Origin of the sequence: Pseudomonas sp. G5(2012), from assembly GCF_000408945.1 — a bacterium.
Taxonomy (GTDB): domain Bacteria; phylum Pseudomonadota; class Gammaproteobacteria; order Pseudomonadales; family Pseudomonadaceae; genus Aquipseudomonas; species Aquipseudomonas umsongensis.
Genome location: NZ_APIO01000032.1, coordinates 1 through 56,770, shown reverse-complemented (window position 1 = coordinate 56,770; position 56,770 = coordinate 1). Strand labels below are relative to the sequence as shown.

Sequence of the window (56,770 nt, the reverse complement as noted above, 5' to 3'; positions counted from 1 at the left end):
TTGGTTGAGGATGGGTTGGCGCAGGACCCAGCCCTGAAGCTGTTGGTCGATGAACACCGGGGTGGATACGATGCACTCGCCTTGGGGCGCAACCTTGGCTTGATCCACTGAAACGAACAGCGGACCAGGCAGATCGAACACGGTCTTGGACCGGCTTACCAAGCCTGTGTCCTTGCTGGCGTAGCATTCATTTCTACGTCCTGTGAGGTCAGTGGTCATGACGCCTGCATCTTCCATGCTCGAATGCCAGACATCCATTACGACGGCAGGGCCCTTGCCCTTCGGGTGAGCGGCCAGACAGTTTTTTATCGCTGGAATGAAGCGTGGATCTGTCAGGAGGTGAGTCCAATCACTCGGCTGCGACACTTGCGCCTCAGATACCTGTCCGAGCGAGAGCATCAGCAGGGAGGTCATGAAGATCGTCTTGCGCATAGGAATGTCAGCCGGGAACGGAATTTGCGGATTCTGTATCCGCCATCCGTGAAGCGCAGGACAAAATGTGTTTCGAAATACCGCTGCGGGGCCGGACTGCCTCGTAGGCGTGGTCACCAGGAGGCATCCGGTTTCGCGGCGCTATCGTTTCACAGCGGGGAAGCACCGGTCTCACGTACTCTCGCGCACCTTCAACTCAAACCCCATGTCCTGCACCGGTTTGGCCACGGTGTTACCGGCCATCAATGTGAGCATCTGCTCCGCCGCACGACGGCCGATGGCTTCGCGCGGTGTGTTGATGCTGCTCAGGCGCGGGACCATGTGTTCCGACATCGGCAAATCGTTGAAGCCAAGAATCGCCACCTGTTCGGGAATCTTGATCCCGCAGCGCATGGCCTCAAGCAGGGCGCCCTGGGCCAGGTCGTCGTTGCCGAAGAAAATCGCATCGACGTCCGGGTGACTGGCCAGCAGTTGCAGAAACAGCTCGCCGCCCAAGCCGACGGACGAGGCGCGCGGGGTCAGCACTTCCAGGTCGGGGTCATACAGGCCGGCCTTTTTCAGGGCTTTGCGAAAACCTTCACCGCGCAACAGAGTGCGTTGGTCCAGCTGCGCACCGATGTAGGCCAGGCGCTTGCGCCCACGCGAGAGTAAATGCTCGGCCGCCGTTTCGCCGGCAGCCAGTTGCGAGAAGCCGACGCAATTGAGCCCGGCAGCACTGTCGAGCTCCATCATGTACACGCACGGGATGTTGCTGGCTTCGATCATCCGTCGCGAACTTTCGGTGCGGTCGAAGCCGGTCAGCAGCAAGCCTCGGGGTTGATAGGCCATATAGTTGCGCAGCAGGTTTTCTTCTTCGTCGCGCGAGTAATGGAAGTTGCCGATCAGCACCTCGAAGCCCTTGGGGCGCAACACCTGATGAATGGCTTCCAGGGTGTCGATGAACAGCAGGTTGGACAAGGACGGCACCAATACCACCACCGAATGGCTCTGCGCCGAAGCCAAGGCACGGGCCGCGGGGTTGACCACGTAGTTGAGTTCCAGCGCGGCTTTCTGGACTTTTTCCACCAGTTCGGTGGCCACCGTACTGACCCCGCGCAAGGCGCGCGAAGCGGTAATCGGACTGACACCGGCCAGGCGTGCCACTTCGTTCAGGGTTGGGCGGCCAGTGGTGCGGGTATTTTTATCGTTTTTAGTTGAAGTCATCGACGGCTTGCCAAACAAAATTCAAGGCACTAAGGTAGCGCTGTCTCGATGCAGCTGCAAATGCGTAAGTGGGGGTTCGCCTGATCCTCGCTTTTTGGCATTGGGACAAACATGCTGCAACCCACAAAAATGACAAGAAGGCGTCGGCAACTTCTACTTTTGATCCAGTGTCATAGCTTGCAAAGGTAGCGCTGTCTGCGCGCTGAGGTGTTACATGAATCATCCCATCACCGCCCTGGTCATCATGGGCGTTGCCGGTTGCGGCAAGACGTGCGTCAGCGAAGCCCTGTGCCAACTGAGCGGCGCCACTGCCATTGAAGGCGACTCTTTCCATCCTGCCGCCAATATCGAAAAGATGAGCGCGGGAATTCCCCTGAACGATGAAGACCGTGCCGGCTGGCTCGACAGCCTGTGCGATGAGTTGCGCCGCATCGATGCCCTGGGTCAGCGCCCGGTGTTGACCTGCTCGGCGCTCAAGCACATCTACCGCGAACGCCTGCGCAGTGCCTTGCCAGGCCTGGGTTTTGTGTTCCTGGAGCTGACCCCGGAAGTCGCCGCCGAACGCGTCTCCCATCGGCCAGGCCATTTCATGCCGGCAACCTTGATCGAAAGTCAGTTCGCCACCCTCGAGTCTCCCAAGGGCGAGCCACTGACATTGGCGCTCAATGCCTCGATCCACAGCGTTGACGAACTGGCTGTCCAGGCACACCTCTGGTGGCTCGAGCATGGCTTGAAGCGCGCCAGTTAATTTTTTGCTTGTAGAGATAGCGCTGTCCTTATGGCTTTCGAATTACCCGCTTTAATAACAACAACAACCAGGAGACACCCCTAATGTTTGGCATGTCCCACGAGACGTTTCTGCTGCTTGACGCAGTGGTCACGGTTATCGGGCTTATCGTCCTGATCACCAAGTTCAAGTTCCACCCTTTCATTGCCCTGATCATCGCCGCCGCTTTCCTCGGGCTGACCTCAGGCATGCCGATCGGCACCATCATCAAGGCGTTCCAGGACGGCTTTGGTGGCGTGCTCGGTTTCGTCGGGATCATCCTGGCGCTGGGGACCATGCTCGGAAAAATGATGGCCGAGTCGGGCGGGGCGGACCAGATCGCCCAGACCCTGATCCGCGCCTTCGGCAAGGACAAGGTGCAGTGGGCAATGATGTTCGCTGCCTTCCTGGTGGGCATCCCGCTGTTCTTCGAAATCGGCTTCGTACTGTTGATCCCGCTGGTGTTCATCGTTGCCCGCCGCACTGGCGTGTCGATCATCAAGATCGGTATCCCGCTGCTGGCTGGTCTGTCCGCGGTGCATGGCCTGGTGCCGCCGCACCCGGGTCCGTTGCTGGCCATCGGTGTGTTCGGTGCCGACATCGGTAAAACCATTCTGTACGGCCTGATCGTTGCGCTGCCGACGGCGATCATTGCCGGCCCGATCTTCGGTACGTTCATCGCCAAGCACATTCCCGGTCATCCGAATCAGGAACTGGTGGACCAACTGGCGCGTGAGTCGGATGCAGGCGATCTGCCGAGCTTCGGCATCACCCTGGTCACCGTGTTGTCGCCAGTGTTCCTGATGCTGCTGAAAACCTTTGCCGATGTGGTGCTGCCGGACGGCAACTTCTTCCGCACTTTCATGGACCTGATCGGTCACCCGATCTCCGCGCTGCTGTTGGCGTTGCTTCTGTCGCTGTACACCTTCGGCTACAAGCAGGGCATCGGTTCGCAACAGATGCTCAAATGGCTGGACGCGAGCCTCGCACCGACTGCCGCGATCATCCTGATCATCGGTGCCGGTGGTGGCTTCAAGCAGATGCTGGTGACCAGCGGCGTGGGTGACGTGATCGGCCACATGGCGGTGGCCGCGCAGATTTCGCCGATCCTGCTGGCGTGGCTGGTGGCGGCGGTGATTCGTATTGCCACCGGTTCGGCGACCGTTGCAACCATTACTGGCGCGGGCATCGTGGTGCCGGTGGTGGGGATGATTCCGGGTGTGAACCGTGAGCTGCTGGTCCTGGCCACCGGTGCCGGTTCCTTGATCCTGTCTCACGTGAACGACGCCGGTTTCTGGTTGGTGAAGCAGTACTTCAACATGACCGTGGCAGAGACGTTCAAGACCTGGACAGCGATGGAAACCATCCTGTCGGTGGTGGGGTTGGGCTTTATCCTGTTGTTGTCGTTGTTCGTCTAAGCGTTTCGCCAGACAAAAAAAAACCGCAGCGATGCGGTTTTTTTGTGGGTGATGATCTCAGGAAGAACGAGATCCAGTGTGGGAGCGGGCTTGCTCGCTCCCACAGGGTTTTGTGTCAGGCGTTGGTTTTGGTGCCTAGCCCATCCGCCCGGAACATCCCGCGAATCCCGCGTACGGCCTGACGAATCCGGTCCTGGTTTTCGATCAGCGCGAAGCGCACGTGATCGTCACCATACTCACCAAAGCCCACACCCGGCGAGACGCAGACCTTGGCCTCGGCCAGCAGTTTCTTGGCGAACTCCAGCGAGCCCAGGTGCGCGTACGCGTCGGGAATCTTGGCCCAGACGTACATCGACGCTTTCGGGTTTTCCACCATCCAGCCCAATTCATGCAAGCCTTTGACCAGCACGTTACGGCGCTGCCGATACTGTTCGGCGATATCGCGCACACATTGCTGATCGCCTTCAAGCGCCGCAATGGCCGCCACTTGCAGCGGGGTGAAGGTGCCGTAGTCGTGGTAGCTCTTGATCCGCGCCAGGGCGTTGACCAGTTCCGGGTTGCCGACCATGAAACCGATACGCCAGCCCGCCATGTTGTAGCTCTTGGACAGGGTGAAGAATTCGACGGCGATGTCCTTTGCGCCGGGCACCTGCATGATCGACGGGGCTTTCCAGCCGTCGTAGACGATGTCGGCGTAGGCCAGGTCATGCACCACCAGCACGTCGTACTGCTTGGCGAGAGCGATCACCCGTTCGAAAAAATCCAGCTCCACGCACTGGGCGGTGGGGTTGGACGGGAAACCAAGGATCATCATCTTCGGTTTCGGGATCGAACCGCGAATGGCTCGTTCCAGTTCAGCGAAGAAATCCACGCCCGGCACCAGCGGCACTGAACGCACCTGGGCGCCGGCAATAACGGCACCGTAGATGTGGATCGGGTAGCTCGGGTTGGGTACCAGCACGGTGTCGCCCTGGTCGAGGGTGGCCAACATCAAGTGTGCCAGGCCTTCCTTGGAACCGATGGTGACAATGGCCTCGCTTTCCGGGTCGATGTCGACCTCGTAGCGCTCCTTGTACCAATTGGAAATGGCTCGGCGCAGGCGCGGAATGCCCTTGGACGTGGAGTAGCCATGGGTGTCTGCGCGCTGGGCGACAGTGACCAGTTTTTCGACGATGTGTGGCGGGGTGGCGCCGTCGGGGTTGCCCATGCTCAAGTCGATGATGTCTTCGCCACGACGACGGGCGGCCATCTTCAGCTCGGCAGTGATGTTGAAAACGTAAGGGGGGAGTCGATCGATGCGCGCAAAGCGGCGCGGCGAACCTTGTTCGGCCATTGTTGCCTCGGATAACGTAAGCGCCCGGAACCGTCCGAGCGACGCAGGTCACTGCGGTGACCTGTGGCGGAATGTACGATCAGCTATGGCAGGCTGTCCAGCCTCAATGTAAACAAATTTTTCCGAAGGAAAGGGTTTGATGGAATTTACCAGTGGCTTCCTGTTGAGCCTGTCGCTGTGCCTGGACATCGGCGTGGCCAATATCGCGATGATCACGTTGGCGATGCAGCGCGGCTATTTTCAAGGCTTCGCCCTCGGCTTGGGCACCTGCGTCGGTGACCTGATCTACGCCGTGCTGGCACTGGCCGGCATGACGGTTTTGCTGCAATACGAAACCGTGCGCTGGGTGCTGTGGATCGGCGGTTCGGCGCTATTGGTCTATTTCGCGGCGAAGATGATTTACTCGGCGATCCACCATGAAGCGCTGTTGGCCGAAACCGCCGAGGTGGGCCACAACTCCCATCGCAAGGAATTTTTCCGTGGGATTTTTCTCGCCATGTCGTCGCCGAGCGCCATTCTCTGGTTCGCCGCGGTGGGTGGCACGTTGATCGCCCGTTCCGGTGGCGGCGGTCCGCTCAGCTCCGCGCTCTTTCTTGGCGGGTTTCTCTGCGCTGGCTTGTTGTGGTCCGCCGGCCTATGTTTCGCAGCGAGCCACGGCGGCAAGTTGCTTGGCGACAAGCTGCTGCGTTACTCCTACCTGGCATCGGCGGCGATCTTCTGCTATTTCGCGGTGTACGTGATTCTATCGGGTTACAACGAGTTTGTCGGCGCAGGTGCCGTCAAGCCCTTGCACGCGCTGTAACTGGGCGAATCGGGTTTGGCTTCTATACTCCCAGCCGAACCCACTTTTACCTTCCAGGAGTCGAGTCATGGATGAACAAACAAGCGTCGAAGTGACGGAACCCCGCTTCGAACATGGACACTTCCTGCTGATCGCAGGGCTTGGCGGACACTTCACCCAGAAAACCGTAAAAGACATTCCTGAACTCTGGGAAAAATTCATTCCTCATATTGGCAATGTTCCAGGGCAAAAGGGCGAAGTGACCTACGGCGTCTGCTGCAATTTCGATGGCAAGGGCGGCTTTGATTACATCGCTGGCGTCGAGATCAGCAAGCTCGACGACTTGCCGGACACTTACCTCTGGGTCGAGGTCCAGCCTCAGCTGTATGTGGTTTTCGAACACAAGGGGGCGCTGCAGTCGTTGCCGCAGACCTTCCAGCACATCCATGGCACGTGGTTGCCACAGTCCGGTCGCGAGCTGTTGGACGCACCGGAATTCGAACGCTACAGCGAAGACTTCAACCCGAAGCTCAATACCGGCAAGCTGGAAATCTGGTTGCCGATCAAGGCATGACACCCTGGCGTCGGGAGGCGGATCAAAAACGATTCGTCTCTCGATGACGCTGCTTTATGATCCACGTCCTTTCCAACTGATTTGCGACTCGCCATGAACACCGTCATCCGTCACGTCACGCCCGCTGATCTGGACCGTTGCTTCGCCATTGAAACCGTTGCCTACGAAGGCGACGAAGCCGCCACCCGAGAGAAAATCGCCACCCGCATCGCCACCTGGCCCGAGGGTTTCATCGTCGCCGAAGTGGACGGCGTTGTAGCCGGTTTCATCAATTCCGGAGCGGCGTTCCAGGTGGAAATGTCCGACGAAGCGTTCAAGGAACTGATCGGCCACGACCCGGCGGGCCCGCACGTGGTGATCATGTCGGTGGTCGTGCACCCGGACTATCAGGGGCAGGGCCTGGCGAAGCGCTTGATGGGCGAGTTCATCGAACGTATGCGTGCGATGGGCAAGGTCAGCATCAACCTGATGTGCAAGGAACGACATATTCCTTTGTATGCGGGCTTTGGTTTTGCCTACATCAAGCCATCGGCGTCCGACCATGGCGGCATGGCGTGGCATGAGATGGTGCTGAACCTCTAATCCCGACGCAGAATCCTTGTAGGAGCGAGCCTGCTCGCGAAAAACCAGAGGGCACCGCGGGGCGTCAGGTTTCCCGCGTCATCGTTGACCTCCATCGCGAGCATGCTCGCTCCTACAGGGGGGCGTGTGTGCCAGTCAGAACACCAGGCCCATCCGCCGCTCATAGCCGATCCGGCCCTTGTACGCCTCGCCGCTGTCGACAAATCCATACCTGGCATACAACGCAATCGCAGATTCATTGTCCGCATCCACCGACAACTCCAGCCCACGGATTTCCGGCCACGCCTGGCGCGCAACCTCAGGTAGCGCTTGCAGGCAAGCCTTGCCGTAACCTTTGCCTTGAGCGCGCTGATCGACTTGCAAGGCGTGCAGTGTGGCGCTGTGTTCGTTGGCCCAGGCGGGCAATACCGGTGGGCGTTTGAGCAGCAGGAAGGCCACGGGCACCGCATCGGCCAGCAGGGCAAATCCCTTGACGCCGGGGCATGGCCTGGACAACAGGGTGTGCAACGCACCGTGAATGTCGCCTGAAAACCTGGTTTGTTCCGGATGCACTTCGATGGCCTCGACTTGCTGGCGCTGCAGCGCATTCAGGCTTTCGTAAGGCACGAGTCGGGCTGTCACTGGAGTGTCCTTTTTCCAACAGAAATGAGTCTTGGATTCTAGCGAGTTTGCGTTCATGGATTATTTTTATTTCGACTGTCGATCAGGCGGATCGCCAGTCGACTAAGGGTGTCTTCACTCTAAAAACCACGGAGAACCACCATGAGCGATACCTATGAAATCCAGACCCTGATCGCCACCTACCGTGAAGCGGTCATCTCGAAGGACGTCGAGAAAATCATGGCCCTGTACGCCGACGACATCGTCTCCTACGACGCCGTCAAGGCCCTGCAATTTCGCGGCAAGGCCGCCTATCGCGCGCATTGGCTGGAGTGCATGGAAATGTGCCAGGGCCAGCACACATTCGACTTCGACCACATGAACATCGTGGCCGATGAGCACATCGCCTTCGCCCATTGGCTGGCCCATTGCGGCGGCACTAACGAGCAGGGCGAAACCCAGGCCTGCTGGATGCGCGTGACCGCCTGCTATCGGCGCGAAGCCGGGCAATGGCGCATCGTCCATGAACACTGGTCGGCCCCGTTCGACATGACGAGCGGCACGACCTTGTTCAATCTGGAACCCTGATCATCGGGAAACCGCACGAAACTGCCGATCTGCAGCCATAGTTATCCGTTCAATCAGGAGAGTGCGATGAAGTATTTATGCCTGGTCTACAGCGAAGAGCACTTGCTGCATTCGCTGCCCGAGAGCCCCAAGGACGAGGAGTGCCTGGCCTATGCCGAGGCTGTCCAGGGCAGCGGCCGGATGATCGCCGCCGAGGCCCTGGAATCGGTGCAGACCGCCACCACGGTGCGCATGCGCAACGGCAAGATGTCGATCACCGACGGCCCGTTCGCCGAAACCAAGGAGCAGTTGGCCGGCTTTTACCTGATCGATGCCAAGGACCTCAACGAAGCCCTCCAGATTGCCGGGAACATCCCGGCGGCGAGGGTTGGCAGTGTCGAAGTGCGCCCCGTCCGACAGTTGAATCCTTAAGATGCCGGCCCTGTCGGTACAGGCCAGGGTCGAGCAGGTTTATCGCCAGGAGTCGCGACGCATTCTTGCGACCCTGATTCGCCTGCTCGGCGATTTCGACCTGGCCGAAGAGGCGTTGCATGAGGCGTTTTTCGTAGCGGTCGAACGCTGGCAGCAGGACGGTGTGCCGGACAATCCGCGCGCCTGGCTGGTCTCCACCGGGCGCTTCAAGGCCATCGATGTGCTGCGCCGGCGCGCACGTTTTGCCGCGTCCCGACCGCTGCTGGTCGCGCAGCTGGAGGCACTGGAGCAGGCCGACTGGAGTGACGAAGACGTGGAAGACGATCGCCTGCGCCTGATCTTCACCTGTTGCCACCCGGCATTGGCGCCTGACGCGCAGGTGCCGTTGACCCTGCGCGAAGTCTGCGACCTGACCACGGAAGAAATCGCCCGGGCTTTTCTATCGGCGCCGGCCACCATCGCCCAGCGCATCGTGCGCGCCAAGGCGAAAATCCGTGATGCGAAAATCCCCTATCAGGTGCCATCCCTTGCGGAACTGCCCGAGCGCCTCGACAGCGTGCTGCGGGTGATTTACCTGGTGTTCAACGAAGGCTATTCGGCGTCCGTCGGCGCGCAAGTGACCCGCGAAGACTTGACCCGTGAAGCGATCCGCCTGGGGCGTTTGTTGATGGAGTTGCTGCCGGAACCGGAGGTCATGGGCTTGCTGGCCCTGATGTTGTTACACGAGTCTCGGCGCCTCGCCAGGACCTGCGCGGACGGCGACCTGATTTTGCTGGACGACCAGGACCGCACGCTGTGGGACGCGCAAATGATTGCCGAAGGCTGTGCACTGGTGGAGCGGGCATTGGGCTCCAGACGATTTGGTCCGTATTGCCTGCAAGCGGCGATTGCGGCGGTGCACGCCGAAGCGCCGTCGATCGAGGAAACCGACTGGGCGCAGATCGTCGGGCTGTATGAGGTGTTGCTGCGAGCGTGGCCGTCTCCGGTGATCGAATTGAACCGGGCGGCGGCGATCTCCAGGCGCGATGGACCGTTGGCAGGGCTAACGCTGGTCGAGGGGATTCTGGCGCGTGGTGAGCTGCTCGAGTACCACTTGGCGCATTCGGCGCGGGCGGAGTTCTGTCGACAGTTGGGCAGGGTGGAGCAGGCGCGGGCCGCCTATGAGCGGGCGCTGGAATTGACGCAGCAAGAACCGGAGCGGCGGTTTATTGAGGCTCGATTGCGGTCGTTGGAGTGATGTGATTTTTGCTGGCCTCTTCGCGAGCAGGCTCGCTCCCACAGGGAATGACGTGCACCACAAACCCCTTGTGGGAGCGGGCTTGCCCGCGAAGAGGCCAGTAGCGACACCCCTATTCCAGCATCTTGCCCAGCAACCAACTCCCAGCCGGCCCCGGCGGATGCAAGCGTGACCACAGCGCATCCACCGACACCGTTTTTGGCCAGCCACGCACCTGCAGCTCTTGCAAGGTTCCCGGGCCGAAGCGCGCCACCAGCCAGCGTGGCAGCGGTGCCCAGCCAAAACCACCCTGGGCCATTTCCAGCAGCATCAAATAACTCGGCGCCGACCAGACGCGCCCCTTTGCACGGCTCTCATACGGATTGACGATGGTCGCCAGGCGCAGTTCGCGATGCTGTTGCAGTACGTCCTGGTCGATGTGTTCCAGCGTCGCCAGAGGATGTTCGGGTGACACGAACAGGGCGATTTCCGTGCGTTCGTCCACCGTCGAATTGACCAGGTCCGGTGGATAACTGTCCTGCATTTCGGCAAAGGCTATCTGCGCCCGGCCACTCTGCACCAAGGCCACCAGATCGTCGCATTCGGCGATCAGGCATTCGAGCTCCAGGTCCGGATAACGCTGTTCGAACGCACTGAGCGAGGCTTCGAAGCGGTCGGATTGATAGGTGTCCGAGAGCGCCACGGTCAGCTTCGCCTCGACGCCTTGGGACAGTTGGCTGGCGGTCATTTCCAGGCGGCTGGTGGCGGCCAGGATCTCTTCGGCCCGTTGCAGCATCACGTGCCCGGCCGGGGTCAGGCTGGGCTTGCGGCTGCTGCGGTCGAACAGCGTCAGGTTCAGATCGATTTCCAGGCTGGCGACGGCGGCGCTGATGGTCGACTGACTGCGGCCCAGCTTGCGCGCTGCCGCGGAAAACGAGCCTTGGGTCGCCGCCTGGACGAACGCCTGCAACACTTCCTGGGACGCCATGAACTATCGCCTTGATCGATGGTTATTGGTTATGAAGTATCGGTCTGAAGTTGGATGATGGCAATCGTCGTCACTCAAGGAGTCAGGCCATGAGCGCCAATAAATCCATTACCGAACGTATTTTCCAGGCCATTGGTTTCGAACTGCTGGCGATCCTGATTTGTACGCCTTTGCTGGCATGGATCATGGACAAACCCATGGTGGAAATGGGCGTCGTCACCGTCGTCATTGCCGTATTGGCCCTGGCCTGGAACGTGGTCTTCAACGGCCTGTTCGACCGCGTGCTCAAGCGTTTCGCCATTGCGCACAACGCCTGGGTCCGCGTGGTGCACGCGCTGTTGTTCGAAGGCGGCCTGGTCGCCCTTGGCGTACCGTTGATTGCGTGGTGGCTGAATGTCAGCCTGTGGCAAGCGTTCCTGCTGGATATCGGCGTGCTGCTGTTTTTCCTGCCGTACACCTACGTTTACCACTGGGTGTATGACGTGGTGCGCGAGCGGGTGCTGATGCGCGAATCCTGTAACGCATGACTTTTTGTAGGAGCGAGCACGCTCGCGATGGACTCGAGAACGCCGTGGGGTGTCAGGCTCCCCGCGGTATCATTGACGACCATCGCGAGCACGCTCGTTCCTACAGGTAGAATGCTAGAAAATCTGGGTAAACAGCCAATACAGACTGCCCGACAACACAATCGCCGCCGGCAAGGTCAACACCCAGGCCATCAGCAGATTGCGGATGGTCTTCATCTGCAAGCCTGCGCCATTGGCGACCATGGTCCCGGCCACCCCCGAAGACAGCACATGGGTGGTCGAGACCGGCAAGCCGAACATGTCGGCGGCACCGATGGTCAGCATGGCCACGGTCTCCGCCGAGGCACCTTGCGCGTACGTCAGGTGGGTGTTGCCGATTTTCTCGCCCACGGTCACCACGATACGCTTCCAGCCGACCATGGTGCCCAGGCCCAGCGCTATCGCCACGGCGATCTTTACCCACAACGGGATGAAGCGCGTGGCGTTGTCAATTTGCTGCTTGAACAGCTGCAGTTTGCCGGTGGTGTCGGCGTCGAAGTTACCGACCTTGTTCTTGCCCATCAGGCGAATGGTTTCGCTGGTCAGGTACATGTCGTTGCGCACGTTGCCCATGGCCTCGGCCGGCACTTTGGACAGCGAACCATACCCCTTCACTTCGTTGCCGATGTTGCCGGCCAGCGCCGCGAGGGCGGGGATCAGTTGCGGCGTGACATCCTTGCTGCGCACGAAATCGGAGAGGATCGCTCGCGGGTCGGCCGGAGCCGGCAACGGCGCACTCTTGACCAGCGCCTGTTGGGTCACTTCAGCGACCGCGGCGAACTGCAACGCCTGATCTGCGGGCATGGTGCGGTTCAGCGCATACGCCATCGGCAAGGTCCCGACCAGGATCAGCATGATCAGCCCCATGCCTTTCTGGCCGTCGTTGGAGCCGTGGGCGAAGGACACGCCGGTGCAGGTCAGGATCAACATGCCGCGAATCCACCACGGTGGCGGTGTATTGCCCTTGGGCGCCTTGTACAGCGCGCGATTCTTGACGAAAACCCTCAAGGCCAACAGCAGCAGTGCGGCGCAGCCGAAGCCGACCAGTGGCGAGAGCAGCAAGGCGTAGCCGACCTTGGTCGCCTGCGCCCAGTCCACACCGCTGGTGCCGTCACGCCCGTGCATCAGGGCATTGGCCACGCCGACTCCGATGATCGAGCCGATCAGGGTGTGCGACGACGATGCTGGCAAGCCCAGCCACCAAGTACCGAGGTTCCACAGGATCGCGGCGATCAGCAGGGCGAAGATCATGGCGAATCCGGCCGAGGAGCCGACTTGCAGGATAAGCTCCACCGGTAACAACGCGATGATGCCGAACGCCACCGCGCCACTGGACAGCAGCACTCCGAGGAAGTTGAAGAACCCGGACCAGACCACCGCGAAATTCGGTGGCAGCGAGTGCGTATAGATCACCGTGGCGACAGCGTTGGCGGTGTCGTGGAAACCGTTGACGAACTCGAAGCCCAAGGCAATCAGCAAGGCCACGCCCAGCAGGAGGAATGGCGTCCAGGTGGTCACCACCGTGCCGAGTTCATTCACGTCGCGCATCAGGCTGTACGCGGTGAACAGCAGTCCGATACTCAGTACTGCAAAAAACACCACCAGGGTGAATACACCGGGTTTCTTGTCGAAATGTGGATGGGCGCTACGGGCGGGCGCCGGGGCGGCAATAAAGGAGGGGCTGGCCATGCCGGACATTCCTGGGAAGGGTAGGAGTGTCGCCCATGATCGTTGCGAAGTTTTACCGGAGAACTGCGCTGGATCAGGGTTTGGTTTTTTTGCGGCGACCACCCGTCGAAAGATCGCTCGCGTCTACAAATCCTGACGCTTGCGAAACGCCCAACATCCTGCAATCAGGGTAAAGGTCGCAACCAGCGCCACCAGAATCCAGAACCCCTCCGGGTCCTGTGAGAGCGGCACCCCACCAACGTTCATGCCGAAGAAACCGGCAATGATGTTGATCGGCAGAGCCAGCACCGTCACCACCGTGAGGGTGAACAGGGTGCGGTTACTCTGTTCGTTGAGGTTGGCGGCGATTTCCTCCTGCAGCAGCTTGATCCGTTCGCCCAGTGCCGTGAGGTCGTTGATGATCAGCGCAAACTCCTCGGTGGACTTGCGCAACTCCTTGACGTCTTCCTTCTGCAACCAGGGGGGCGGGCGATTGAGCAGGCGCAGCAACGAGCCGGGCTCCAGCGCCAGCAGGCGTTGCAGACGCACCAGCACCCGACGATTGGCCCCCAGTTCCGCACGGTTGGTCGACAGGCGCGAGGACAGCAGCTCATCTTCGACCTGATCCACGCTCAGGCTGGTCTTGCGCACGATCTGGGTCAGAATTTCCCCTTGGTCACGCAGCAGATGCACCAGTAACTCCAGCGGCGAGCGGAAGCATTCGCCAGCCTTAACCGACGAACGAAGCTTGTCCACCGAATGCAGCGGTTGCAGGCGTGCGCTGATGAGCAGTCGACTGCGGGCGCAGACCCACAGGGTCGAGACATCCGAGGACGTCATGCTGCTGAGGTTGAACACCACGTCGTTGACCACCGCCAGCAATGCCGAATCCACATGTTCGATGCGCGTCGACCGTGAGCCCTCATGCAGGGCCTCGAAAAACTCGTCGGGCAGTTCCAGATGGCTCTTCATCCAGCGTTCGCACGCGGCATGGGCGAGGTTCAGGTGCAGCCAGAGAAATTGCTCGGTGTCTTGCGGATGTTGCAGGTACTGCAAGGCCCTGGCCGAATCGATTTCCTGGCCGCGCTCACCGGGACGAAAGCTGAAACCGTAGAGCAGGCCGAACAGATCCGGATCGCGATGACTGTGATCGATGCTGTGGTTCATGAGGGCTCGCATGGGGGGCGCCTGTCGCGTGTTTTACAGGTTCACGTGAGCCGCATCATCGCAAGGCTGGATGACGAATTTGTGACCGTGGCCGGATCGGTCACTCAAACGCAAAAAAGCCGCACGAGGGGGAAATCGTGCGGCTTTTTTGTGGTGTGCATCAGTCGTCTTTTTTGTTCTTCAGGACTTCGCCGGTGGCGGCATTCAGGTCCACGTCCCATTCAACTTTGTTGGCATCGAGCAACTCGACTTCGTACTCATAGCCGTTGAAGTGGTTGTCCAGCTCGCTGTCAGTAATCGTGGCACCCGGGTGCAGCTTCATTACGATCTGGTTCAGCTCTTCCAGCGGCTTGATCTTGCCATCCTTGACCAACTGAGGGATCTGGTCGACGGGCACGTCTTTGGCCTGGGCCAGGCCGGCGGTGAAGGTCAGGGCGGCAGCGGTGAACAGTGCGGTCAGGGTTCTCATGAGGTTCATTCCTTGGGTGAGCCGTTTAAGTGGGATCAGATTAATTGTGGCAACTTAATTCACGCTTAAATTCCCTTGAACCGAATGATCAATACCCATTATTGCGCAGCACCTGCGCCACACTTGCCGTCGCCGGGCGCTTGTAGAACTTGAGCAATTCGCTGGCGCGGTTGGTGAAAATACCGTCGACCCCGGCATCCATGACTTTCTGGAAGTCCGCCGCCTCATCAATGGTGTAGACATGCACCAGCAGGCCCTGATCGTGGGTGTACTGGTTCATCCACGGCTGCACCAGGTCGGCGTAGCTCTGATCGCCCCCGTGGGGCAGTGCAGCGGACGGGCCTGTGCCGATCGCACCCTGAGACTTGGCGTAGTCGACCCAACGCTGGAATTCGGCTTGGTCTTTCGGTTGCTGTTTAGCGTAGTAAGCGGCCTTATCCTTTTCGCCGGACTCGGCAAAGCTCACTGTCGATTTTGGCTCGATGCTGCCTTCGCCGACCCACAACAACAGGATCTTCGGCACCTGCGGCATTTCCTTTTGCAACAGTTCGAGGCTGCTCTTCTCGAAGGTTTGCAGCACCACCTTGCCTTTGCCCTGGCCAACGCCCAGTGCGCTTTTGGCCAGCTTCGACCCCGCGGGGCTCAGCCAGCCGCGATCCTGGAGTTTTTCCTTGAGATCGTGTTCGATGCCGGGAAACTGCTTTGGCTCCTTGGTTTCGATATACAGGCCAGGCTTGTGCAGTGGATTGCCTTGGGCGATGTCGATGATTTCATCGAGGGTGAGGATTTTCAGGCCGGCAAACGCAGGCTGCGCGCGATCTGGATAGGCCGTGTTGAACCAACTGCCGGCGTCCAGGGTTTTCAGCTCGGCCATGGTGAAGGCGTTGGCCGGGCTGTCCTTGCGTTCGGGGAACTTGCTGGCGACGTCGGTGGTGCGTTGCAGATTATTGTCATGCAGGGCGAACAGCACGCCATCCTTGCTGCGCTGCAGGTCCAGTTCCAGATAATCGACGCCCAGGTCGCGGGCCAATTTATAGGCGGCAGCGGTGGATTCCGGTGCATCGAAAGACGCGCCACGGTGGGCAATCACCGCCGGGTGTGGAATGCCCGCGCGGGTCGCCAATGCAGCGGGGCCGGGTTCGCTGGCGGCCTGGGCTTGACCCAGCAATAGCAGCAAGCTCAGGAGCAGGGCGCTTTGGGTGGAGGTGGCCGGCATGGTCGAGATCCTTTCGCGATAGGTTTCAAAGAGGTCTCTTTTAACAAGTGAACCGGACAAGCGCTATCGTCAGACCGACATAAATCTGTTCAAAGCAGATGTTTACTGCGCTTTTGTGCACTGTCGCTGCTTTTGCTTTTCTTGCCCCCTCACACCTTGAGGCTGTCACAGGTTGACAGAGCGCTAGCTGAAGTTGCCGTAGGGGCCGATCACGTTTTTGGTTCATCCTTGCGCACCAGATGCTGATGCAATTCTGTGGTCAGGTTCTCGATGCGTTCGCTGAGGGTTTTGGTCATTTGCGTGAGGCGGGTGTTTTGCTCAAGCAGTTCCATCAGTTGTGCGGTGTTTTTCGCCGCTTCCGCCTGTCGTTCACTGTTGGCGATCGCCAGCGCTTCGCGGTGCTGCGCATCGGCATCGGATTGGGCTTTGTCCCGTGCGGCCTGGCGGGTCTGGGCCAACAGAATCAAAGGGGCGGCATAGGCCGCTTGCAGGCTGAAAGCCAGGTTAAGCAGGATGAACGGGTAGGCGTCGAAGTGGGTGAAGCCAAATAGATTCAGGCACATCCAGATCACCACGATCAGTGTTTGCGCACCCAGAAAAGTCGGTGTGCCGAAGAACCGCGCAAAGGCTTCGGCACGCAGGGCGAACTTGTCATTGCCAAAGGTTGGCGCCAGATGGGCATGTGCGCGATGGAACCGCAGGTGATCGACGGGGGCGGGGGCTTCGTTGCTCGAGGAGGTCATGATGCTCTCTGCAGGGCGCTAGGACTGAGATTCACTATAGCCTCAGCGCGAGTTTCATTCTGAAACACATACCCCCGTAAAAAATGCCGCGATCAATCGTTCGGCGCCGCCGTCGAATTGTCATTTATTGCAACTCGTAGCAGGCCAGGAACATGTCCAGCGCCGATTCCACCACAGTGCTCCGTATCTCGGCCGACAAGCCCGGTAACCCCATTGAGATCTGCGGCCAAAAGGCAAAGGACTTGAGCATTCCATAGACTTGTTGCGCGGCAAACGCCGGGTCGACCGCTTTCAAGCGTCCATCGGCCTGGGCAGCGCGAATCCACAGGGTCAGGTTTTCTTCGCGCTCACCCATCCGGGTCACCATGCTTTGCGCGCGCTCGGGAGAATGAATAGTGGCGGCTATGGCCACCCGCGCCAGGTCGAGCAGATTTTCATCGCTGAGCATCTGCAGTTTTGCCGTCAACAGGTGGTGCATCTGTTCACGCAAGGGCAGGTCGGGGCGGTAGGGTACTTCCTGTTCCGCCGTTACCCGGACCCACAACTGATTGAGGATTTCGGCGAACAGTTCTTCCTTGCTGGGGAAGTGGTTGTACACCGTGCGCTTGGACACCCCGGCGGTGGCGGCAATCTTGTCCATGCTGGTGATGTCGAAACCATTGGCACGGAACTCGACAATTGCCGCCTGAATGATGGCTTCGCGTTTACGGTCGGTGAGGCGCTGTGGAGCTGTCATAAATACGCTTCGGCAGGAAAAAAAGGAAAATTACACTCAGCAGTTTACTTGTCGATGGCTTTGCTGCAACCTTAAAACTACACTGTGCAGTGTAATGTTTTGTTAATCCTGCCCGGTAAAAATAGCGTGTTCGGCTGATGCGTGCGTGCCTTGGCCATTTATCGTCCCAAAACGAAAAATCGTGAAACGTGCGGTTTTTCTGGAGTCATTTCCTCATGGCCAAATCAACTCCCCCGGCGAACGGCACCTCCAGGCCTGAAGCTTCCCGACAGGCTCAAGGGCAGTTTCAAAACCACAGGCCGATACAGCATTTGAGCCTTGGCAAAACCCTGCGCATCCTCTGGAATGCGATGTTTCACAAACCACGCAACACCCGCCCGACGGCGCCTGTTCCAGTGCAACCGCTGACGCAAGCGGCATTGATGGCGGCGCCCAACCACAGCGTCTATCGCCTGGGCCATTCCACTCTACTGCTCAAGCTGCGGGACAGATTCTGGATTACCGACCCGGTGTTCGCCGAGCGTGCTTCCCCCGTGCAATGGGCCGGCCCCAAGCGTTTTCACCAGCCGCCGATCAGCCTCGACCAATTGCCGCCGATTGAAGCGGTGATCCTGTCTCACGATCACTACGATCATCTGGACTATCACGCAGTGCGTAAACTGGCCGACAAGGCCAAGTACTTCCTTACTCCATTGGGCGTGGGCGACACCCTGATCAAATGGGGTATCGACGCCAGTAAAATCCGCCAACTGGACTGGTGGCAGGGTACCGAGGTGGAGGGTATCCAGTTCGTTGCCACCCCCTCGCAGCACTTTTCCGGTCGCGGCCTGTTCGACGGCAACAGCACCCTCTGGGCCTCTTGGGTGATGATCGATGGCGATACGCGGATCTTCTTCAGTGGCGACAGTGGATACTTTGACGGCTTCAAACGCATCGGCGAACAATACGGCCCTTTCGACCTGACCCTCATGGAAACCGGCGCCTACAACGTCGACTGGCCCCATGTGCACATGCAGCCTGAGCAGACCCTCCAAGCCCATCTCGACCTCAAGGGGCGCTGGCTGCTACCGATTCACAATGGCACCTTCGATTTGTCGATGCATGCCTGGTACGAACCCTTCGACCGCATCCTGGCCCTGGCCTGGGAGCGCAATGTATCGATCACCACGCCACGGATGGGCGAGGCATTCAATGTGCTGGCTGCCAAGCGTGGCATTGCGTGGTGGTATGAAGTTGAAGAGCAGGTCTACCAGAACCAACAAAGCCTCGGGTGAAGCATCTACAAAAAGAGGCGAGCATTCCTGGATGGATCAGGTCGTAGCTCCAGTATTGAAGTTGCGACCTTATTCAACCATTGCAAAATCCGCCCGCCCCACCGGATTCGGCGTAGACCCTTGCACATTCATCCCTCTACCCGGCGCAAACCCCGGGAAGAACACCAGCCCCTCCGATTCAAGCCGATACGCCAATGCCAGGCGGGTGACATCCAGCACCTCCTGCCGCGCCTCGAAGCGCTCAATGGCTTGCACCGAAACCCCGGCTTCGCGGGATAACGTTTCCACGCTCCAGCCCAGCATCGCTCGGGCCTGGGCGCAGTGGGCCGGGGTGAACTGGAAGAGGGCGATACGTTCCAGGGTGATTTTCATCGCTTGAGAGGCCATGGGGTTCTCCGGGCTCGAGAGTGTTGAATTCAAATGTACTGTGTTTTTGTACAGTTGTTTTCGCTCCGGATCAAACGCATTTTTCGATTTTAGCTATTTCCCGCCCATGGCCAGACGGAAGGTCGCCGGGTCACCACTGCGCGCGATGTGCTCCCAGTTCAGATGCCGCAAGCGTCCACTGCAGTGGGGTCCCGGTGATTTTCAGCGGCACGTGCAAGCGATGCGCCGGGCCCCATGGCGTTTGCTCGACCAGCATGCCCTGGTCGTGCTCATCCTCGGCCCGTAATGGCGTGTTGCTGCCGGGACCATTTTCGATCAACAGTTTTGCCGTACGCGCCAATGACAATCGCGCCGAACCACCCTGTCCGCTGTTCAAGTGTTCTGCCAATAACTTGATCGCGCTGGCCGCCATCAAATACCCGGTGGCATGATCGAGCGCCTGCAGCGGTAAGGGCGTCGGTTTGTCCGCTTGCGTGATGTGCATCCCCGCGTCAGCGATGCCGCTGCTCATCTGCACCAGGCTGTCGAAGCCGCGGCGGTTCTGCCACGGGCCACTCCAGCCGTAGGCGTTGAGGCAAACGTCGATCAGGCCAGGGAACCGTTGCTGGCGTTCGGCGGCACCATAGCCCAGACGCTCCAGGGCATCGGCGCGGTAACCGTGGAGCACGATGTCGGCGTCCTTGAGCAGGCTTTCGAATACCAATCGATCGGTTTTATCGTGCAGATCCAGGCGTGCGCAACGTTTGCCCAGTGTCATTTCCGGCACTACGCCCGGCTCGTTCCAGGAGGGTGGGTCGATGCGCAGCACATCAGCGCCCAGGCCCGCGAGAAAACGGCTGGCGACGGGGCCAGCAAGCACGCGGGTCAAGTCCAGCACCTTGATGGCAGCCAGTGGTCGCGCCACCGAACCTTGCCAGGGTGTGCCGGGTCGGTTGTGGCCGGCGATGAATTGAATCAGCGGTTCGGCGTTGACCGCGAGTCCTTGCGCATGGACCTGCCATTGGTCCCAGCTGCGCATTTCGGCGGCACAGCCACCGGCCTTGACCACGGCCTGTTCCAGATCACTCTTGGCCCATTGCGCCACTTTGCTGGCCATCGCGTTGCGGTCGACGCAGGCGCCCAACACCGATTCGGCGGCGGCGCGGTGATGGGGCGCATTGGTGTGCAGGCGGATCCAGCCATCTTTGGTGGCGTAGTCACCGGCGATCGGGTCCCACAGCGGTGGTACGTTCCAGCCTAGCGGGCGGATCGAGCTGGAGAACCAGAATGACGCCAGGCGCCGGTCGACTTCCAGGCCTGGCAAGCGACCGGTTTGCTGGTGCAACAATTCGCTGACAGCCTGGCCGGCGGCGGCGATGCTGGCGCAAGCCAGGTCGGTAACGGCAAACACCGAGGGCAGGGCGCCGCTGGAGGTGAACGCAACAGGGGTGTGCGGCATGCCGATTTCGGCTTGAATGGACGTGAGTAAATCAGTCATCGACGGGCCCTCCGGAACGAGAGCCCGAGCATAAATCAAAAAACCTTTACACCCTGAACTGATCCATCAGTTTCATCTGCTGGGTGGTCAGGGCATTGAGCTGGCTGCTGATCTGCGCCGATTCGGTGGCTTGTCCGGTCAGGGTTTCGGTGACGGTACGAATCGCCGAAACGTTGCGGTTGACCTCTTCAGCCACGGCGCTTTGCTGTTCGGCGGCGCTGGCGATCTGCAGGTTCATGTCGCTGATCACCGTGACCGCGTCGCTGATTTTGCCCAGGGCCTGGACCGCTTGCTGGATCTGCCCGGCGTTGCTGTGGGCCTGGGTCTGGCTTGAGTGCATGGTGGCGACCACGCCGCGGGTGCCGCTCTGGATGCGTTCGATCACCAGGCGAATTTCTTCCACCGAGTCCTGGGTGCGCTTGGCCAGGTTGCGCACTTCGTCGGCGACCACCGCAAAACCGCGACCGCTCTCGCCGGCACGGGCGGCTTCGATCGCCGCGTTGAGCGCCAGCAGGTTGGTCTGTTCGGCGATGCTGCGGATGACTTCCAATACCGAACCGATCTGCTCGCTGTTGACCGCCAATGCCTCGACTTCAGTCACGGCCTTACTGACTTCGTCGGCCAGTTGATTGATGTCGCGGGTGCTGCGCTCGATGATCTGCATGCCATCGCGGGCCGACTGATCGGCACCCTTGGCCGCGTTGGCGGCGTTCGACGCGCTGTTGGCGACGTCGTGGGCGGTGGCGCTCATTTCATTGGACGCAGTGGCAACCTGGTCGATTTCGCGAAATTGCACCTGCATGCCTTCGCTGGTCTGGCGCGCGATTTCCGAAGACTGGTCGGCGGTGCCGCGGGCATCGGTGATGCTCTGCTTGATCTGCGCGATGGTCGGCTGCAGCTTGTCGAGGAAACGATTGAACCAGTTGACCAGTTCGCCCAGTTCGTCCCGCTTGCCGTAGTTCAGGCGCTGGGTCAGGTCGCCGTCGCCACTGGCTATCGCCTTGAGCATTTGCGCCACGCTGTTGATCGGCCGGGTCACGCCCGAGGCGGTCAGCCACATCAGCAGCAGGCCAATCAGGCCGGCAATGATCGCCACGCCCACCGCTTTGATCGTGCCGCTCTGCTGGGCGTCATCGAGTACCGCTTGCAGTTTTACCGAATCGGCCAGCAGCACTTGCCTGGGCAGGTCGATCACCACGGCCCACGCCTTGGCGTCGGCAATCGGACTGACCGGGTACACCGCCCGAATCAGGTCGCCCTGTTGGAGAATCTTCGGCGCACCGCTGGCAAGCAATTGCAAGATGTCCTTGCCGTCCGCACCCAGGGTGTCACCGATGCTCTTGCCTACCTTCGTCGGATCGACGCTGTACGCCGCCACCACGCCGGTGCCGGAAACGATCAGCATGTGGCCGGCGTTGTTGAACAACTCACGCTGGGAGTCGACCGCCGCTGCTTGCAGCGCGTCGAGGGCGATGTCGATACCGACCACGCCGATGGACTTGCCATCCACCAGAAGCGGTACGGAAATGGTGGTCATCAACACTTCCTTGCCGCCAACGGTATCGGCATAAGGGTCGAGCAGGCAGGTGCGCTTGCTGTCCCGAGGGCAGGTGTACCAGACGTTGTAGGGCGTGCCGCTGAGGTTCAGGGTGGTCTTGGTCATGTCCTCCTCGACCATGATCGTGTTCAGCGCTTCGCCCCCGGCACGGCTCCAGTAAGTGGCGAAGCGTCCGGCTTCGTTGGATTGGCGGGCCGCGTCATTGACGAAATCGCTGTCCTTGCCGTCCAGGCCATTGGGTTCGAATGCCAGCCAGATGCCCAGCACTTTACCGTTGCGTTCGAAGGCGGTTTTCAGGCTCTGGTTCAACTCTTCACGCAGGGCGCCGGGCTCAAGCGACCGCTTGGCGGCCATGTTGCGCATGTCCTTGATCTGGTCCGCCAGGGCGGTCACCACGGTCTGGGTTTCAGCAAACGTCTTCTGCACCCGCACCCCTTGCTCGGCGGCCTTGGCTTGCAGCAGGTTCTGTACGCTCTCGGTGAGCATCCTGCTACTGGAAGCGCTGACCAGTTCATCGTTCTGATTGGTCTGGTAGAGGTTCATGCCCACTATCGAGGCGACCACGCCAAGCAGGCACAGACCGGACAGCAGGACGATTTTCAGGCGGATGGACAGTGAGTCGAACATAGGGCGAGCTCGCGAATGGATGAGGGGGCGGCTGTGAGCCATTGCGGCTCGACACGCCAAATCCATTTAGCGCCATTCAATGCACATCGGCCTGGGGCACAGATTGCATGAGCGCGCGTCCGACGAACGGTCGTGGTTAAACGTTTGCGCGGAAAAATATGCCGAAAAGTGGATAAAAAACGGAGAAAGTCGCGGCGACCTCTAAGGTTGTCGCGCCAGTGACTCCGGTCGCGACCAGATCCACAAATTGCCCAGGCCCATCCCGGTAATTGCCAGGTAGATCGGCCAGCCGTGATCGAGCATGACCAGCATCAGCGTGGCGCACAGCAGCATGCTGACGGTGGCGCTGACCTTGGCCCGGCGCGCGATGATCTTGCCGTTGCGCCAGTTACTGAGAATAGGGCCGAACAGCCGATGATTGTCCAGCCAGGCACTCAAGCGCGGCGAGCTTCGGGTGGCAGCCCAGGCGGCCAGCAGGATGAATTCGGTGGTCGGCAGGCCGGGCATGACGATGGCGACCAGGCCGATGGCGAGGCTGACATAGGCCAGCAGGCCGAAGAGGAGGCGGGCGAGTTTGGTGGAGGCAGGCATGGGGCGCTTGATCGAAATTTATGGACTGACTCGATCCATTGTGGGAGCGAGCCTGCTCGCGAATGCGGTGTGTCATTCGACATAAACGTCGCATGTGCTGACCTCTTCGCGAGCAGGCTCGCTCCCACAGGGGAGGGTGTTTCTTCAGGCAAGTTCTGGGGCGTAAGCCTGTTCCAGCAACACCGTGAAGCGGTTGAAGGCATCGATGGCGCCTTTGTCCAGCTCGGCTTCTTCCTGGGCGCTGAGCTCCAGTTCATCGAGGGTCTTGACGAAGTTTTTCCAACCTTGCGCACGACCACCGGCCGGTTCGCCAAGGTGACGGGCACCGAGGGTCTCGCTCAGGCCGAGGCCCACGGCACGCTTGAGCAAAAACGCTGCGCCCAGCTTCGAGCCTTCGGAGACGAAGAGCCAGCCCATGGCCTGGGCCTTGGTCGGGTTTTGCAGTGCGCCTGCAACCGGCGCCGGCACCTCGGTGTCAAGGTCCGCCAGGTCCGCCTTCGCCGCCTCGGCACGGCAACGGGCTGGCAGGTCCGGAACGACGGCTGTCAGTTCGGCATCGTTGTATAGCGCCACCAGTTCCGACTGGAACAGGTATTGCGCTACCACGAAGCGGGCGAAATTGGCCTGGGTTTCAAAGGGGGCATGGGCTTTGACCAATGCATCGAGCTTGCTGTGCGGCTCGTTGGTGACCTGGTTCAAGCGTTGCGAGCGCAGGGTGGGGCGTTGGGCGGTGTCCTGGGTGGTCATGGCAGATCCTTGGGAAAGAAGAGGCGCTTGGTAACGAGACGAATGAGCAGGTGCATGACAGTAAAAAATCCTCATCGGGCGGCTGTTACAGCGCCCGGTGAGGTGCACGGGGTCAGATATCCCACACCAGATTGATCGCGAAATTGCGTCCAGGCTGGGTCAGGCGATCGAGGTTGGCGGGCTGTGTCACCGAGGCTTCGCCGACGCTGTCGTAGCCGCGTACGTCATCCCACTGCCAGTACTTTTTGTCGGTCAGGTTGTACAGGCCGGCATTCACGGTCAGGTCGTCGGTCACCTTGTAGAAACCCGCCAGGTCGAGCACGCCGTAACCCGGTGTCTTGAACTGCGTGCTGGTGCCGTCCGGGGTGTTGAAGCTGGTGCTGTCGACCCGGGCCTTGCGTTTGACCAGGGTCCAGCTCAGCAATGTGCCGTACTTGTCCTGGTCATAGCCCAGACCGAATACGCCGGTCAGCGGGTTGATGCTGTTAAGAGGTTCGCCGCTGTCATCGTTGCGACCATACAGGTAGGCCACAGAACCCTGGGTGTAGAGGCCACGCGGTGCGCCAAAGCTATCCAGGTTCAAGCGCCCCTTGAGCTCCAGGCCCTTGATGGTGGCGTGCTTGATGTTGTTGCTCTGGAAGGTGGTCTCGGTGTAGCCGGGAGTAATGGCGTTCTCGTCGATGAAGTCGCGATATTTGTTGTAGAACACCGCGATATCGAAAGTACCGGCCTCGAACTGCCCGCGCAGGCCGGTTTCATAACTCTTGCTCTTTTCTGGTTCGAGGTCGGGATTGGGCGCGACCTGATAGCCGCCAGCCAGGTTTTCGAAGCGACCATAGAGAGCCTTGGCGGTCGGCGTGCGGAAGCCTTCAGCGTATTGGCCGTACCAGGTGTAGTTGTCATCGAGGCGGTAGGTCGTGCCGAATTTCGGTGACAGGCGATGCCAGGTTTTTTCGTCGTCGTTCACCTCACCGTTGCCGCTCTGGTCGGCAGTGGCCAGGAACTCTTTGGTCAGGTGCGGCTTGAGCTGGGTGTAGTCGTAGCGCAGGCCGGGCACGAAGGTCCAGTTGTTCCAGGCGATCTGGTCCTGGGCGAACAGGCTGTAGGTGTTGATGGTCGGATCCGGAAAATCACTGGCCGGGGTCAAAGTGTCGGCAGCGCTCGCAGCATTCATGACGCGGCAAGCGCCGGCCACGGTCAGGCAGGTGCCGCTACCGGTGCGCAGGCCGGTGACTTTGTCCTGCTTGATGGTGGTGCCATAAGTGATCGCATGGTCGGTGTCGGCAATGGCAAACGCCTTGTCAGCCTGGGCATCGAATACCCATTGGCGATCCTTGTAGGTGGTATCGCGGTGACGCAGCACCGTGCGTGACGGTGCGTAGATTTCTTCGGTGCGCTGGTCGGTCTTGGCAATCTGGTAATTCAACGTCCACTTGATGTTGTCAGCCAGGAGGCTGTCCACAGCGAAACGGTGATCCAGGCCGAAGCGCTCGCGGGTGATGGTGTCGTTGCCGGTGCGCGATTTGTAGAAGCCGAAGCCGCGTCCTGCGTTGAACGGGCCACCCACGGCGCTTAGCTGATTGGTGTCGCGATCGTCCTTGTAGTGCTCGTAAGTCAAGCCGAAGCGCGCATCGTCGGCGTAGTTCCAGTCGAGCTTGGCCAGCACGTTGGTGGTGCGCACGTCCTCGGGGTTGGCTTCGGTGCGGTCCAGGCCGGTTCCACCGGTTTCGCCATGGGACTGCGTTTCGTGGCCATTGCGCTGGCTCAGGTGCAGCAAGCCGTCGAAGTCGCCGGTGCGACCGGCCACGGTGCCGGAGGTGAGCCAGCTTTCATCGGCCGAGCTGTAGCCGGTCTTAAGGCGAGCACCGACGTCCTGGCCTGGCTTGATGATGTCGTCCGGGTCCAGCGTGTAGTAGCTGACCGCGCCACCAATGGCGCTGCTGCCGTACAGCACCGAAGCCGGGCCGCGCAGTATTTCCACGCGCTTGACGATTTCCGGGTCGACATAGTTGCGGTTGGTCTGGGCGTACGGACCATTGAAGAAACCATCGGGCACCTGGACTCCGTCGACCTGGGTCAGCACGCGGTCACCGTCGATACCGCGGATGTTGTAGCCGGAAAGGCCCGCGCGGGTCCCGGTGCCGCCTACCGATACACCCGGTTCGTAGCGCACCAGATCCTTGATGCTGTTGACGTTGTTGCGGTCGAGTTCCTCGCGGGTGTGGACGGTGACGGTGCTGGGCACGCTGCTCACGTCCTGTTCCTGGCGCGTGGCGCTGATGGTCACCTGTTCCAGATTCAGGGTCCCGGCGCTGCTTCGGCGCTCCAGCACGATGTTGTTGTTGCCGAGTTTGCGATAGCTCAGGTTGGTCCCCACCAACAGGCGATCCAGGGCTTTTTCCGCTGGCAGCGATCCGCGTACGCCCGGTGAGTCCATCCCTTGCGCCAGTTCGGCTGAAAAGCCGACCTGCCAGCCGGTCACTGCGGTGAACGAATTGAGTGCCGACACCAGCGACTGTGGCGCAATGGCGAATGCGTAATCGCCCATTTTGCGCGCCGACTGTTCAGGGGCCGTGGCGGCCATGACGGGCACAGCACCGGCCATCAGAATGGCGGCGGTCAGCAGCGACAGTACGCAAGAAGGTGAACTAACTGGGCGGGTAAGGCGAGAGGACATCGATAGCGCTCCGTGTCGCACGAATCTTTATAGGTGCTGATTGGCATTTAGAGATGCGAATCAATTGCATTGGCTATAACGAGACGTACGAGGTTCAGCTATCGAGTAAAAATAATTCTCATTTAGTTCAAGATGACCAGCGCCGGGTATTCCTTGAGCTGTGCCGAGGCAATGTGAGCCAGCGAGCGGACCACGTCCAGCGGCTGGTCGAGACGATAATTTCCGGTCACGGCAACATTCGCCAACTGCTCATTGTTGTTGATGATCCAGCCCGGATAGTAGCGACGCAGCTCTACCAGCACCTGGCTCAGCGGGCAGTTTTCAAACACCAGGCGACCCTGGACCCAGGCCAGGTCAGTGGCCGCATCCAGTTTGGCCGGCTGGTCGAAACCATTGGGGCCGATGCGGATGCTTTCCCCGGCTGTCAGGCGCACCCTCGCATCGTCGTCGCCGGTAGCGCGCAAGTCGACATCCCCGCGCTGCACTCGAACTTGGGTTACGCCGTCGAGGTAACGCACGGCAAATGCCGTATCGCGAACACTCGCGGTAACCAGGCCCGCGTCAATTTCCAACGGCAGACCGCGATGCGGCTGCACGTCGAAAAACGCCTCGCCCTGATACAGGCGGGCCACGCGCTTCTGGTCGTTGATGGTGCTGGAAAACGCCGAGTTGGTATTGAGCAGGACTTTCGAGCCGTCCTCCAGTTGCAGGCGCTGGCGTTCACCGACCACGGTCAGGTGATCGGCCTGCAGGCGCATCGGCAGATTGCTGAAGCTGAACAACCCGAGGATCAGCACGGCGGCGGTGGCCAAGGGTCTCCAGTGCGGGCGCAGACGCGACAGCGCAGTGACTTTGACTGGGCTCGATGCCAGTTTTTGCGCGCATTGCGTGACTTGCGCACCGTTCCATATCGCCTGCGCCCTGGCGAACGCCTCGGCGTGCGCAGGGTCTGCCGCGAGCCATTGGTGGAACTGGCGGGTCTGTTCTTCGCTCGGGCTGTCCAACACGATCAGCCAGTCCAGGGCCTGGTCCATCGCCTCGGCTGTGGCCTGCGCCGGTGAGGGCGAAGGGGCGCGGTGGGTGTCCGTCACGGTGTTTCCTCGGCGTGTCTGTGCACGGCTGTTTTTTTAGTGAAGCGCAAAAGAGGGCCAAGGGTAGCCCTGATGAACAAGGTCGTCGAGCCGCGGGTGGCTCAGTGGCCTTTCGACCGGTCGGCGACGCCGATGCAGATGGTCATGATCAACTTCAGCTCCTTCTGCACGGTACTGAGTGAGACGCCGAGTTTCTCGGCAATCTCCAGATAGCTATGGCCGTGCAGGCGGCTGAGGATGAAAATTTGCTGCTGGCGGGAGCTGAGTTGACTGAGGCGCACATTCAAACGCTCGAGCAATTGTTCGGCATGGGCGGCGTCCTCGGCACTGCTGGCGGGGGCGGCGATGCTGTCCACCACGTCCGGTGGCACGTCATCGACCATGGTGCGCGAGTGGATGCGCCGCGCGCGCAAATGGTCCAGTGCCAGGTTGCGGGCAGTCTGGAAAACGAAGGGTTCCAGGTGATCGATGGCCCGCTCGCCAAGCGCACGGCTCACCCGCAGGTAAGTCTCCTGCAAGAGGTCTTCGGCGGTGCTGTGATTGTTGACCATCCGCTCCAGCGTGCGCAGCAGAGAGATTCGCTGGGAGATGAAGACGTCGTTGAAACGCGATTGACTCACGGGAGGACCTGATCCATTTCGAGTGAATGATAATGCTTATCATCCGCTCGAATGGTCAAGCCTTGATTTGTGAAGGGCTACGCCCGACCCTGCAGATACATGGGGTAATCCGGAATCCGATGCCCGTGTGCCTGATCCATCAGCGGGCTGCTGAGCAGGTAGTCGGCGCTGCATTCATTGCACGCCACCGGAATGTTCCAGACCGCTGCGACCCGTAGCAATGCCTTGATGTCGGGGTCGTGTGGCTGAGGTTCGAACGGGTCCCAGAAGAACACCAGCATGTCGACCCGTTGCTCGGCGATTCGCGCGCCGAGCTGTTGGTCTCCGCCCAATGGGCCGCTGATCATGCTCTCCACCGGCAGGTCGAGACGTTGTTGCAATAACAAACCGGTGGTGCCGGTGGCGACCAGTTCATGTTGCGCGAGCCGGTCTTTCTGCCGTTCGGCCCAGTCCAGCAAAAACACTTTGCAGTGGTCATGGGCGACCAGGGCGATACGCTTGCGCGCAGCCATGGTTTTTTGGGTAAACGTAATGCCGATCATGGGTACAGCTCCAAAGCTTTATGCGTCCTGTGTAGGATTGCGTCAACGCGGAACGAGTCGTCGTAATTCGTCGCTTATTCGGCGTTGCACAGCGCCAGGCAGTTATCGAGCATGCGGTTGGAGAAGCCCCATTCGTTGTCGTACCAGGCCAGCACCTTGAGCAGCTTGCCGCTGGACTTGGTGTGGTTGGCGTCGAAGATCGACGACAGCGGGTTATGGTTGAAGTCGCTGGAGACCAGCGGCAAGGTGTTGTAGCCGAGAATTTTCGAGTGCTGGCTGGCTTGCTTGAGCAGTGCATTGACCTCTTGTGCGCTGGCTTCTTTTTTCAGCTGCACGGTCAGGTCGACCAGGGATACGTTGATCACCGGCACGCGCACCGCCATGCCCGTCAATTTGCCCGCCAGTTCCGGCAGCACCAGGCCGACCGCTTCAGCCGCACCGGTCTTGCTCGGGATCATGTTCTGCGTGGCCGAACGGGCGCGGTACGGGTCGGTGTGGTAGACGTCGGTCAGGTTCTGGTCGTTGGTGTAGGCATGGATGGTGGTCATCAGGCCACTTTCGATGCCCAGTTCGCGGTGCAGCACCTGGGCCACCGGGGCCAGGCAGTTGGTGGTGCACGAGGCGTTTGAAATAATCTGGTGCGACTGGCGCAGAATGTCGTGGTTGACCCCATATACCACGGTGGCGTCGGCACCCGTGGCCGGGGCCGAGATAATCACTTTGCGTGCACCGGCCGTAATATGCGCGGCGGCTTTGGCGCGGTCGGTGAACAGACCGGTACATTCGAACACCACATCAATCTTTTCCGCGGCCCAGGGCAAGTCGGCCGGATTGCGAATGGCGCTGACCGCGATACGGTCGCCGTTGACGGTCAGGCTTTCCTGATCATGCTGGACATCGGCGTCGAACGTGCCGTGAACCGTGTCGTACTTGAGCAAATGCGCATTGATTGCGCTGTCACCCAGGTCGTTGATGGCGACGATCTGCAGATCCTGGCGATAGCCTTGGGTATAGAGTGCTCGGAGGACGTTGCGACCAATACGGCCAAAACCATTGATTGCGATTCGTAGAGTCATTTGTCAGCGCCGCCGTCGTTTTGTTGTTGGAATTACAAGATTATTCGCAAAAAAATAGAAAACAAGCCTTTTTAATGGCAATATTTTGTTCAATCTACAACGAGTGACCTGAATCAACTGGTCCGAATGGTCAGAAAAGCCGTCTGTCATCCCATCGACACCGGTGTTTGATCAGCATAGACAATCAGGTCGCCACATCCGTTAGCCTGGAGTTCTACACATGCATCCCCGCGTACTTGAGGTCACCGAACGGCTTATCGCCCGCAGCCGCGCCACGCGTGAGGCTTACCTTGCACTGATCCGTGATGCCGCCAGCGACGGTCCGATGCGCGGTAAGCTGCAATGCGCCAACTTCGCCCACGGCGTGGCCGGTTGCGGCAGCGACGACAAGAACAGCCTGCGGATGATGAACTCCGCCAACATCGCGATTGTTTCGTCATATAACGACATGCTCTCGGCGCACCAGCCGTACGAAGTCTTCCCGGAGCTGATCAAGAAAGCCCTGCGCGAAATCGGTTCCGTCGGCCAGTTCGCCGGCGGCACCCCGGCCATGTGCGATGGCGTGACCCAGGGCGAGCCGGGCATGGAACTGAGCCTGCCGAGCCGTGAAGTGATCGCGCTGTCCACCGCCGTGGCGCTCTCGCACAACATGTTCGATGGCGCGCTGATGCTCGGCATCTGCGACAAGATCGTCCCGGGCCTGATGATGGGCGCGCTGCGCTTCGGCCATCTGCCGATGATCTTCGTGCCGGGCGGGCCGATGGTGTCGGGTATTTCCAACAAGCAGAAAGCCGACGTGCGCCAGCGCTACGCCGAAGGCAAGGCCAGCCGTGAAGAGCTGCTGGAGTCGGAAATGAACTCCTACCACAGCCCTGGCACCTGCACCTTCTACGGCACCGCCAACACCAACCAGTTGCTGATGGAAGTCATGGGCCTGCATTTGCCGGGCGCTTCCTTCGTCAACCCGAACACGCCACTGCGCGACGCCCTGACCCGCGAAGCGGCGCACCAGGTGACGCGCATTACCAAACAGAACGGCGACTACCTGCCGATCGGCGAAATCGTCGACGAGCGTTCGCTGGTCAACTCCATCGTTGCCCTGCACGCCACCGGCGGCTCGACCAACCACACGTTGCACATGCCGGCGATTGCCATGGCGGCGGGCATCCAGTTGACCTGGCAAGACATGGCCGACCTCTCCGAAGTCGTGCCGACCCTGAGCCACGTCTACCCGAACGGCAAGGCCGACATCAACCACTTCCAGGCCGCGGGCGGCATGTCGTTCCTGATCCGCGAACTGCTGGACGCCGGGTTGCTCCACGAAAACGTCAACACCGTGCTGGGCCACGGATTGCGCCGCTACACCATGGAACCGTTCCTCGATAACGGCGAACTGGTCTGGCGCGAAGGCATCACCGAAAGCCTCGACGAAAGCATCCTGCGTCCGGTTGCCCGGGCGTTCTCGCCGGAGGGCGGCCTGCGTGTGATGGAAGGCAACCTCGGTCGCGGCGTGATGAAGGTGTCGGCCGTGGCATTGGAAAACCAGATCGTCGAAGCGCCGGCCATGGTGTTCCAGGATCAGCAAGACCTGGCTGATGCGTTCAAGGCCGGTTTGCTGGAGAAGGATTTCGTCGCGGTGATGCGTTTCCAGGGCCCGCGTTCCAATGGTATGCCGGAATTGCACAAAATGACGCCGTTCCTCGGCGTGCTGCAGGATCGCGGCTTCAAGGTTGCCCTGGTCACTGACGGGCGCATGTCCGGCGCGTCGGGGAAAATCCCGGCGGCCATCCACGTCAGCCCCGAGGCCTACGTGGGTGGGCCTTTGGCGCGGGTGCAGGAGGGCGATATCATCCGCGTCGATGGCGTCAAAGGCACCCTGGAGCTTAAGGTGGACGCCGAAGAATTCGCAGCGCGCACGCCGGCCAAGGGCCTGTTGGGCAACAACATCGGCACCGGTCGCGAACTGTTTGGTTTCATGCGCATGGCCTTCAGCTCGGCAGAGCAGGGGGCCAGCGCCTTCACTTCTGCCCTGGAGACGCTTAATTGAAACTGGCTTTGGTCGGTGACATCGGTGGCACCAACGCACGGTTCGCGTTGTGGAAAAACCAGCAGCTGGAATCGGTCCAGGTGCTGGCGACGGCCGACCATGCCAGCCCGGAAGAGGCCATCAGCCTCTACCTGGACGGGCTGGGCCTGGCGCCGGGTGCGATCGGTTCGGTGTGCCTGTCGGTGGCAGGCCCCGTGAGCGGCGACGAATTCAAGTTCACCAACAATCACTGGCGCCTGAGCCGCAAGGTTTTTTGCCAGGCCTTGCAGGTGGATCAACTGCTGTTGGTCAACGATTTCTCGGCCATGGCCCTGGGCATGACGCGTTTGCGGCCGGGCGAATTCCGCGTGGTCTGCGAAGGCACGCCGGAGCCGTTGCGCCCGGCGGTGGTCATTGGCCCGGGCACGGGTTTGGGTGTCGGCACCCTGCTAGATCTCGGGGAAGGGCGTTTTGCCCCGCTGCCGGGGGAGGGCGGTCACGTCGATCTGCCGCTGAGCAGTCCGCGCGAGACTCAACTGTGGCAGCAGATCTTCAACGAGATCGGACATGTCAGCGCCGAAACGGCATTGAGCGGCGGCGGCTTGCCCCGAGTCTATCGGGCGATCTGTGCGGTGGACGGCCACGAGCCGGTGCTCGACACGCCAGAAGCGATTACGGCTGCCGGTCTGGCGGGTGATCCGATTGCATTGGAAGTACTCGAGCAATTCTGCTGCTGGCTCGGTCGCGTGGCGGGCAACAACGTGCTGACCACCGGTGCGCGTGGTGGCGTGTACATCGTTGGCGGGGTGATTCCACGCTTCGCCGATTTCTTCCTCGAAAGTGGTTTCGCCCGGTGCTTTGCCGACAAGGGGTGCATGAGCGATTACTTCAAAGGGATACCGGTGTGGCTGGTGACGGCGCCGTATTCGGGGCTGGTTGGTGCGGGTGTGGCGCTGGAGCAGGCATAAGACCGCGTCGTGCCATTCGCGAGCAGGCTCGCTCCCACAGGATCGCCGATAATCTTGTGGGAGCGAGCCTGCTCGCGAAGAGGCCCGCACAGACACCAAAGATTTACGCTCAATCAGGCATAATCCGCCCAATTCAAACAACAAGGACGCCGCCCCGTGAGCTCAGTCAACAAGTCGATTTTGTTGGTCGATGACGATCAAGAGATACGCGAGTTGCTGGACACCTACCTGACCCGCGCCGGGTTCCAGGTGCGTACCACGCCCGATGGAGCGGGCTTTCGCCAGGCCCTCAACGAGGCCCCCAGCGACCTGGTGATTCTTGACGTGATGCTGCCGGACGAAGACGGTTTCAGCCTGTGTCGCTGGATTCGCCAGCACCCGCGCCAGTCGCAGGTGCCGATCATCATGCTCACCGCCAGTTCCGACGAGGCCGACCGGGTCATCGGCCTGGAACTGGGCGCCGACGACTACCTAGGCAAACCTTTCAGCCCTCGCGAATTGCAAGCACGCATCAAGGCTTTGCTGCGCCGGGCGCAGTTCGGTCAGGAGCGCTCCGGCAGCGAAGTGCTGGCCTTCGATGACTGGCGCCTGGACATGGTCAGCCATCGCCTGTTTCACATCGATGGCGAAGAGGTGATTCTGTCCGGTGCCGATTTCGCCCTGTTGAAGCTGTTTCTCGACCATCCGCAGGAAATCCTCGACCGCGACACGATTGGCAACGCCACCCGTGGCCGCGACTTGATGCCTCTGGATCGCATCGTCGACATGGCGGTCAGTCGCTTGCGCCAACGCCTGCGCGATACGGAAAAACCACCGCGACTGATTCGCACCGTACGGGGCAGCGGTTATCAGTTGGCAGCCAGTGTGGTTGCCTCCAATGGTCACTGATTTCTTGCGCAAGCTGGCCGGCCGCGTGCCAGTGCCACGCTCGCTGCTCGGGCGCATGTTGTTGCTGACGCTACTCGCGGTGTTGTTCGCCCAGGCATTGTCGAGCGTGATCTGGGTTTCCCAACTGCGTGCGACCCAGCTTGAAGGCCTGGTCACCAGTGCGCGCAGCCTCGCTCACTCGATGAACGCCAGCGTCAGTTACCTGCGCTCGTTGCCGGTGGCGTACCGCCCGTTGGTGCTCGACCAGTTGCGCAGCATGGGCGGCACGCGTTTCGTGGTGACGCTCAATGACAAACCCCTGGGCATGGAAGTGCTGCCGATCACCCCGCGCAAGGAGGCGGTGATCAACGCGGTGGACGAAGTGCTGCGCCAGTCCCTGGGGCAGGACACCGACATCTCGGTGACCTTTGTCAGCCCCGAAGACCTGCGGATCTTCAATGGCGGTCTCAAGCTCGACGAACTGCCGCGTTCCTGGGCGCACTACGCATTGACCCTGGAACCGGTGAACCCGCCGGTGCTGGTCACGCAGATCCAGATGGCGCCGGGGGAATGGCTGTACATCGCCTCGCTGCTGCCCGAACCCTACACCAGCCTCGAAGAGCAGGGTCTGCCGGCGCAGCAAGTGTGGTTCATCGTCCTCACCAGCGGTTTCCTGCTGTTGTTCATCGGCCTGCTGGTGCACTGGCAAAGCCGGCCGCTCAAGCGCCTGGCGCGGGCGGCGCGCGACCTGTCGCTGGGTGCCGACGTCGAGCCGGTGGCCGAAGGTGGCGGCAGTGAAGTGGTCGAGGTCGGCCGCGCCTTCAACACCATGCGCGAACGGATCAGCCGTTACCTGACCGAGCGCAGCCAGTTGTTCAGTGCGATTTCCCACGACCTGCGCACGCCCATCACCCGTTTGCGACTGCGCGTCGAGTTGTTGGAAGACGAAAAGCTGCAAGCCAAGTTCGGTCGCGATCTGGATGAGCTGGAGCTGCTGGTCAAGGGCGCACTGCAGTGTGTGAAAGACACCGACATCCACGAGAACATCGAGCAGGTGGACCTCAATCATGTGCTCGAGTGCCTGGTGGAGCCGTACCTGTCGCCCACCGGTAACGGTCGCGTGACCCAGCAAGGCCGTGCCCTGGCGGCCTATCCGGGCAAACCGCTGGCGCTCAAGCGTTGCATCGGCAACCTGATCGACAACGCCCTGAAGTACGGCCAGAACGCCCACCTGTACATCGACGATGACGACAGCGCCTTCGTCCTGCATGTAGACGATGAAGGACCGGGGGTTCCCGAACAGCGGCTGGAGCAGGTGTTCGAGCCGCACTTTCGCTTGGCTGGGCAGCAGCAGGGGTATGGGTTGGGCTTGGGGATTGCGCGCAACATTGCCCATAGTCATGGCGGTGAAGTGAGTTTGCAGAATTTGCGCGAGGGCGGTTTGCGGGTGACCCTGCAATTGCCTCGTAGTGTTGATTAGGGATACCGCGTCATCGTTCTTCGCGAGCAGGCTCGCTCCCACAGGAATCGGTGGTGACTTTGTGGGAGCGGGCTTGCTCGCGAAGGCGCCAGGCCATTCAGTACATCCTTCAAGGTAAATGTCACAGCTTGGTGACATAACTCGCCCCCTTCGTTACAAGCCCGCCATCGCCCGTTGTTTAGACTGCCCCTCAGTCATAACAACAAAAAAGGCACCCCATGGACTCCTCTCAACCCGCCTTCAGCAGTTGGCTGAACGCCCCCGCCCACCAGCAATGGCTCGCCGCCGAAGGCTTGCGGCTGCTGGCATTTGCCAAGGCTTCGAAGCTCCCCGAGGGCTTCGGCAACCTTGATGAAAAGGGCCGCTTGCCGGGCGACGCGCAAGCACAAACCATGAACACCGCGCGTATGACCCACAGCTTCGCCATGGCGCACATCCAGGGCCTGCCGGGTTTTGCCGAGCTGGTGGATCACGGCATCCGGGCCCTGCGCGGGCCGTTGCGCGATGCCGTGCACGGCGGTTGGTTCGCGGTTGCCGAACACCGCGACGGCAACACCGGCAAAAATGCCTATCTGCATGCCTTCGTGGCCCTGGCCGCCAGTTCCGCGGTGGTTGCACAACGGCCCGACGCGCAAGCCTTGCTCGATGACGCGGTCGACATCATCGACACGTACTTCTGGAGTGAGGAGGAGGGCGCCATGCGCGAATCCTTCAATCGCGACTTCAGCTGCGAGGAAGCCTATCGCGGCGCCAACAGCAACATGCACGCCACCGAAGCCTTCCTCGCCCTGGCCGATGTCAGCGACGACAAGCGCTGGTTGTGCCGCGCCCAGCGCATCGTCGAGCGGGTGATTCATGGCCGCGCCGCCGCCAACGGCTTTCTGGTGATCGAACATTTCGACCGCGACTGGCAGCCCCTGCGCGAGTACAACCGCGACAACCCGGCCGACGGTTTCCGCCCCTACGGCACCACGCCAGGCCACGGTTTCGAATGGGCCCGATTGCTCTTGCATCTGGAAGCCGCGCGGGTGCGCGCCGGCATGCTCACGCCGGGCTGGTTGCTCACCGACGCGCAAAAACTCTTCGAACAGAACTGCCTGCACGGCTGGGAGATCGATGGCGCACCGGGCATGGTCTACACCCTCGACTGGGACAACAAGGCGGTGGTTCGCCATCGCCTGCACTGGACCCATTGCGAAGCCAGCGCCGCTGCCAGTGCCTTGCTCAAGCGCACGGGCGATGAGCAGTACGAACGCTGGTACCGACTGTTCTGGGAATTTTGTGAATGTCATTTCATCGACCGTGAATGCGGCAGCTGGCACCACGAACTCGACCCATTGAACCGCCCCAGCGGCGATATCTGGGCGGGCAAACCCGATCTCTATCATGCCTGGCAAGCGGTGCTGATCCCGCGCCTGCCGCTCGCGCCGAGCATGGCCAGTGCGCTGGCAGCGTTGTCCCAGAGCGTTTCCATGTAACCATGCGGTGACATTCGCGCGTCCCTTCGTTACCTGCGAAGGGACTTCCCCTGTTTAAACTCCTCTGCAGCGCAAGCACCAGACTTGCATGCATAACAACAAGAAAGGTACTTATCGATGAATGCGATTTCTCGCCTCGCTACTGTCATTTCTCTCGTCTCCCTGTCTGCGCTCCCTCTCAGTGTGCTTGCCGCCGAATCCAAGGGTTCCGTGGAAGTCGTTCACTGGTGGACGTCGGGTGGTGAAAAAGCAGCGGTCGATGTCCTCAAGGCTCAAGTCGAAAAAGATGGCTTCACCTGGAAGGATGGCGCAGTCGCCGGTGGTGGCGGTTCCACGGCCATGACCGTGCTCAAGAGCCGCGCTGTAGCGGGTAACCCGCCGGGCGTTGCCCAGATCAAGGGGCCGGACATCCAGGAGTGGGGCAGCACTGGCCTGCTCAGTACCGAAACGTTGAAAGACGTCGCCAAGTCGGAAAACTGGGACAGCCTGCTGCCTGTGAAAGTCTCCGACACCGTGAAATACGAAGGCGATTACGTCGCCGTGCCGGTGAACATCCACCGCGTCAACTGGCTGTGGATCAACCCGCAAGTATTCAAGAAAGCCGGGATCGACAAAGCGCCAACCACCCTCGAAGAATTCTATGCCGCTGGCGACAAGCTCAAGGCCGCCGGCTTCATCGCGCTCGCCCACGGTGGCCAGCCTTGGCAGGACAGCACCGTGTTTGAAGACGTGGTGCTCTCGGTCATGGGCGCCGACGGTTACAAGAAAGCCCTGGTAGACCTGGACCAGAAAACCCTCTCGGGCGCCGAGATGACCAAGGCCTTCACCGAGCTGAAAAAAATCACCACCTACATGGACCCGAACCGCGCCGGTCGTGACTGGAACATCGCCGCCGCCGACGTGATCAACGGCAAGGCCGGCATGCAAATGATGGGCGACTGGGCCAAGAGCGAATGGACCGCGGCGAAGAAAGTCGCGGGCGAGGATTACCAGTGCGTGGCGTTCCCGGGCACGGAAAAAGCCTTCACCTACAACATCGACTCCATGGCTGTGTTCAAGTTGAAAGCTGATCGCAAGGGCGATATCGCCGCGCAGCAAGACCTGGCCAAGGTCGCCCTGGGTAAAGATTTCCAGAAAGTTTTCAGCATCAACAAGGGCTCGATCCCGGTGCGTACCGACATGTTGAACGACATGGCTGGCCAGGGCTTCGATTCCTGCGCCCAAGCGGCGGCCAAGGACTTCCTGGCGGACGAGAAAAACGGCGGCCTGCAACCGAGCATGGCGCACAACATGGCCACCTCCCTGGCCGTTCAAGGCGCGATCTTCGACGTCGTCACCAACTTCATGAACGACAAGGACGCCGACCCGGCCAAGGCCAGCGCCCAACTGGCTTCCGCGGTCAAAGCGGCCCAGTAATCCCTGACACCGAGCACCCCTCTGTGGGAGCGAGCCTGCTCGCGAACGCGGTCTGACATTCAGAAATGATGTCGACTGAAACACCGCCTTCGCGAGCAGGCTCGCTCCCACAAGGGATCACTGTGTCGATCATTTCTCTAACCTGGATTATCCCGATGAGCTCTGTGGCGGTTTTCAGCAAAGCCTCACCGTTCGATGCGCTGCAACGCTGGTTACCCAAGTTGGTACTCGCGCCGAGCATGCTGATCGTGTTGGTTGGCTTCTACGGTTACATCATCTGGACATTCATACTGTCCTTTACCAACTCCAGCTTCATGCCGACCTACAAGTGGGTCGGCCTGCAGCAATACATGCGTCTGATGGACAACGACCGCTGGTGGGTCGCGAGCAAGAACCTGGCGCTGTTCGGCGGCATGTTCATCGGCATCAGCCTGGTGCTGGGCGTGTTCCTCGCCGTGCTGCTGGACCAGCGCATCCGCAAGGAAGGCTTCATCCGCACCGTCTACCTGTACCCGATGGCGCTGTCGATGATCGTCACCGGTACCGCGTGGAAATGGCTGCTCAACCCAGGGCTCGGCCTGGACAAGATGCTGCGTGACTGGGGCTGGGAAGGCTTTCGCCTGGACTGGCTGGTGGATCAGGATCGCGTGGTCTACTGCCTGGTGATCGCCGCCGTGTGGCAAGCCTCCGGCTTCGTGATGGCGATGTTTCTGGCCGGCCTGCGCGGTGTCGATCAATCGATCATCCGTGCCGCGCAAGTCGACGGTGCGAGCCTGCCGACCATCTACCTGAAGATCGTGCTGCCGAGCCTGCGCCCGGTGTTCTTCAGCGCCTTCATGATCCTTGCGCACATCGCGATCAAGAGCTTCGACCTGGTGGCGGCGATGACCGCTGGTGGCCCCGGATACTCGTCCGACCTGCCGGCGATGTTCATGTATTCCTTCACCTTCAGCCGTGGCCAGATGGGCATCGGTTCGGCCAGCGCCATGCTGATGCTCGGCGCCGTGCTGACCATCCTCGTGCCGTACCTGTACTCCGAGCTGCGAGGCAAGCGACATGACTAATCAACTCGCAAAACCAGGCATCAGCTTCAGCCGCATCGCCATCTACGCCACCCTTTTGCTGGCCGCGGCGGTGTACCTGATCCCGCTGGTGGTGATGCTGCTGACCAGCTTCAAGACTCCGGAAGACATCCGCACCGGCAACCTGTTGAGCTGGCCGACCGTGATCGACGGCATCGGCTGGATCAAGGCCTGGGACGTGGTCGGTGGCTACTTCTGGAACTCGGTGAAAATCACCGTGCCGGCGGTACTGATCTCGACCTTCATCGGCGCCATGAACGGTTATGTGCTGTCGATGTGGCGCTTCCGTGGTTCGCAATTGTTCTTCGGCCTGTTGCTGTTCGGTTGCTTCCTGCCGTTCCAGACCGTGCTGCTGCCGGCGTCGTTCACCCTCGGCAAGTTCGGCCTGGCGAACACCACGACGGGGCTGGTGCTGGTGCACGTGGTCTACGGCCTGGCGTTCACCACGCTGTTCTTCCGTAACTACTACGTGAGCATTCCGGATGCGCTGGTCAAGGCCGCGCGGCTCGATGGCGCGGGCTTCTTCACGATCTTCTGGAAGATCCTGCTGCCGATGTCGATTCCGATCGTGATGGTCTGCCTGATCTGGCAGTTCACCCAGATCTGGAATGACTTCCTGTTCGGCGTGGTCTTCGCCAGTGGCGATGCCCAGCCAATTACCGTGGCCCTGAACAACCTGGTCAACACCAGCACCGGGGCCAAGGAATACAACGTTGATATGGCCGCCGCGATGATCGCCGGGCTGCCGACACTGCTGGTCTACATATTCGCTGGCAAGTATTTCCTGCGTGGGCTGACGTCCGGCGCGGTCAAGGGGTAGAACATGGCAACTCTCGAATTACGCAACGTCAACAAGACCTACGGCGCCGGTTTGCCGGACACCCTGAAGAACATCGAGCTGAAAATCGATGACGGGGAATTTTTGATCCTGGTCGGCCCGTCCGGCTGCGGGAAATCCACCTTGATGAACTGCATCGCCGGGCTGGAAACCATCAGCGGCGGCGCGATCCTGGTGGACGACGCCGACATCAGTGGCATGAGCCCGAAAGATCGTGACATCGCCATGGTGTTCCAGTCTTACGCGCTGTACCCGACCATGAGCGTGCGCGACAACATCGCCTTCGGCCTGAAGATTCGCAAAATGCCGACCGCCGACATCGACGAAGAAGTCGCCCGGGTTTCCAAGCTGTTGCAGATCGAGCACCTGCTCAGCCGCAAGCCCGGCCAACTCTCCGGTGGCCAGCAACAACGCGTGGCAATGGGGCGCGCCCTGGCGCGGCGGCCGAAGATTTATCTGTTCGACGAGCCGCTGTCCAACCTCGACGCCAAGCTGCGGGTCGAGATGCGCACCGAAATGAAACTGATGCACCAGCGCCTGAAAACCACCACGGTGTACGTGACCCACGACCAGATCGAAGCCATGACCCTGGGCGACAAAGTGGCGGTGATGAAGGACGGGATCATCCAGCAGTTCGGCACGCCGAAGGACATCTATAACAACCCGGCCAACCTGTTCGTGGCGAGCTTTATCGGCTCGCCGCCGATGAACTTCATTCCCCTGCGCCTGCAACGCAAGGATGGGCGTCTGCTGGCGTTGCTCGACAGCGGCCAGGCCCGATGCGAGTTGCCGCTGGGCATGCAGGACGCCGGTCTCGAAGACCGCGAAGTCATCCTCGGCATGCGCCCGGAGCAGATCATCCTGGCTAATGGCGAAGCCAACGGTTTGCCGACCATTCGCGCTGAAGTCCAGGTCACCGAACCGACCGGTCCCGACACCCTGGTGTTCGTCAATCTCAACGACACCAAGGTCTGCTGTCGCCTGGCGCCTGACGTCGCACCGGCCGTGGGCGAGACCCTGACCCTGCAATTCGATCCGGCCAAAGTGCTGCTGTTCGATGCCAAGACCGGCGAGCGCCTGGGGGCTGCCGGTCAAGCACACGCCGAACACCGGCCTGCCAACGTGACCCAGTTCAAGGGTAGGTAGAGATCAACAACTGTGGGAGCGAGCCTGCTCGCGAAAGCGGTCTATCAGTCGACATTTGCGTTGAATGACACACCGCCTTCGCGAGCAGGCTCGCTCCCACATGGGGGCTCCGTGATGGGCGGCCTGTCGCCTGCCACAACCGATGGAACCGCGTTAGAAAAACAAAAGTTAATAACAATAAGACGAGGAAGTAGGGATGAAGAAGAACAACAGCGCTCAGCTTATCTGCCAGTTATCGGCCGTTGCAGCCATGATGCTGGCCGGCAGCGTTCACGCGGCTGAAGCGTTCAGCGCCGATTCCGAATGGATGACCGGCGATTGGGGGGGCGAGCGGACCAGGCTGATCGAGCAGGGCATCGACATCAAGATGGACTACGTCGGTGAAGTGGGCGGCAACCTCCACGGCGGGTTCAACGATGACAAGACTGCACGCTACAGTGACCAGTTTGGCCTGGGCGCGGCGCTGGACCTGGAGAAACTGTTCGGCTGGGATAACACCCAGGCCAAGATCCAGCTCACCAACCGTAACGGTGAAAACATCTCCAATGACCGTATCGGCGACCCGCGTGCCGGCACCTTGAGTTCCTCGCAGGAAGTCTACGGTCGTGGGCATATGGTCCGGCTGACCCAACTGTGGATCAAGCACCAGTTCCTCGACAATAAACTCGACATCAAGGCCGGTTACTTCGGTGAGGGTGAAGACTTCAACTCCTTCCCGTGCGAATTCCAGAACCTGGCGTTCTGCGGCTCCCAGGTGGGTAACTGGGCCACCAACATCTGGTACAACTGGCCGGTCAGCCAGGCCGCTATCCGCCTGAAGTGGAACATCTCGCCTGAGTTCTATGCGCAGATCGGCGCCTACAACCAGAACCCGTCGCAACTGGAACACGGCAATGGCTTCAAGCTCAGCGGCAGTGGGACCGAGGGCACCGTCCTACCGGTCGAGCTGGTGTGGTTGCCTAACCCTGGCAACCTGCCGGGCGAATACCGTGTCGGTTACTATAAGAGCACGGCCAGCGCCGATGACGTTCTTGAAGACGACAACGGCAATAACGCGGCAACCAGCGGCAACGCCTATCGCAGCCACAGCAGCAAGCACGGCTACTGGTTCGTTGCACAACAGCAACTCACCAGCCATAACGGTGACTCGACCCGCGGTCTGAACATTGCCGCCAACGCCACTTTCCACGACAAGGACACCAACATCGTCGACAACTACCAGTCGCTGATGTTTGTGTACAAGGGGCCGTTCGATGCGCGTCCCAAAGATGACCTGGGCATCGGTTTCGCCCGTATCCATGTCAACGATGACGTGAAGAAGAACGCTGAACTGGTCAACGCCTCCAATGGCGTCAGCGACTACAACGATCCACTGTTCTCGCCGCTGCGTGACACCGAATACAACTACGAGCTCAACTACGGCTTCCACGTGACCAACTGGCTGACCGTGCGTCCGAACCTGCAATACATCACTCACCCAGGTGGCGTCGATGAAGTTGATAACGCTTTGGTCGCCGGTCTGAAAATTCAGTCGGTGTTCTAACGCGACTGCGATAAGCTCTTCTCCATGTGCGCATTTTGCGGACGGCTATGGCTGTCCGCTTTTTTTTGCGGGTCGCGCACCCCGGTAACAGATGATTTTCAGGACCGTGGCACATGCTTGAGCATCCGCTACAACGCTTCTTCAAATCCCTGCGTGAACGGCCGGTGTTCGCATGGGAGCGCTATCAGAAGCGCGACGTGTTGGTGATCGATCATCCGCTGTGTCAGGCGGTGTTCAGTCGTCAGGGTGCGCAGTTGCTGCACTTTCAGCCCAAGGGCCAGAAGCCCTGGCTGTGGTGCGCGGCGAAGTGGCCGCAGGTCGGGGCCATTCGCGGTGGCGTGCCGGTGTGCTGGCCATGGTATGGCCGGCATCCAAGCGAAAACGCCTGGCCATCCCATGGTTGGGCGCGGTTGCTTGACTGGAAACTGATCGACAGCAGTAGCGATGACGATGGCGTGCGCCTGCATTGGCAGCTTGAACTGTGCGACTGGCAGGTGGACCTGCACGCGCACCTCGGTGAGCGCATGGATTTACGTCTGAGCACTGAGCATCAGGACGACATGCCGTGCCAATTGAGTCAGGCTTTGCACGCTTACTGGCGTATTGGTGATGTCAGTGAGATAGCGCTGTCTGGGCTGGAAGGTGTGCAGGGTTATGACCAGTTGAACCGCCAGGTTTGCCAGCAGGAAGGCGAGTTGCGCGTCGATGGAGGTTGTCAGCGGGTGTTCCAGCATGACGGTGAACTGCAGCTCAACGACCATGCCTGGCAGCGGGCGTTATGTATCGATACGGGTGCCAGTGCCGACACGGTGGTCTGGCATCCGGGCTCGCGGCCGTTGCTGGGGGTGAGTTGGAATGAGATATCTGAATTCGTTTGCGTAGAGGCGGCGAGCGGCGGCACCGACAGCCTGTGCCTGAAGCCTGGGGAGCGGGCGTATTTGAGTTTGCAGGCGCGGGTTGGGGCATGATTTTGCGGTGTTGCGGCTGGCCCCTTCGCGAGCAGGCTCGCTCCCACAGTAGATCTTCAGTGAACACAGTATTTGTGTTGAACAAAGGTCCACTGTGGGAGCGAGCCTGCTCGCGAAGAGGCCGGGCCAGGCAATGAAGCTGTCGTCAGCTGAACTCGTCACCCACCGGATACCGGCTGGCATTCAAGCTCTCCTTGATCTTGCGCAAATGCGGCTGGAAATCCACCCCGCGGCGCAAGGTCATGCCGGTGGCGAGCACATCGAGCACCGTCAACTGAATGATCCGCGAAGTCATCGGCATGTAGATGTCGGTGTCTTCCGGCAGCGGGATATTCAGGCTCAAGGTACTGGCCTTGGCCAGGGGCGAGTTCTCGGCGGTCAGGCCAAGTACCGAAGCGCCGTTCTCCCGGGCGATGCGCGCCACTTCCACCAGTTCGCGGGTGCGGCCGGTGTAGGAAATGATCACGAACAACTCGCCGGTGTGCGCAACCGAAGCAATCATGCGCTGCATCAGCACGTCGGCATGGGCGGTCACAGCCAGGTTGAAACGGAAGAACTTGTGCTGTGCATCCAGTGCCACAGGGGCTGAAGCGCCCAGGCCGAAGAAGTGAATCTGTCGGGCCTGGATCAACAGGTCGACGGCGCGGCTGATCAGGTTCGGGTCCAGTGCCTGGCAAGCACTGTCCAGGGACGCGATGGCGCTACCGAAGATCTTTTGCGTATAGGCTTCGGGGTTGTCGTCGGCCTCCACCGCACGGCTGACGTAGGCCGCGCCACTCGCCAGGCTCTGGGCCAGCTGCAACTTCAGCTCGGGGTAACCGCTGACGCCGAACGAACGGCAGAATCGGTTGACCGTCGGTTCACTGACCGAGGCGGCCTGGGCGAGGGCGGCGATGCTGAATCGGGTGGCCTGCTGTGGATTGAGCAGGATCACCTCGGCCACTTTGCGTTCGGCCTTGTTCAGCTCTTCAAGGCGATTCTGGATCTGCTCCAGTAAATTTCGCACGCGGTCCATATGAGTTTCCTTGATTCACCTGCGCCAATAAGCGCGCGGCTAATGCAAAAAGGGCCTTTGGTGAGGCCCGTAACGGTGGCCTATCCTACTGATGGCTCCGACCGACCACCACTCGGAATCTGTATTTTGCGAAAATGTTGTGGTTATTACTACATTTTCCCTTGAGTGATGCCTTGAAAAAAGGTATTTGTAGCTTAACTTGATAAAAGAACAAACATCATGCCTTCGATTACGGTTGAACCGTGCACCTTTGCCTTGTTCGGCGCTTTGGGCGATCTGGCCTTGCGCAAGCTGTTTCCTGCCCTTTATCAACTCGATGGCGCAGGCCTCCTGCACGAGGACACGCGCATTATCGCGCTGGCCCGCGAGCCGGGTAGCGCGCAGGAGCACCTGGCGTTCATTACCTCCGAGCTGCGCCGCTACGTCGGTGCCAAGGAGCTGGACGAAGCCGTGGTCGAGCGTTTCCTTGCGCGCCTGAGCTACCTGCACGTCGACTTCCTCAAGCCTGAAGATTACATCGCCCTGGCTGAAGTGGCCGGCAGTGCGCAACGGGTCATCGCCTATTTCGCCACGCCAGCGGCGGTCTACGGCGCGATCTGCGAGAACCTGGCCAAGGTTGGCCTGGCTGAAAATACCCGCGTGGTACTGGAAAAGCCCATCGGTTCGGACCTGGAATCCTCGCGCAAGGTCAATGACGCCGTGGCGCAGTTCTTCCCGGAGAACCGCACTTATCGCATCGACCACTACCTGGGCAAGGAAACCGTACAGAACCTGATCGCCCTGCGTTTCGCCAACAGCCTGTTCGAGACCCAGTGGAACCAGAACTACATCTCCCACGTGGAAATCACCGTGGCCGAGAAGGTCGGCATCGAAGGCCGCTGGGGCTACTTCGACAAGGCCGGCCAGCTGCGCGACATGATCCAGAACCACCTGCTGCAACTGCTCTGCCTGATCGCCATGGACCCGCCGGCCGACCTGTCCGCCGACAGCATCCGTGACGAGAAAGTCAAAGTGCTCAAGGCGCTGGCGCCAATCAGCCCGGAAGGCCTGACCACCCAGGTAGTGCGTGGCCAGTACATCGCCGGGTACAGCGAAGGCAAACCGGTGCCTGGCTACCTGGAAGAACCCAATTCCAACACCCAGAGCGACACCGAGACCTTCGTCGCCCTGCGTGCCGATATTCGCAACTGGCGCTGGGCCGGCGTGCCGTTTTACCTGCGCACTGGCAAGCGCATGCCGCAGAAGCTGTCGCAGATCGTCATCCACTTCAAGGAACCGTCGCACTACATTTTCGCTCCCGAGCAGCGCCTGCAGATCAGCAACAAGCTGATTATCCGCCTGCAACCGGACGAAGGCATTTCCTTGCGTGTGATGACCAAGGAACAAGGCCTGGACAAGGGCATGCAGCTGCGTAGCGGTCCGTTGCAGCTGAATTTTTCCGACACCTGGCGCAGCGCACGGATCCCCGATGCCTACGAGCGGTTGTTGCTGGAAGTAATGCGTGGCAATCAGAACCTGTTTGTCCGTAAAGATGAAATCGAAGCCGCGTGGAAGTGGTGTGACCAGTTGATCGCCGGGTGGAAAAAATCCGGTGATGCGCCCAAGCCGTACGCGGCCGGGTCCTGGGGACCGATGAGTTCCATTGCTCTGATCACGCGGGACGGGAGGTCGTGGTATGGCGATATCTGATTTGAAACTGCCCAAGGGCGTCCACGCACATGCGTTCAAGAGCCCGGTGCTATTGGCTGAAAGCCTGGCGCTGAACGTGGCCAAGCAACTGAGCGATGCCATTGAGGCCCAAGGCACGGCGACCCTGGTGGTCTCCGGTGGCCGCAGCCCGGTGGCGTTCTTCCAGCACCTGGCCAAGCAGGCGCTGGACTGGTCGAACGTGGTGGTCAGCCTTGCCGACGAGCGTTGGGTGCCGGTCGAGCATGCCGACAGCAATGCCGGCCTGCTGAAAAAATACCTGTTGCAGGGGCCCGCGGCCAAGGCGCAGTTCCTGAGCCTGTACAGCGCCAGCGCCAATCTGGAGCAGGCCGCCGAGCAGGCCGATCGTTTGCTGTCCGAACTGCCGGTGATCGACGTGCTGGTGCTGGGCATGGGCGATGACGGCCACACCGCCTCGCTGTTCCCCAACAGCCCGAACCTGGACGAAGCCTTGAAGGCGGATGGCATTCGTCGATGCTGGCCGATGCTCGCACCGACCGTGCCGCATCAACGCCTGACCATGAGCCGTGCGCTGTTGGCCTCGGCCAAACACAAGATTCTGTCGATTTCCGGTCAGTCCAAGTTGACCACCCTGAGTTTCGCGCTGGCCGGTGACGATGTCGCCGAAATGCCGGTGCGCGCCTTTCTGCAACCCACGTTAGAGATTTACTGGTGCCCATGAGCCAAGGAACAGCCGCTATGACAAACCCATCCCCGACCGTTTCCATGGCGGATAAAGTTGCCCTGATCGACAGCCTCTGCGCCAAGGCGCGGATCCTGCCGGTGATTACCATTGCCCGCGAGCAGGACATCCTGCCGTTAGCCGACGCCCTCGCAGCCGGTGGCCTGACCGCCCTGGAAGTGACCTTGCGTTCGCAGTTCGGCCTCAAGGCCATCCAGGTCCTGCGTGAGCAGCGTCCGGAACTGGTAACCGGTGCCGGCACCGTACTCGATCGTCACATGCTGGCTGCGGCGGAAGCAGCCGGTTCGCAATTCATTGTCACGCCAGGCATCACCCGTGACTTGCTGGAAGCCAGCGTTGCCAGCCCGATTCCGCTGTTGCCGGGCATCAGCAACGCCTCGGGCATCATGGAGGGCTACGGCCTGGGCTATCGCCGCTTCAAACTGTTCCCGGCAGAAGTCAGTGGTGGCGTCGCCGCCATCAAGGCGCTGGGCGGTCCGTTCGGCGAAGTGAAATTCTGCCCGACCGGCGGCGTGGGGCCTGCCAATATCAAGAGCTACATGGCACTGAAAAACGTCATGTGCGTGGGCGGCAGCTGGATGCTCGATCCGGAGTGGATCAAGAACGGCGACTGGGCCCGCATTCAGGAATGCACCGCCGAGGCCTTGGCGCTGCTGGACTGATCAGCTTTACCTGACACGTAGTTGTGTGTTTTACGGCTTTACGGTGCGCTTGGTCGGTGCACCGTTTTTTTTTGCCCGCAAAAAAAAACCTGGTATCGGCGCGTTTCTCTGTAGGAGCAAGGCTTGCCCGCGATGGCGTCCTGTCAGTCGACATCAATGTTGAATGGGATGCCCTCATCGCGGGCAAGCCTTGCTCCTACAGATGGTCCGTTATCGCAGTTCAGTCAGTGCCGTGGTCAACAGCATCATGTCAGCCGCGGTGGTGGTCAGTCCCGGCGTGATGCGGATACACGGACCACAGGCCGCACCGCTGCGAACCACGGTGAACAGGTTGTAGTCGCGCAGCAAGCGTTCGACCATCGGCTGTTGGTCGGCATGCGCGACAAAGCGCATCGACGTAATGCCGCAATACAGCCTCGGGTCATCCGGCGTCATGACTTCAATGCCCGACAGTTCGCGTGCTGGCTTTACCCAAAGGTTGCGCAAATAGTTCAGCCGCGTCCCCTTGGCTGTCGAACCGCCCATCGCATGATGTTCCTCGATGACCAGCGGCAGGGTCAGCAAGGCAGGAATGTTCGGTGTGCTGTAGGGCGTGCGGGCGCGGATGTCGGTCACCGGGAAGTGCATCTCGCCCATGTCGGGGTCGATGTCGGCCAGGCGCCCGGGGGCGATGAAGATGAAACCCAGGGTCAGAGGCGCTCCGATCCACTTGTGCAGGTTGTAGGCGGCGAAGTCGATACCCAGCTCATTGAGATCGAATTCGAACTGGCCCAACGCGTGGGCGCCGTCGAGAATCACGTCGATGCCATGTTCCCTGGCGGCGGCTGCAATCGCCTGGACGGGCATCACCAGGCCGGTGCGGTGGGTGACGTGGGTCAGGGCCATCAGCTTGAGTCGCGGGTAACGCGTGAAGGCTTCGCGATAGGTGTTCAGCAGGCTGTCGAAACTGGCGGGATGCGGGTGCTCGATCTCGATCACTTCGACGCCTCGATTGCGCGCCAGCCAGCGCATGGCGCCCTTGACCGTGTCGTACTCGAGGTCGCTGAAAAGAACCTGGTCGCCCGGCTGCAAGCGGTTGTAGTTGCGGATCAACGCTTGCAGCCCGTCCGTCGCATTGCGGGTGAGGGCCACGCTTTCTGCGGCAACGCCAATCAAACCGGCCACCTGCGAACTGATCTTCTGGCTCTCGCCTTGTTCGAAACGCTGGCGCACATAAACCGAGTTGCTGCGGTTGATCAGCTCGATGTTGCGTTGGTATTCCTCGACCACCGTGCGCGACATTCGCCCGAAGTAACCGTTTTCCAGATTGATCGGGCCAGGTTGGACTTCGTAGCGGTCGGCAAAGGTTCGCCAGAAAGCTTCATCACGGGCACGGAGGGTGTTGTCGGGCATGGATTACTCGATGAGTGGGCGATTTCAATGACGGGGCGCGGGTTTGCCATGTTTGGCGCGCAAGGGTTCGAGCAACTCGGACAAGCCGTTGTGATCGATTTCCTGCATCAGGGCCAGCAAGCCACCCAGTTCGCCATGGGGGAAACCTTCCCGGGCGAACCAGTTGAGGTAGGGGCCGGGCAGGTCGGCGATGATTCGCCCCTTGTATTTGCCAAAGGGCATTTGGCGAGTAATCAGCAATTCGAGCTTTTCAGGGTTCATCAATCGGTCGCCTTGAATCAATCAGTCTGGAAAATACAGGCATTCTGCATGCAGGCCAAATGACAGATCATGCAAATAAAACGGGTACAGATTTTCTGTTCTATTCTAACTTATTGAAAATTAACAAATTAACGATCGGTTCCAGGCTGGCATGACCAGTGCAATACCTATTGCATCTTTCATCAACCCGCAAGGAATTGAAAAATGACCGACATGAATAAAGAAGCGATTTCTGTACTCAACGACCTGATTGAAACCAGCAAGGACGGTCAGGAAGGGTTCAAGACTTGCGCTGAAGACATCAAGCACCCTGAGCTCAAAACCCTGTTCGTGCAACGTTCGGCCGACTGTGCCGCGGCGGCTGCAGAACTGCAAAGCGCCGTGCGCTCCATGGGTGGCGATCCGGAAACTTCCACCAGTGTCAGCGGTGATCTGCACCGTCGCTGGGTCGACGTGAAGTCGATGTTCACCGGCAAGGACGAAGAGGCCGTGCTCAATGAAGCCGAGCGTGGTGAAGACCATGCACTGAAGGCCTACAGGGACGCCATGGAAAAAATCAACAAGCACAACCTGGTGGGCATTCGCGACCTCGTAGAGCGTCAGTACCATGGCGTACAACGCAATCACGATCAGGTGAAAGCCCTGCGCAACCAGGCTCGCGCACGCTCGTAAGCGTCCGTTAGCTGTCAAAAACGCCAGCCAGTCTGGCGTTTTTTTGTGTTATGGATTTACTGCTGGACGCGATATAGATAGCTAGCTAATAATTTGTTTTCAAGTTACACGGCTCAGGCCGACTATCGTTCGTTAAATCGTGCTCCCAAGAGTCCATTCCGTGCCTATCACTTTGCAGGCCTTGTTCCTGCCCGACCGCCGCGCCGTGCAATTCGCGATCAAGACCTTGATCGGCGGGGGCGTGGCGTTGTGGCTGGCGTTGCGCTTGGGGCTTGAGCAACCGGCCTGGGCGTTGATGACGGCCTTCATCGTGGCCCAGCCGTTGTCCGGTATGGTGCTGCAAAAGGGCCTGGCGCGGCTGCTGGGGACCCTGGTCGGGACAATAATGTCAGTCGTGTTCATGGGTGTCTTCGCCCAGACGCCCTGGTTGTTCCTGCTGGCCCTGGCGTTGTGGCTAGGGCTGTGTACCGCCAGTTCAACGCTGTTGCGCAGCGCCTGGTCCTATTCATTTGTGTTGGCCGGCTACACGGTGGCGATCATTGCCTTGCCCGCTATCAACCATCCGCTGACGGTGTTCGATCAGGCGGTGGCGCGCTGTACGGAAATCTGCCTGGGGATTATCTGCGCAACGGCCAGCAGTGCCTTGCTCTGGCCGCTGCGGGTCGAACGGCAATTAGCCGATCAGGCCCGGGCTGCCTGGCAAAGCGGTTTCAATGCGGCGCAGGCGACCCTGGCCGGTGATGCCCAGGCGCGCAAGGGGCTGCTGGAAATCCTCGGACGAATCGTCGCGGTGGACGCCCAGCGCGAACATGCCTGGTTCGAAGGCAGCCGTGGTCGGCAACGTGCGCGGGCCATCAGCGGCTTGAGCCAGAAGCTGTTGATGCTGCTGCGTATTGCCCGTTCGGTGCGCAGGCAGTGGAAGCAGTTGGCGCCGCCAGAGTCCGAGCTGTTGTTGCCCTGGATGAACGAGGTTCAGGAGGCGCTGAACAACGCCGATACCGCGACCCTGCAAGCATTGCGCCCGCGCTTGCTCGATGCTTCCCATGATCCGGGCATCAGTTCTGCGCAGAGTTACTGCCTGGTCCGTTTCACCTTGTTGATAGATACCGCCATGGCGGCAAACGCAGCGTTGAAAGTGGTGGAGCAGGGAGGCCAATCACTCGACCCACCGAGAACCCTGACACCACATCGCGATCTGTCTCTGGCCCTGGTCTTCGGCGCCCGCAGCGCATTGGCCTTCCTGGTGGTGTCGAGCTTTTGGCTGGCAACCGCCTGGCCCGCCGCAGCCGGTGCACTGGTATTGACCTGTGTGGTCTGCAGCCTGTTTGCCAGTCGCGAGAACGGTGCGCAGATCGGCATGAGTTTCATGCGCGGCATTTTTCTGGCTATTCCGGCGGCGTTTATCGTCGGGCAAATTCTACTGCCGCAATGGAGCAGTTTCGCGATGCTTTGCCTGGGCATGGGTGTACCGCTGTTTTTTGGTGCCTTGGGCATGGCCAAGGCGCAGATCGGCGCTACTGCCACCTCGTTTTGCCTGCATTTCATCGTATTGGTCGCCCCGTTGAACCAGATGCAGTTCGACGTCGCAACGTTCTTCAACAGCGCGCAGGCCATGGTGATTGGTGTCGGTGCGGCGGTGCTGGCGTTTCACTTGCTGATCCTGCGCAACCCGGCCTGGCATGGCCGACGCCTGCTGGCGGCAACCCTGGACGATCTGGTACGCCTGACACGGCGTAACCTGGCGGGCGCTGAAAGCTGGTTCGGTGGGCGCATGGCCGACCGCTTGCTGCAATTGGCGCGGCACTATCCGGAACTGCCGGAGCCAGCGCGCAGTCGTTGGGACGATGGCTTGCTCGGCCTGGACATCGGCGATGAATTGTTGCACCTGCGCTTGAGCCTGGCGGTGGCGCAGGTGCCGGTCACAGAGCCGCAACGGCGTTATCTCGATGACCTGGAAAATGTCCTGCGCCAAGGCCCCGCTGGCAGTCGCGCCGAGGCATTGGCCGAACCGAGTGCAGCGTTGCTGCAAACCTTGTACGCCTTGCCACCCGGCGATGCGGTGAAACTGGCCCAGGGTGCGGTGCTGCAATTGCAACACAGCTGGCGCGCCTGGTGCCGCCAGCAGGAGGACATCGATGGGCTTGCGTGAGTGGTCAGTGGGCGGTGTGCTGCTCAGCCCGTTCCTGATTTATGTGGTGTTGGCGCTGCTGGTGACCGGCGCCTTGCGCCTGCTGTTGCGCCTGACGCCGGTGAGCCGCTGGATCTGGCATGAAGCGTTATTTGATTGCGCCTTGTACGTCTGCGTATTGACCGTGATCACCGTCGTCCTCGGACCTTTGTAAGGAGTTGAATATGCGTACTTCTGTACGTGTCGCGGTCACCCTGTGCCTGGTGGCGGTGGCAATTTTTGCCGGTTTTCATTTGTGGCAGTACTACATGCTGACACCCTGGACCCGCGACGCGCGCATCCGTGCGGACGTGGTGGTGATTTCCCCGGATGTGTCAGGTTGGGTGCGAGAGCTCAAGGCCTACGACAACCAGCAGGTCAAGGCCGGCGACCTGTTGCTGAGCATTGACCGCGACCGTTTCGAAGCTGCGTTGGAAAAGGCTGAAGCCGTGGTGCAGACCCGCCAGCAACAACTCAATCTACGCGAGCGCGAAGCCAGCCGGCGCGCCAGTCTTGGGCCGCAGGCGATCAGTGCGGAGCTGCGGGAAAACGCGCAGATCAACGCCGGCATCGCCCGTGGCGAACTGCGCGAAGCCCAGGCCGAAGCCAAGGCTGCGCAAATCAATCTGGACCGCAGCCAAGTGCAAGCCCCGCGCAACGGGCACATCACCAACCTGCGCCTGGCCCAAGGCAATTATGTGAATGCTGGGCAATCGGTGATGGCCCTTATCGATGACTCGACCTTTTATGTGCAGGCGTATTTCGAAGAAACCAAACTGCCGCGCATCCATGTCGGCGACCCGGTGAAAGTCTGGTTGATGAGCGCCGGGGATGCCTTGCAGGGGCGGGTGGAAAGCATCAGTCGGGGGATTGCCGACCGAAATACCACGCCGGATGGCCAGTTGTTGGCAGAGGTGGAGCCGACATTCAACTGGGTTCGGCTGGCGCAACGGATACCGGTGCGCATCAAGTTGGAGAACGTGCCTGAGGGGCTCAACTTGAGTGCGGGGATGACGGCGAGCGTACAGGTGCAGGAGGGTTCACACTGATCGTTCCCCACGCTCCGCGTGGGAATGCAGCCCGGGACGCTCTGCGTCCCAAAAAGCCGAACGCGGAGCGTCCGTTGAGGCATTCCCACGCGGAGCGTGGGAACGATCATAACGACACGTCAGCCAATGCTGATCGGCGGCAACTCGGTCAAGGTCACCGACTGTTGCTTGCGCGGTGCGAGGATCTGCGCCTCGCCGTCCACCACCAGCTCATCGCGCTGGTTGAACACGCGAGTGGCAATGCGCACGCGAAACTTCGGCAGTTTCTCGAGGATTTCCAGGCGCACCGTCAGGGTGTCGCCAATCTTCACCGGCTTCTGAAAGCTCATCTGCTGGCCGATGTAGATAGTGCCCGGCCCAGGCAGCTCGCAGGCCACCGCGGCACTGATCAGTGCACCGCTGAACATGCCGTGGGCGATTCGCTCCTTGAACATGGTACTGGCGGCGTATTCGGCGTCCAGGTGCACCGGGTTGTGGTCGCCGGACATCGCGGCGAACAGCTGGATATCGCGCTCTTCAACGGTTTTGCTGAAGCTGGCGGTCTGGCCGACTTCGAGGTCTTCGTAAGGGGTGTTGGTAACCTGGGTCATGTCTCTCGATTCCTGTGACGAATTAAAAAATTCACAAAAAACTATTCGGTTCGGTGTGGTCGTGGACTGCTCAACGCCTGGTTGATCCAGGCCAACACGTCGCTCGTCACTTCATCACGGTTGATGTCATTGAACAGTTCGTGCCGCGCCTGCGGGTAAACGGTCAGTTGCAAGTTCTGGCTGCCAGCCTTGCGCAGCGCGTTGGCCAGATCCTTCAGACGCTTGCCCTCACTCACCGGATCACATTCGCCGCCAATCACCAGCAGCGGCAGGCCCGGATCGATCTGGGCGAGATTGGACGCTTTGCTGATTTGCTGCAACCCGCCGAGCAAGTCGATCCAAAGCTGGTTGGTACAACGAAAGCCGCACAGCGGATCGTTGGCGTACAGGTCGACTTCCACCGGGTCACGGCTGAGCCAGTCGAAGCGGGTGCGCGCCGGTTTGAATTTTTTGTTGAACGAGCCAAACGACAGCCATTCGATCAGGGCGCTGCGGCCCTTGGGGCCCTGGCGCAGGCGTTCGACACGGGCGATTTGCCGGGCTGCACGATAAAGCGCCACCGGCTGGAAGTTCGAACCGCTGAGAATGGCCCCGTGCAGGCTGGCACTGTGATGCAACAGATAGGCCTGGGCGATGTAGCTGCCCATGCTGTGCCCAAGCAGCACGATAGGCACCCCGGGGTGTTGCTGGCCGATGTGCTGGTTGAGGCACGCCAGGTCACCCACCACTTTGGCCCAGCCGTCACTGTCGGCGAAATGGCCGAGCGTCCCGTTTTCGGCAGTTTTGCCATGTCCGCGCAGGTCCGGCGCGTAGACACCGTAACCCTGCTCGCAGAATTTTTCCGCCAGGCGCGCGTAGCGGCCGCTGTGTTCTGCCATGCCGTGAGCCAGCAAAATCACGGCCTTGAGCTCGCCAGCAGGTAGCCACTGGTTGGCGAAGAGGCGGTTGCGGTCACTGGTGGTCAGCCAGAACGTGTCGTGGATCATGGCGATTCCTTTCCATGCAGGGTGCGCGAGGTGGTTGCATTGTATAGCGCATAAAGCCGCTGGCATCAGCCCACGCCACGGCGGGAAGATTCACACGATCAATGACGCCTTGGCCCATATTTGCCTGATTCACCATAGCTGCTAGTGTCCGTGAAGCTCCGCGTTCTGTTGTTGCGAAAAGACAGGGCAGCGGCCCCGGATAGGTTCAGGTAAAGAGGACAAGAACAATGCAACCTGATTTCTGGAATGACAAACGCCCGGCCGGCGTACCCCTGGACATTGATGTCGCTGAATACAAGTCGGTCATCGAGGTGTTCGAACGTTCCTGCAAGAAGTTCGCGGATCGCCCGGCATTCAGCAACATGGGTGTCACCCTGACCTACGCCGAACTGGAACGCTACAGCGCAGCGTTCGCCGGTTACCTGCAAGCCCACACCGACCTGATGCCGGGGGATCGCATCGCGGTGCAGATGCCCAACGTCCTGCAATACCCGATCGCCGTATTCGGCGCCTTGCGCGCCGGGCTGATCGTGGTCAACACCAACCCGCTGTACACCGCGCGGGAGATGCGCCATCAGTTCAAGGACTCCGGTGCCCGGGCACTGGTGTACCTGAACATGTTCGGGGCCAAGGTCCAGGAAGTGCTCCCGGATACCGACATCCAGTACCTGATCGAAGCGAAGATGGGCGACCTGATGCCCACCGCCAAGGGCTGGTTGGTCAATACGCTGGTGAGCAAGGTGAAAAAAATGGTCCCGGCCTATTCCTTGCCCCAGGCCATTTCCTTCAAAAGCGCCTTGCATCAGGGCAAAGGGAAGAGCATCAAGCCGCTGAACGCCGGCCTCAAGGATATTGCCGTGCTGCAATACACCGGCGGTACCACCGGCCTGGCCAAGGGGGCGATGCTGACCCACGGTAACCTGGTGGCGAACATGCAGCAGGCGCGGGCCTGCCTTAGCCAGTTCGCGGCCGACGGCCAGGCGCTGCTGCGCGAAGGCCAGGAGGTGATGATTGCACCGCTGCCGCTGTACCACATCTATGCCTTCACGGCCAATTGCATGTGCATGATGGTGACCGGCAACCACAACGTGCTGATCACCAATCCGCGGGACATTGGCGGCTTCATCAAGGAGCTGAAAAACTGGCGGTTCTCGGCATTGCTGGGGCTCAACACGCTGTTCGTCGCGCTGATGGACCACCCGGACTTCAAGACCCTCGACTTCTCCAGCCTGAAACTCACCAACTCCGGCGGCACCGCACTGGTCAAGGCCACGGCCGAGCGCTGGGAGCAGTTGACCGGTTGCCGCATCACCGAAGGTTACGGCCTGACCGAAACCTCGCCGGTGGCCTGCACCAACCCGTACGGCGACCAGTCGCGCATCGGCACGGTCGGCCTGCCCGTGCCGGGCACCACGTTGAAGGTGATCAACGACGAAGGGGTCGAGCAGCCATTGGGCGAGCGGGGCGAGCTGTGCATCAAGGGCCCGCAGATCATGAAGGGCTACTGGCAGAAACCCGAAGCGACCAACGAAGTGCTGGATGCCGAGGGCTGGTTCAAGTCGGGTGACATTGCGGTGATCGACCCGGACGGCTTTGTGCGCATCGTCGATCGCAAGAAGGACATGATCAT

At 60.4% G+C, this 56,770-nt stretch carries 54 protein-coding genes and 2 pseudogenes (1 of these 56 cut by a window edge); 29 read left to right on the top strand and 27 right to left on the bottom strand.

Annotated features, from left to right (window positions below; genetic code table 11):
* Together PG5_RS10415 and PG5_RS10410 are read right to left on the bottom strand one after the other, a co-directional pair.
* Positions 1-432, bottom strand: partial view of a hypothetical protein gene (locus PG5_RS10415; RefSeq protein ID WP_020797077.1) — the 5' portion only. Its footprint begins 60 nt before the window's first position; the window shows 432 of its 492 coding nt (coding positions 1-432); the start codon lies at positions 430-432; its stop codon lies off the left edge, out of view.
* 171 nt (positions 433-603) lie between these two features.
* Positions 604-1,635, bottom strand: coding sequence for a LacI family DNA-binding transcriptional regulator (locus PG5_RS10410; RefSeq protein ID WP_020797076.1), 1,032 nt, complete (start codon positions 1,633-1,635; stop codon positions 604-606).
* Between the two features lie 214 nt (positions 1,636-1,849).
* Here PG5_RS10410 and PG5_RS10405 point away from each other — a divergent pair, with 214 nt between their 5' ends.
* Together PG5_RS10405 and PG5_RS10400 are read left to right on the top strand one after the other, a co-directional pair.
* Positions 1,850-2,383 (top strand): gluconokinase, encoded by a 534-nt coding sequence (locus PG5_RS10405; RefSeq protein ID WP_020797075.1) that lies wholly within the window; start codon positions 1,850-1,852, stop codon positions 2,381-2,383.
* A gap of 83 nt (positions 2,384-2,466) precedes the next feature.
* Positions 2,467-3,819, top strand: coding sequence for a GntP family permease (locus tag PG5_RS10400; protein ID WP_020797074.1), 1,353 nt, complete (start codon positions 2,467-2,469; stop codon positions 3,817-3,819).
* A 115-nt stretch (positions 3,820-3,934) separates the two neighbouring features.
* On the opposite strand, the gene alaC is transcribed toward PG5_RS10400, so the two are convergent.
* Positions 3,935-5,152 (bottom strand): alanine transaminase, encoded by a 1,218-nt coding sequence (alaC, locus tag PG5_RS10395; RefSeq protein WP_020797073.1) that lies wholly within the window; start codon positions 5,150-5,152, stop codon positions 3,935-3,937.
* 139 nt (positions 5,153-5,291) lie between these two features.
* On the opposite strand from alaC, the gene PG5_RS10390 reads away from it, so the two are divergent.
* From PG5_RS10390 to PG5_RS10380, 3 genes are all read left to right on the top strand, one after another.
* Complete coding sequence (locus tag PG5_RS10390) at positions 5,292-5,954, top strand: LysE family translocator (RefSeq protein ID WP_020797072.1); 663 nt, start codon at positions 5,292-5,294, stop codon at positions 5,952-5,954.
* Positions 5,955-6,021: 67 nt separating this feature from the next.
* Complete coding sequence (locus PG5_RS10385; protein WP_020797071.1) at positions 6,022-6,507, top strand: GyrI-like domain-containing protein; 486 nt, start codon at positions 6,022-6,024, stop codon at positions 6,505-6,507.
* 93 nt (positions 6,508-6,600) lie between these two features.
* Positions 6,601-7,089: a GNAT family N-acetyltransferase gene (locus PG5_RS10380; protein WP_020797070.1), complete on the top strand. Its 489-nt coding sequence runs from the start codon at positions 6,601-6,603 to the stop codon at positions 7,087-7,089.
* Positions 7,090-7,224: 135 nt separating this feature from the next.
* On the opposite strand, the gene PG5_RS10375 is transcribed toward PG5_RS10380, so the two are convergent.
* The gene (locus PG5_RS10375; RefSeq protein ID WP_020797069.1) at positions 7,225-7,710 is read right to left on the bottom strand and encodes a GNAT family N-acetyltransferase; all 486 of its coding nucleotides are present in this window, start codon (positions 7,708-7,710) and stop codon (positions 7,225-7,227) included.
* 141 nt (positions 7,711-7,851) lie between these two features.
* On the opposite strand from PG5_RS10375, the gene PG5_RS10370 reads away from it, so the two are divergent.
* The 3 genes from PG5_RS10370 to PG5_RS10360 all read left to right on the top strand — a co-directional run bounded on the left by PG5_RS10370 (position 7,852) and on the right by PG5_RS10360 (position 9,925).
* Complete coding sequence (locus tag PG5_RS10370) at positions 7,852-8,277, top strand: nuclear transport factor 2 family protein (RefSeq protein ID WP_020797068.1); 426 nt, start codon at positions 7,852-7,854, stop codon at positions 8,275-8,277.
* A 66-nt stretch (positions 8,278-8,343) separates the two neighbouring features.
* Positions 8,344-8,688: a YciI family protein gene (locus tag PG5_RS10365; protein ID WP_020797067.1), complete on the top strand. Its 345-nt coding sequence runs from the start codon at positions 8,344-8,346 to the stop codon at positions 8,686-8,688.
* Between the two features lies 1 nt (position 8,689).
* Positions 8,690-9,925 carry an RNA polymerase sigma factor gene (locus PG5_RS10360; RefSeq protein WP_020797066.1) on the top strand — a complete coding sequence of 412 codons (1,236 nt, stop codon included), beginning with the start codon at positions 8,690-8,692 and terminating at the stop codon, positions 9,923-9,925.
* Positions 9,926-10,037: 112 nt separating this feature from the next.
* Here the strand turns inward: PG5_RS10360 and PG5_RS10355 are convergent, their stop codons facing one another.
* The gene (locus PG5_RS10355; protein WP_020797065.1) at positions 10,038-10,892 is read right to left on the bottom strand and encodes a LysR family transcriptional regulator; all 855 of its coding nucleotides are present in this window, start codon (positions 10,890-10,892) and stop codon (positions 10,038-10,040) included.
* An 89-nt stretch (positions 10,893-10,981) separates the two neighbouring features.
* Between PG5_RS10355 and PG5_RS10350 the strand changes: the two genes are divergently transcribed.
* Positions 10,982-11,419, top strand: coding sequence for a multidrug/biocide efflux PACE transporter (locus tag PG5_RS10350; RefSeq protein ID WP_020797064.1), 438 nt, complete (start codon positions 10,982-10,984; stop codon positions 11,417-11,419).
* Positions 11,420-11,533: 114 nt separating this feature from the next.
* On the opposite strand, the gene PG5_RS10345 is transcribed toward PG5_RS10350, so the two are convergent.
* The 6 genes from PG5_RS10345 to PG5_RS10320 all read right to left on the bottom strand — a co-directional run bounded on the left by PG5_RS10345 (position 11,534) and on the right by PG5_RS10320 (position 17,457).
* Entirely contained in the window at positions 11,534-13,147 is a 1,614-nt protein-coding gene (locus PG5_RS10345) for an inorganic phosphate transporter (protein WP_020797063.1), read from the bottom strand.
* Between the two features lie 123 nt (positions 13,148-13,270).
* Complete coding sequence (locus PG5_RS10340; protein ID WP_042955332.1) at positions 13,271-14,293, bottom strand: transporter; 1,023 nt, start codon at positions 14,291-14,293, stop codon at positions 13,271-13,273.
* A 160-nt stretch (positions 14,294-14,453) separates the two neighbouring features.
* The gene (locus PG5_RS10335) at positions 14,454-14,762 is read right to left on the bottom strand and encodes a PepSY domain-containing protein (RefSeq protein ID WP_020797061.1); all 309 of its coding nucleotides are present in this window, start codon (positions 14,760-14,762) and stop codon (positions 14,454-14,456) included.
* Positions 14,763-14,850: 88 nt separating this feature from the next.
* The gene (locus PG5_RS10330; RefSeq protein ID WP_020797060.1) at positions 14,851-15,978 is read right to left on the bottom strand and encodes a glycerophosphodiester phosphodiesterase; all 1,128 of its coding nucleotides are present in this window, start codon (positions 15,976-15,978) and stop codon (positions 14,851-14,853) included.
* Positions 15,979-16,187: 209 nt separating this feature from the next.
* Positions 16,188-16,721: a DUF1003 domain-containing protein gene (locus PG5_RS10325; protein ID WP_020797059.1), complete on the bottom strand. Its 534-nt coding sequence runs from the start codon at positions 16,719-16,721 to the stop codon at positions 16,188-16,190.
* 124 nt (positions 16,722-16,845) lie between these two features.
* Positions 16,846-17,457: a TetR/AcrR family transcriptional regulator gene (locus PG5_RS10320; protein ID WP_020797058.1), complete on the bottom strand. Its 612-nt coding sequence runs from the start codon at positions 17,455-17,457 to the stop codon at positions 16,846-16,848.
* A gap of 215 nt (positions 17,458-17,672) precedes the next feature.
* On the opposite strand from PG5_RS10320, the gene PG5_RS10315 reads away from it, so the two are divergent.
* Positions 17,673-18,731: an MBL fold metallo-hydrolase gene (locus tag PG5_RS10315; RefSeq protein WP_042955331.1), complete on the top strand. Its 1,059-nt coding sequence runs from the start codon at positions 17,673-17,675 to the stop codon at positions 18,729-18,731.
* Between the two features lie 69 nt (positions 18,732-18,800).
* Here the strand turns inward: PG5_RS10315 and PG5_RS10310 are convergent, their stop codons facing one another.
* The 11 genes and pseudogenes from PG5_RS10310 to gap form a co-directional block, all read right to left on the bottom strand.
* On the bottom strand, positions 18,801-19,118 hold the full coding sequence (locus tag PG5_RS10310; protein ID WP_020797056.1) for a helix-turn-helix transcriptional regulator: 318 nt from the start codon (positions 19,116-19,118) through the stop codon (positions 18,801-18,803).
* A gap of 130 nt (positions 19,119-19,248) precedes the next feature.
* The gene (locus PG5_RS10305) at positions 19,249-20,595 is read right to left on the bottom strand and encodes a CoA transferase (RefSeq protein WP_020797055.1); all 1,347 of its coding nucleotides are present in this window, start codon (positions 20,593-20,595) and stop codon (positions 19,249-19,251) included.
* A gap of 46 nt (positions 20,596-20,641) precedes the next feature.
* Positions 20,642-21,169: pseudogene (locus PG5_RS35290) on the bottom strand (methyl-accepting chemotaxis protein); the annotation flags it as partial.
* 378 nt (positions 21,170-21,547) lie between these two features.
* A pseudogene (locus PG5_RS35285) lies at positions 21,548-22,507 on the bottom strand (chemotaxis protein); the annotation flags it as partial.
* 474 nt (positions 22,508-22,981) lie between these two features.
* A complete protein-coding gene (locus tag PG5_RS10295; protein WP_020797052.1) occupies positions 22,982-23,371 on the bottom strand; it encodes a YbaN family protein in 390 nt (129 codons plus the stop codon).
* A gap of 144 nt (positions 23,372-23,515) precedes the next feature.
* Positions 23,516-24,118, bottom strand: coding sequence for a biliverdin-producing heme oxygenase (locus PG5_RS10290; RefSeq protein ID WP_020797051.1), 603 nt, complete (start codon positions 24,116-24,118; stop codon positions 23,516-23,518).
* 112 nt (positions 24,119-24,230) lie between these two features.
* Entirely contained in the window at positions 24,231-26,795 is a 2,565-nt protein-coding gene (locus PG5_RS10285; protein ID WP_020797050.1) for a TonB-dependent receptor, read from the bottom strand.
* Between the two features lie 122 nt (positions 26,796-26,917).
* On the bottom strand, positions 26,918-27,886 hold the full coding sequence (locus PG5_RS10280; RefSeq protein WP_020797049.1) for a FecR domain-containing protein: 969 nt from the start codon (positions 27,884-27,886) through the stop codon (positions 26,918-26,920).
* 101 nt (positions 27,887-27,987) lie between these two features.
* Positions 27,988-28,506: an RNA polymerase sigma factor gene (locus PG5_RS10275; RefSeq protein WP_020797048.1), complete on the bottom strand. Its 519-nt coding sequence runs from the start codon at positions 28,504-28,506 to the stop codon at positions 27,988-27,990.
* Positions 28,507-28,583: 77 nt separating this feature from the next.
* Positions 28,584-29,048 (bottom strand): methylglyoxal synthase, encoded by a 465-nt coding sequence (locus PG5_RS10270; RefSeq protein WP_020797047.1) that lies wholly within the window; start codon positions 29,046-29,048, stop codon positions 28,584-28,586.
* A 74-nt stretch (positions 29,049-29,122) separates the two neighbouring features.
* Positions 29,123-30,124 (bottom strand): type I glyceraldehyde-3-phosphate dehydrogenase, encoded by a 1,002-nt coding sequence (gap, locus tag PG5_RS10265; protein ID WP_020797045.1) that lies wholly within the window; start codon positions 30,122-30,124, stop codon positions 29,123-29,125.
* Positions 30,125-30,344: 220 nt separating this feature from the next.
* Between gap and edd the strand changes: the two genes are divergently transcribed.
* From edd to PG5_RS10210, 11 genes are all read left to right on the top strand, one after another.
* Positions 30,345-32,171: a phosphogluconate dehydratase gene (gene edd / locus PG5_RS10260; RefSeq protein ID WP_020797044.1), complete on the top strand. Its 1,827-nt coding sequence runs from the start codon at positions 30,345-30,347 to the stop codon at positions 32,169-32,171.
* Positions 32,168-33,118: a glucokinase gene (locus PG5_RS10255; protein ID WP_020797043.1), complete on the top strand. Its 951-nt coding sequence runs from the start codon at positions 32,168-32,170 to the stop codon at positions 33,116-33,118. Before edd ends, PG5_RS10255 begins: the two co-directional genes overlap by 4 nt.
* 156 nt (positions 33,119-33,274) lie before the next feature.
* Positions 33,275-34,006 (top strand): response regulator, encoded by a 732-nt coding sequence (locus PG5_RS10250; RefSeq protein WP_020797042.1) that lies wholly within the window; start codon positions 33,275-33,277, stop codon positions 34,004-34,006.
* Complete coding sequence (locus PG5_RS10245) at positions 33,996-35,465, top strand: ATP-binding protein (protein ID WP_020797041.1); 1,470 nt, start codon at positions 33,996-33,998, stop codon at positions 35,463-35,465. Before PG5_RS10250 ends, PG5_RS10245 begins: the two co-directional genes overlap by 11 nt.
* A gap of 218 nt (positions 35,466-35,683) precedes the next feature.
* Positions 35,684-36,943 carry an AGE family epimerase/isomerase gene (locus PG5_RS10240; RefSeq protein ID WP_020797040.1) on the top strand — a complete coding sequence of 420 codons (1,260 nt, stop codon included), beginning with the start codon at positions 35,684-35,686 and terminating at the stop codon, positions 36,941-36,943.
* Between the two features lie 117 nt (positions 36,944-37,060).
* The gene (locus PG5_RS10235) at positions 37,061-38,359 is read left to right on the top strand and encodes an ABC transporter substrate-binding protein (protein ID WP_033043396.1); all 1,299 of its coding nucleotides are present in this window, start codon (positions 37,061-37,063) and stop codon (positions 38,357-38,359) included.
* 155 nt (positions 38,360-38,514) lie between these two features.
* Positions 38,515-39,423 carry a carbohydrate ABC transporter permease gene (locus tag PG5_RS10230; RefSeq protein ID WP_033041184.1) on the top strand — a complete coding sequence of 303 codons (909 nt, stop codon included), beginning with the start codon at positions 38,515-38,517 and terminating at the stop codon, positions 39,421-39,423.
* Positions 39,416-40,261 carry a carbohydrate ABC transporter permease gene (locus tag PG5_RS10225; RefSeq protein ID WP_020797037.1) on the top strand — a complete coding sequence of 282 codons (846 nt, stop codon included), beginning with the start codon at positions 39,416-39,418 and terminating at the stop codon, positions 40,259-40,261. Before PG5_RS10230 ends, PG5_RS10225 begins: the two co-directional genes overlap by 8 nt.
* 3 nt (positions 40,262-40,264) lie before the next feature.
* Positions 40,265-41,425 carry an ABC transporter ATP-binding protein gene (locus PG5_RS10220; RefSeq protein WP_020797036.1) on the top strand — a complete coding sequence of 387 codons (1,161 nt, stop codon included), beginning with the start codon at positions 40,265-40,267 and terminating at the stop codon, positions 41,423-41,425.
* 196 nt (positions 41,426-41,621) lie between these two features.
* Complete coding sequence (locus PG5_RS10215) at positions 41,622-42,968, top strand: carbohydrate porin (RefSeq protein WP_020797035.1); 1,347 nt, start codon at positions 41,622-41,624, stop codon at positions 42,966-42,968.
* 113 nt (positions 42,969-43,081) lie between these two features.
* Positions 43,082-43,936, top strand: a complete 855-nt coding sequence (locus PG5_RS10210; RefSeq protein ID WP_020797034.1) for a D-hexose-6-phosphate mutarotase — start codon at positions 43,082-43,084, stop codon at positions 43,934-43,936.
* A gap of 145 nt (positions 43,937-44,081) precedes the next feature.
* On the opposite strand, the gene PG5_RS10205 is transcribed toward PG5_RS10210, so the two are convergent.
* Entirely contained in the window at positions 44,082-44,942 is an 861-nt protein-coding gene (locus tag PG5_RS10205) for a MurR/RpiR family transcriptional regulator (RefSeq protein ID WP_173667176.1), read from the bottom strand.
* 228 nt (positions 44,943-45,170) lie between these two features.
* Between PG5_RS10205 and zwf the strand changes: the two genes are divergently transcribed.
* Genes zwf through PG5_RS10190 form a run of 3 tightly spaced genes read left to right on the top strand, consistent with a single transcriptional unit; the run spans position 45,171 to position 48,023 of the window.
* Positions 45,171-46,640 carry a glucose-6-phosphate dehydrogenase gene (gene zwf / locus PG5_RS10200; RefSeq protein WP_020797032.1) on the top strand — a complete coding sequence of 490 codons (1,470 nt, stop codon included), beginning with the start codon at positions 45,171-45,173 and terminating at the stop codon, positions 46,638-46,640.
* The gene (pgl, locus tag PG5_RS10195) at positions 46,627-47,340 is read left to right on the top strand and encodes a 6-phosphogluconolactonase (RefSeq protein ID WP_020797031.1); all 714 of its coding nucleotides are present in this window, start codon (positions 46,627-46,629) and stop codon (positions 47,338-47,340) included. Before zwf ends, pgl begins: the two co-directional genes overlap by 14 nt.
* Before the next feature lie 17 nt (positions 47,341-47,357).
* Positions 47,358-48,023 carry a bifunctional 4-hydroxy-2-oxoglutarate aldolase/2-dehydro-3-deoxy-phosphogluconate aldolase gene (locus tag PG5_RS10190; protein WP_020797030.1) on the top strand — a complete coding sequence of 222 codons (666 nt, stop codon included), beginning with the start codon at positions 47,358-47,360 and terminating at the stop codon, positions 48,021-48,023.
* 210 nt (positions 48,024-48,233) lie between these two features.
* Here the strand turns inward: PG5_RS10190 and PG5_RS10185 are convergent, their stop codons facing one another.
* Both PG5_RS10185 and PG5_RS10180 read right to left on the bottom strand, forming a co-directional pair.
* Entirely contained in the window at positions 48,234-49,415 is a 1,182-nt protein-coding gene (locus PG5_RS10185; protein WP_020797029.1) for an aminotransferase class V-fold PLP-dependent enzyme, read from the bottom strand.
* Positions 49,416-49,439: 24 nt separating this feature from the next.
* Positions 49,440-49,676 carry a DUF3820 family protein gene (locus tag PG5_RS10180; RefSeq protein ID WP_008056784.1) on the bottom strand — a complete coding sequence of 79 codons (237 nt, stop codon included), beginning with the start codon at positions 49,674-49,676 and terminating at the stop codon, positions 49,440-49,442.
* Between the two features lie 204 nt (positions 49,677-49,880).
* On the opposite strand from PG5_RS10180, the gene PG5_RS10175 reads away from it, so the two are divergent.
* The 4 genes from PG5_RS10175 to PG5_RS10160 all read left to right on the top strand — a co-directional run bounded on the left by PG5_RS10175 (position 49,881) and on the right by PG5_RS10160 (position 53,564).
* Entirely contained in the window at positions 49,881-50,348 is a 468-nt protein-coding gene (locus PG5_RS10175; protein WP_020797028.1) for a PA2169 family four-helix-bundle protein, read from the top strand.
* Positions 50,349-50,508: 160 nt separating this feature from the next.
* Positions 50,509-52,497 carry an FUSC family protein gene (locus PG5_RS10170; RefSeq protein WP_020797027.1) on the top strand — a complete coding sequence of 663 codons (1,989 nt, stop codon included), beginning with the start codon at positions 50,509-50,511 and terminating at the stop codon, positions 52,495-52,497.
* Positions 52,484-52,690 (top strand): DUF1656 domain-containing protein, encoded by a 207-nt coding sequence (locus tag PG5_RS10165; RefSeq protein ID WP_020797026.1) that lies wholly within the window; start codon positions 52,484-52,486, stop codon positions 52,688-52,690. The genes PG5_RS10170 and PG5_RS10165 overlap by 14 nt, the downstream gene beginning before the upstream one ends.
* 10 nt (positions 52,691-52,700) lie before the next feature.
* Positions 52,701-53,564: an HlyD family secretion protein gene (locus PG5_RS10160; RefSeq protein ID WP_020797025.1), complete on the top strand. Its 864-nt coding sequence runs from the start codon at positions 52,701-52,703 to the stop codon at positions 53,562-53,564.
* 119 nt (positions 53,565-53,683) lie between these two features.
* Here the strand turns inward: PG5_RS10160 and PG5_RS10155 are convergent, their stop codons facing one another.
* Positions 53,684-54,154, bottom strand: a complete 471-nt coding sequence (locus PG5_RS10155) for a MaoC family dehydratase (protein ID WP_008056792.1) — start codon at positions 54,152-54,154, stop codon at positions 53,684-53,686.
* 41 nt (positions 54,155-54,195) lie between these two features.
* Positions 54,196-55,140, bottom strand: a complete 945-nt coding sequence (locus PG5_RS10150; protein ID WP_020797024.1) for an alpha/beta hydrolase — start codon at positions 55,138-55,140, stop codon at positions 54,196-54,198.
* Between the two features lie 227 nt (positions 55,141-55,367).
* Between PG5_RS10150 and PG5_RS10145 the strand changes: the two genes are divergently transcribed.
* A partial coding sequence (locus tag PG5_RS10145) for an AMP-binding protein (protein WP_042955330.1) occupies positions 55,368-56,770 on the top strand: 1,403 nt, incomplete at its 3' end.

Coding starts and splice junctions, on each gene's coding strand:
- PG5_RS10410 (WP_020797076.1), bottom strand. CDS start 1,635: ATGACTTCAACTAAAAACGATAAAAATACCCGCACCACTGGCCGCCCA.
- PG5_RS10405 (WP_020797075.1), top strand. CDS start 1,850: ATGAATCATCCCATCACCGCCCTGGTCATCATGGGCGTTGCCGGTTGC.
- PG5_RS10400 (WP_020797074.1), top strand. CDS start 2,467: ATGTTTGGCATGTCCCACGAGACGTTTCTGCTGCTTGACGCAGTGGTC.
- alaC (WP_020797073.1), bottom strand. CDS start 5,152: ATGGCCGAACAAGGTTCGCCGCGCCGCTTTGCGCGCATCGATCGACTC.
- PG5_RS10390 (WP_020797072.1), top strand. CDS start 5,292: ATGGAATTTACCAGTGGCTTCCTGTTGAGCCTGTCGCTGTGCCTGGAC.
- PG5_RS10385 (WP_020797071.1), top strand. CDS start 6,022: ATGGATGAACAAACAAGCGTCGAAGTGACGGAACCCCGCTTCGAACAT.
- PG5_RS10380 (WP_020797070.1), top strand. CDS start 6,601: ATGAACACCGTCATCCGTCACGTCACGCCCGCTGATCTGGACCGTTGC.
- PG5_RS10370 (WP_020797068.1), top strand. CDS start 7,852: ATGAGCGATACCTATGAAATCCAGACCCTGATCGCCACCTACCGTGAA.
- PG5_RS10365 (WP_020797067.1), top strand. CDS start 8,344: ATGAAGTATTTATGCCTGGTCTACAGCGAAGAGCACTTGCTGCATTCG.
- PG5_RS10360 (WP_020797066.1), top strand. CDS start 8,690: ATGCCGGCCCTGTCGGTACAGGCCAGGGTCGAGCAGGTTTATCGCCAG.
- PG5_RS10355 (WP_020797065.1), bottom strand. CDS start 10,892: ATGGCGTCCCAGGAAGTGTTGCAGGCGTTCGTCCAGGCGGCGACCCAA.
- PG5_RS10350 (WP_020797064.1), top strand. CDS start 10,982: ATGAGCGCCAATAAATCCATTACCGAACGTATTTTCCAGGCCATTGGT.
- PG5_RS10345 (WP_020797063.1), bottom strand. CDS start 13,147: ATGGCCAGCCCCTCCTTTATTGCCGCCCCGGCGCCCGCCCGTAGCGCC.
- PG5_RS10340 (WP_042955332.1), bottom strand. CDS start 14,293: ATGAACCACAGCATCGATCACAGTCATCGCGATCCGGATCTGTTCGGC.
- PG5_RS10335 (WP_020797061.1), bottom strand. CDS start 14,762: ATGAGAACCCTGACCGCACTGTTCACCGCTGCCGCCCTGACCTTCACC.
- PG5_RS10330 (WP_020797060.1), bottom strand. CDS start 15,978: ATGCCGGCCACCTCCACCCAAAGCGCCCTGCTCCTGAGCTTGCTGCTA.
- PG5_RS10325 (WP_020797059.1), bottom strand. CDS start 16,721: ATGACCTCCTCGAGCAACGAAGCCCCCGCCCCCGTCGATCACCTGCGG.
- PG5_RS10320 (WP_020797058.1), bottom strand. CDS start 17,457: ATGACAGCTCCACAGCGCCTCACCGACCGTAAACGCGAAGCCATCATT.
- PG5_RS10315 (WP_042955331.1), top strand. CDS start 17,673: ATGGCCAAATCAACTCCCCCGGCGAACGGCACCTCCAGGCCTGAAGCT.
- PG5_RS10310 (WP_020797056.1), bottom strand. CDS start 19,118: ATGGCCTCTCAAGCGATGAAAATCACCCTGGAACGTATCGCCCTCTTC.
- PG5_RS10305 (WP_020797055.1), bottom strand. CDS start 20,595: ATGACTGATTTACTCACGTCCATTCAAGCCGAAATCGGCATGCCGCAC.
- PG5_RS10295 (WP_020797052.1), bottom strand. CDS start 23,371: ATGCCTGCCTCCACCAAACTCGCCCGCCTCCTCTTCGGCCTGCTGGCC.
- PG5_RS10290 (WP_020797051.1), bottom strand. CDS start 24,118: ATGACCACCCAGGACACCGCCCAACGCCCCACCCTGCGCTCGCAACGC.
- PG5_RS10285 (WP_020797050.1), bottom strand. CDS start 26,795: ATGTCCTCTCGCCTTACCCGCCCAGTTAGTTCACCTTCTTGCGTACTG.
- PG5_RS10270 (WP_020797047.1), bottom strand. CDS start 29,048: ATGATCGGCATTACGTTTACCCAAAAAACCATGGCTGCGCGCAAGCGT.
- gap (WP_020797045.1), bottom strand. CDS start 30,124: ATGACTCTACGAATCGCAATCAATGGTTTTGGCCGTATTGGTCGCAAC.
- edd (WP_020797044.1), top strand. CDS start 30,345: ATGCATCCCCGCGTACTTGAGGTCACCGAACGGCTTATCGCCCGCAGC.
- PG5_RS10245 (WP_020797041.1), top strand. CDS start 33,996: ATGGTCACTGATTTCTTGCGCAAGCTGGCCGGCCGCGTGCCAGTGCCA.
- PG5_RS10240 (WP_020797040.1), top strand. CDS start 35,684: ATGGACTCCTCTCAACCCGCCTTCAGCAGTTGGCTGAACGCCCCCGCC.
- PG5_RS10235 (WP_033043396.1), top strand. CDS start 37,061: ATGAATGCGATTTCTCGCCTCGCTACTGTCATTTCTCTCGTCTCCCTG.
- PG5_RS10230 (WP_033041184.1), top strand. CDS start 38,515: ATGAGCTCTGTGGCGGTTTTCAGCAAAGCCTCACCGTTCGATGCGCTG.
- PG5_RS10225 (WP_020797037.1), top strand. CDS start 39,416: ATGACTAATCAACTCGCAAAACCAGGCATCAGCTTCAGCCGCATCGCC.
- PG5_RS10220 (WP_020797036.1), top strand. CDS start 40,265: ATGGCAACTCTCGAATTACGCAACGTCAACAAGACCTACGGCGCCGGT.
- PG5_RS10215 (WP_020797035.1), top strand. CDS start 41,622: ATGAAGAAGAACAACAGCGCTCAGCTTATCTGCCAGTTATCGGCCGTT.
- PG5_RS10210 (WP_020797034.1), top strand. CDS start 43,082: ATGCTTGAGCATCCGCTACAACGCTTCTTCAAATCCCTGCGTGAACGG.
- zwf (WP_020797032.1), top strand. CDS start 45,171: ATGCCTTCGATTACGGTTGAACCGTGCACCTTTGCCTTGTTCGGCGCT.
- pgl (WP_020797031.1), top strand. CDS start 46,627: ATGGCGATATCTGATTTGAAACTGCCCAAGGGCGTCCACGCACATGCG.
- PG5_RS10190 (WP_020797030.1), top strand. CDS start 47,358: ATGACAAACCCATCCCCGACCGTTTCCATGGCGGATAAAGTTGCCCTG.
- PG5_RS10185 (WP_020797029.1), bottom strand. CDS start 49,415: ATGCCCGACAACACCCTCCGTGCCCGTGATGAAGCTTTCTGGCGAACC.
- PG5_RS10180 (WP_008056784.1), bottom strand. CDS start 49,676: ATGAACCCTGAAAAGCTCGAATTGCTGATTACTCGCCAAATGCCCTTT.
- PG5_RS10175 (WP_020797028.1), top strand. CDS start 49,881: ATGACCGACATGAATAAAGAAGCGATTTCTGTACTCAACGACCTGATT.
- PG5_RS10165 (WP_020797026.1), top strand. CDS start 52,484: ATGGGCTTGCGTGAGTGGTCAGTGGGCGGTGTGCTGCTCAGCCCGTTC.
- PG5_RS10160 (WP_020797025.1), top strand. CDS start 52,701: ATGCGTACTTCTGTACGTGTCGCGGTCACCCTGTGCCTGGTGGCGGTG.
- PG5_RS10155 (WP_008056792.1), bottom strand. CDS start 54,154: ATGACCCAGGTTACCAACACCCCTTACGAAGACCTCGAAGTCGGCCAG.
- PG5_RS10150 (WP_020797024.1), bottom strand. CDS start 55,140: ATGATCCACGACACGTTCTGGCTGACCACCAGTGACCGCAACCGCCTC.